Source organism: Agrobacterium sp. T29, assembly GCF_006970545.1.
Taxonomy (GTDB): domain Bacteria; phylum Pseudomonadota; class Alphaproteobacteria; order Rhizobiales; family Rhizobiaceae; genus Agrobacterium; species Agrobacterium leguminum.
This window is the reverse complement of sequence record NZ_CP040640.1, coordinates 1816882-1874552: the sequence shown is the minus strand read 5'-3', so window position 1 is coordinate 1874552 and position 57671 is coordinate 1816882. Positions and strand designations below refer to the sequence as shown.

The window sequence follows — 57671 nt, the reverse complement described above, 5'->3', positions numbered from 1 at the left end:
CCGGCATTTCCATGCCGCAGCCCGATCCGCAGGCGGAAAAGCGCGAGCGCGAGCGCACCTCGCTTCAGGACGTCATGGAAATGGCGACGCTGTTCTTTCAGGACCAGTTACAGACCGCGCTCGGTGCGCGGGCGCGGGCTTACCTGCGCGATCGCGGGTTGACCGGGCGCATCATCGAGACTTTCCGGCTGGGTTATGCGCCCGATAGCCGCAATGCGCTGAAAGAGCATCTGGCGGGCAAGGGCGTGACGAAGGAACAGATGGAGGCCTGCGGGCTGGTGGTGCATGAGAATGTGCCGGTCTCCTACGACCGCTTCCGAGACCGCATCATGTTCCCGATCCTGTCGTCGCGGGAAAAGGTGATCGCTTTCGGCGGCCGCGCCATGGCAGCGGATGCGGTGGCGAAATATCTGAACTCCAACGAAACAGAGCTCTTTCACAAGGGCAATGTTCTCTACAATTTCGCCCGCGCCCGGCGCGCCTCGCAGGCGGCCGGCGGTTCGGTCATCGCCGTCGAAGGTTATATGGATGTCATCGCGCTCTATCAGGCGGGTGTGGAAAATGCCGTCGCGCCGCTCGGCACGGCGCTGACCGAAAGCCAGCTCGATCTCCTCTGGAAAATGTCGCCGCAGCCGATCCTCTGCTTCGATGGCGATGGCGCCGGCATTCGCGCCGCCAACCGTGCGGCCGACCTTGCCCTGCCGCATATTAAGCCGGATCGTTCCGTCAGTTTCGCGCTTCTGCCCGATGGCAAGGATCCGGACGATCTCGTGCGGCTTGAGGGGCGTGCGCCTTTCGACCGGGTGCTGTCTGAAGCCAAGCCGCTGGCCGCGATGATCTGGAGCCGCGAGACCTCCGGCGTCACTTTCGATACGCCGGAAAAACGCGCGCAGCTTGAAAGCCGGTTGCGGCAGATCGTGGCCGTTATCGGCGACGAGACAGTGCGCCGTTTTTACCAGCAGGATATGCGCGACAGGCTGAATGGCTTTTTCCAGCCGCGTTTTCAGCAGGGTGGGGCTCAGAACGGCAATTTTCGCCGCAACGGCGCGCAGCCCGCGGGACGCGGTTTCCAGCGCAATGCGCCGGGGCGGGGCGGGGCGATGGCTGCACCAGCCAGCAGCATTTCCGACCGGCTGGCGCAATCGGGTCTCGTCAGGGGCTATCAGACAAAGCCTTCGCTCCGGGAAAGCGTTCTTGCCATCACCATCGTCAACCATCCCGAATTGCTGCTCGAGGAATATGACGAGATCGCCGCTATCGACTACGAAAACCGCGATTTGCAGCGCCTGTGGTCGACGGTGCTGACCTATGCGGCGGAAAGTGCGGCGGATATTTCGCGGGCGGGGCTGATCGAGCGCCTGTCACAGCAGGGTTTCGAGGTGCTTTTGAAGGCCATGGACCAGCAGGTGCGCAATGCCCGCCTGTGGACGGCGACGGAGCAGGCGGCGATGGAGGATGCGCGCGAGGGTTATGTGCAGGCGCTTTCCCTGCATAAGAGGACGAAATCCCTGCTCTGGCAGAAAAAGGAACTGGAGCGGGAAATCGCCGAGGCGACGGATGACGAACGCGGTACATTGCTGGTGCGGGCGCTGGCCGAAGTGCAGCTTGAAATCGGCCGTATGGAAAATCAGGAGGCGATCATCGATGGTTTCGGGGTCATGTCCGGCCGGGTGAAGGGGCCGGCCGTCGGTCATGGCTGAGGGCGGTCGGCAGAATTGAAAGGTGTTTGGGGTTGCCTTTTGCGGCAGGCGTCCTAAATAGGGGATAGTCTGGTGATAACCCGCAAAATGCGGCTCTTTTTAAGAATTTCCTTGGCTGTCTCGCCCTCAAAGGCTTGACGGGGCGGGAAATAGCGGGAATCACCATTTCAGGAAAAGTAAGGTGGAATGAGCCTTGGCGGATAGAAATTGCATGAGCAAGCATTTCCGGGTGCACTGTCTTTGCATTCTGCCTGAGGCTGCCGTGGTTAATCGGCAATTAAAGATCACTCCGTTAGGTGTCTGACAGTGATTCGCGGCAATGCGCCGGATGCTCAAGGGGCGGACGGCGATGCGGCGGAACAGGTGTTAGCGTCAGGGAAAGCGACGAGATAGATGGCAACCAAAGTCAAAGAAAACGAAGAAGCAGAAAACGAACGCGACGGTGCGACGGACGGCCCGCTTCTCGACCTTTCGGATGACGCGGTCAAGAAAATGATCAAGGCCGCCAAGAAGCGCGGCTATGTGACGATGGACGAGCTGAATTCCGTCCTGCCGTCCGAAGAGGTGACCTCCGAGCAGATCGAGGACACGATGGCGATGCTGTCCGACATGGGCATCAACGTGATCGAGGACGAGGACGCCGAGGAAGCCGCCAGCAGTGACGACGACAGCGATTCCGATAGCGACGATTCCGAGGGTGGGGAACTTGCCCCTTCCAGCGGCACCGCGCTTGCGACCGCCAAGAAGAAAGAACCGACCGACCGTACCGACGACCCGGTGCGCATGTATCTGCGCGAAATGGGTTCCGTGGAGCTTCTGTCGCGCGAAGGCGAAATCGCCATCGCCAAGCGCATCGAGGCCGGCCGCGAAACGATGATTTCCGGCCTGTGCGAAAGCCCGCTGACGTTCCAGGCGCTGATCATCTGGCGCGACGAACTGAACGAAGGCACGACGCTGCTGCGCGAGATCATCGATCTCGAAACCACCTATTCCGGTCCGGAAGCCAAGGCGGCTCCCCAGTTCCAGAGCCCGGAAAAGATCGAAGCGGACCGCAAGGCCGCCGAAGAGAAGGAAAAGACCCGCAAGCTGCGTGCGCCGACCGGCGACGAGGATGTGACGGATGTTGGCGGCGATGGCCTGCCGCCGGAAGAGGAAGAAGAGGACGACGACGAGTCCAATCTTTCGCTTGCCGCGATGGAAGCCGAACTGCGCCCGCAGGTCATGGAAACGCTCGACACCATCGCTGACACCTACAAGAAGCTGCGCAAGCTTCAGGATCAGCAGGTTGAGGCGCGTCTTGCCTGCACGGGAACCCTGTCTTCGGGTCAGGAGCGTCGTTACAAGGAACTGAAGGATCAGCTGATCACGGCCGTCAAGTCGCTGTCGCTGAACCAGAACCGTATCGACAGCCTTGTCGAGCAGCTCTACGACATTTCCAAGCGTCTGATGCAGAATGAAGGCCGGCTGCTGCGCCTTGCCGAATCCTATGGCGTCAAGCGTGACAGCTTCCTTGAGCAGTATCACGGTGCGGAACTCGATCCGAACTGGATGAAGTCGATTGCCAATCTGGCCGCGCGCGGCTGGAAGGAATTCGCTCGCGAGGAAAGCAACACGATCCGGGAAATCCGTCAGGAAATCCAGAACCTCTCCACGGAAACCGGCATTTCCATCGCCGAATTCCGCCGCATCGTTTCGATGGTGCAGAAGGGTGAGCGCGAAGCGCGCATCGCCAAGAAGGAGATGGTCGAGGCCAACCTGCGTCTGGTGATCTCGATTGCGAAGAAGTATACCAACCGTGGTCTGCAGTTCCTCGATCTCATTCAGGAAGGCAATATCGGCCTGATGAAGGCGGTCGATAAGTTCGAATATCGTCGCGGTTACAAGTTCTCGACCTATGCGACCTGGTGGATCAGGCAGGCGATCACCCGTTCGATTGCCGACCAGGCCCGCACGATCCGTATTCCGGTTCACATGATCGAGACGATCAACAAGATCGTTCGCACCTCGCGCCAGATGCTGCACGAGATCGGCCGCGAGCCGACCCCGGAAGAACTGGCCGAAAAGCTCGCCATGCCGCTTGAAAAGGTGCGCAAGGTTCTGAAGATCGCCAAGGAGCCGATTTCGCTCGAAACCCCCGTGGGCGACGAAGAGGACTCGCATCTCGGCGACTTCATTGAGGACAAGAATGCGCTGCTGCCTATCGACGCCGCCATTCAGGCGAACCTGCGCGAGACGACCACCCGCGTTCTGGCGTCGCTGACGCCGCGTGAAGAACGCGTTCTGCGCATGCGCTTTGGCATCGGCATGAACACGGACCATACGCTGGAAGAAGTCGGCCAGCAGTTCTCGGTCACGCGCGAACGTATCCGTCAGATCGAGGCGAAGGCGCTGCGCAAGCTGAAGCATCCTAGCCGGTCGCGAAAGCTGCGCAGCTTCCTCGACAGCTAAGCTTTTGCTTCCTTCAAAATTGAACCCGGTCAGTCTGCGCTGGCCGGGTTTTTTGTTTCCCGCACTGGCGAACTCTGCGACAAGCCTTATGTGTGAAAACAGGCATTCCGCTTTTGCTGGATAAGCCCGGGTTCGATTTGGTTCGATGAGATGCAACAGATTTCAGCAAGCAGATGGCGGAGGGGAGGATGGGCTGTGCCCGTCTCCGTGCTGTTGCATCTTGCCGTCGTCGCGCTTTTCTTTTTCGAGCTGCCGGAGCGCATAGCCGAGCCGCAGGAGCCGGAAAGCATCAGCGTCGATCTGGTGCCGCCGCCGGAGGAGAAAAAGGCGGAAGAGGCCCCGCCGCCGGGTGAAGAGAAGGCGAAAGAGGAAAAGCCGCAACCTCCACCGCCGCCGCCCGCTCCTCCGGCGGAAGAGGCAAAACCTTTGCCGCCGCCGCAGGCGACGTTGCCGGCCATTGCCATGAGGCCCGAGGAAACGCAGACGGACCCTGAGGACAAGCCGGGCAAGACGGAGGAAGCGGAAAAGACCGAGCCTTCCGAAGAGTCTGCAAGCCAGCCTGAAAAAACGGCTGAGGAAAAGCCCGCAGCTCCTGCCGCCAACAGCGATCTTCAGGCTTCCGCCGCACAGGGGGAGATCGCGGTTTCACCCGTGAAGGAAGAAGCGCAGCCCGATCAGCCGCCAGTGCCGCAGGCCAAGCCGACTGAGGAAAAGCCGGCGGAAGTGACGGAAAAGAAACCCGCGAAACTTCCGGCGGCCAAAAACCTCCTGTCTTCGTCGATGCTGTCACCGGCCCAGAGACGCCAGATGTTTGGCGATCTGCCACCGCGTCGCCGCGTCGTTCAGCTTTGCAGCACCGAAGCCCTGGCCCAGATTCAGGGTGCGGGATTTGCCGCCAGGGGCATGATCCCCTATTCGGACACGGGCGGCAGGATTTCCGGTAATTCGATCGATGCTTCCGGCGGCGCGTTCAACACGGGCAATGGCTGGCATGACGTCTCGTTCCAGTGCGAAGTCGATTTGGAAAATTACACGGTGACGGAATTCCGGTTTAAAATCGGAAATGAGGTCAGCCCGGAAGACGCGAAAAAGCGGGGCTTTACGAGATTTCAGTGAGGGCGGGTTTTCCCAATCAGGAAGCCTCGTTCACATAAGTTTCCTAAACCCGCTCCGCATCCCCCACCAGCAACCCAATGCCCGCCATCAGCGCATCTTCATCATAGGGCTTCCTGATCACCGGCACGGTGCCGAATTCATCCGGCACCATGCTGCCATCCGCATAACCGGTGGCGAAGAGGAAGGGGACGCCACGGCGGTGGAGTTCGCGGGCGACGGGGATCGATGTATCGGAGCCGAGATTGATGTCGAGAATGGCCACATCCGGCATATAGGTCTTCAGCTTTTCAATGGCCATTGCCGACGAGGTTGCCGTTTCGATTGCCTTGATGCCGTTGTCTTCCAGCATGTTTTCGACATCCATGGCGATCAGCATCTGGTCTTCGACGAGTAATACTTTCAACGGCTCCTCCCGGTTATAGCGTCTGGGCTGCGGCGCGGTTTCATCTTCGGTTTGCGTGTCGGCGACTGCCGTGGCCGAGGAAACGTGACGGGAGGGCAGGAGGATTTCCGCCTCCAGCCCGTCAGGCAAATAGCGTATCGTGCTGCGCCCGCCGAGATCGTATGGGATGCTGCGGCTGATGAGCGCCGTGCCGAAGCCCGCGCGCGATGGCGGAGGCAGTTTGGTGGGCAGGATTTCGCGCCACTCAATCTCGCAATCGCGATTCTCGTCGATGGTCCAGCGCACATGCAATTGCCCGCCATTTTGCGAAAGCGCGCCGTATTTGGCGGCGTTCGTCGCCAGCTCATGCAGAACAAGAGCCATGACGGAGAAAGCGCGCGAATCGAGCGTGACCTGCGGGCCGGTCAGTTTCACAACGGTTTCCGGCGAGCGATGCGGCGACAGTTCGGCATCCAGAAGATCGCGAAGCGCGCCGCCGCCTTCACCGCGAATGATCTGGTCATGGGCAAAGGACAATGCCTGAATGCGGCCCTTCAGGGCGGTCACATATTCCTGCAGGGTCTTGCCCTCCTGCGAGGGATTGCCGACCAGCGATTTGATGATGGCGAGAACATTCTTGACGCGGTGGTTGAGCTCCTCGTTCAGCATGCGCTGGCGCACTTCCGCGCGTTCCCTTTCGCCCGCCATCAGTTCGCTGTGATGGAATGCGACCTCGACCAGCGCAATCCTCGCCGCTTCCGCGATTTCCCGGTCGGCTTCCGACCAGGGCTGCGCCTGCAGGCGGACCGTCTCTTTCCAGATCGCGAAACTCTTGCGCGGGGTAAGGCGGTCGCCCATCGGGCCGGTCTCGTAGGATTTTTCCGGATTGCCGGCCCAATTCAGGTTTTGCACGATCTCTTTGCGGAAAAACAACAGGTAGTCGTTTTTCACCTGCGACAGCGGAATGGCGAGCATTCCGGCTGCCGTGCCGGCATAGATTTCCGCCTCCGGTATGGCTTGCGACAGCGCATGCGTCGCCCAGACCTTGCCTTCCGACGCCGAGGCGACGAAGCGCGCCAGCCTTGGAATGGCGTCATGCGGCGGTGTTGCGCCATGGCCGTGCCAGTTGTTTCCCACCCACAGGCCGACGCCATCGCAGGGCATCAGATCGGCAAAATCCTGAAAGCTGTCGATCAGCAGTTCTTCGATGTTTGCGTGATGGGCGGCAAGCCGAAGAAAGCGGTCAAGCGCGGCATGGGCATGGTTGACGGTATCGAGCCTGCGCTTCTGTTTCAGAACCTGCAAATGCATGGAGAAAAACTCTCCGAACATTTCAGCGGCGATCCGGACCGGCATCGTCAGCACGCGCGGGGAATAATGATGGCAGGCGATCAGGCCCCACAGCGCACCGTCGACAATCACCGAAATCGACATGGAGGCCGCAACACCCATGTTGCGAAGATATTCGCAATGGATGGGCGAGACGCTGCGCAGATGGGCAAAGGACATATCGAGAGCTTCGCCCGATGCGTCAAGCGCCGGCAGGACGGAAACCCGGGCGCCGCTGGCGTCGGATATGATGCGCAACGTGTTCTTGAGATAGAGCGCGCGGGCCTGCTGGGGTATGTCGCTGGCGGGGAAATATTGACCGAGAAAGCTTTCCAGTTCCGGCTGCTTCGCTTCCGACACGACCTTGCCGGCGCCATCTTCCTCGAAACGGTAGATCATCACCCGGTCGTAACCGAGCGTCGCCTTTATCAGCCGCGTCGTTCTGGAGATCAGGCTTTCGACGCTGTCCGCCTCGCGGATGCGGTCCACCATCTTGCGCGCGGTGCCCAGCGGCTGCGTTTCGCTGCGGGAGGGCTCGAATTCGATGATGGTGGTGGATTTGTAGCGGTGCAGGGAAATATCGAAGCTGCGGCCGTCGCTCATTTCCATGGCGGGCAGCATGGCGGGACGCGTGGTTCTGCCGGTGACGGTGAGCGCATTGCGAAGATCGTGGACGAGTTTTTTGCCGAGCACCTCCTCGGCGGTCCTGCCATTGATATCGCCTTGGACGCCCAGCAGTTCGCGGCAGTTTTCAGAATGCCGCAGCACCATGCGCATGGCGTTGTCGCAGGCGATGAGACAGCCGTGCGGTTGAATATAGCCTGGGATGTGGATGGGTTCGCGGTCGCAATTGGTCAGGTCGACATGATAGTCACTGGGGGCCATGAATCAGTCTTTCGCACCTGTGCCTGTCTTGTACGGGGAATATTGTGTTTGTCGAGGAACGGGTAAGCTTGAATAATTCATTCTGATAATGCCGACCCTTCCCCGTTTTTTGCAACTGTGACGCCGGTTTTCCGTTCTGATCTTATAGGCCGTCGTCACGCACTTGTCGTATCCATTACGTCATCGGATACAATTTGACATGCTGAAACGTTGGCAGCGCCGATTTTGTTCCAACCCGTTGAAGGAAAAAATGTGCCGCAGAGAAAAATGATCGTCGCCACCCGCGGGCAGGGTCTTTATGAATTCACATCCGAGGCCAAGGCATTCGTCAGCTACGCCGGCGTGGAAGAAGGCCTGCTGACGATCTTCGTCCGGCACACATCCTGCTCGCTGCTTATTCAGGAAAATGCCGATCCCGATGTGCGACACGATCTCACGGTGTTTTTCTCCCGTCTCGTGCCGCCCTCGGACGATCCTTCCATGCGCTGGATCATCCACACGCTCGAAGGCCCCGACGATATGCCCGCCCATATCAAATCGGCGCTCACCACGGTTTCCATCGGCGTGCCGATCAGCGACGGCAGGCTCGTGCTCGGCACCTGGCAGGGCCTTTATCTTTTCGAACACCGCGATGAGCCGCATCGGCGCGAAATCGTGCTGCATATCTCGCCGTGATATCCGGATCCGGATCGAGGCGTTCCGCGTTAACCTCCCTGAACGCCTGCTGAACATTCGGTTCTGCTGATATTCAGGCGGGCGGGTCTAGGGTCTCGTCAATCGCCGGGGGATGTTCCCCTGTCGGCAAAGCAACAAACGGAGTGAGTTCATGTTCAGCACCTTCGCAAAAGCCGGCCTGGCTGCCCTCATCGCCCTCGGTGGAATTTCCTTTACTGCGCCGGCGGCTTCCGCAGGCTCGGATGTTCAGTTCAGAGTTCAGGTTCAGGATGGCTATGGCCATCGTCCCGGCTGGGGTCGCCCGGATCGCCCCGGCCGTGGCTGCTCGCCGTGGCTTGCGGAAGAAAAAGCGAGCCGCATGGGCCTTCGCCGCGCCCGCGTCGTCGATGTATCGCCGCGCCGTGTCGTGGTTGCAGGCTTCGACCGTCGCGGCCGTGACCGCGTCGTCTTCGCCAATGAGCGCGGCTGCCCCGTCATCCGCCGCTAATATGTAGTCCGCCGCTAACAGCGGCGACCTTATCGATCTGCCGATATCCCCGTACGGTAGATGGATTAAAAATGCCCCTCGCTTGTCCGGAAAGGCAGGCGAGGGGCATTTTATTTCGGGTTATGTGAATGGCTGAGCGCAAGACGGAGCAGGAGCGGCGCCGAAGCGCCGCCCGCCGTCGATCTTATTGCTCGAGAGCGAAGGTGACGTTGACCACCACGCTGTAGCTGTTCTCGCCAGAAGCGATCGGAACGCTGTCGGCTTCCTTCGCCATCGAAGCGCGCATCATGCCCGCCGGCATTGGCATCGGGCGCTGCGAGTTTTCGCTGATCTGAATGACCCGGCCAAGCTTCACGCCCGCCGCTTCCGTCAGCGTCTTCGCCTTGGCCAGCGCATCGGCAACGGCCAGCTTGCGGGCCTCGGTCACCGTCGCTTCGGGCTTGTCATTGGTGAAGGTGATGTCGCCGCCCTGGTTGATGCCGAGCTTGACGGAGGTATCGAGGATCGTGCCGAGCTTTTTCAGGTCGCGCACCCGCACAGTCAGGCCGTTGGACACCTGATAACCGGTGATCTTGGGCGCGACATAAACGCCATCCTTGGGTTCATAGTGCTTGTAGAGCGGCTGCACCGAGAAATTGCTGGTCTGCAAGTCGCGGTCCTCGATGGCGGCCTCTTTCAGCGCCTTGAGAACATCGGCAAGGGCCTTGGAGTTTTCGGTCAGCGCCGCAGCCGCGGTCTCCGCCTGCTTGACGACGCTGAAGGACAGGATCGCCATGTCGGGGGCAATGGCCGACTGGCCTTCACCGGAAACACTGATGGTGGCTTCGCGAGGAGTAGCCTCCTGTGCAGACACCTGGACGGCGAGCGGCATCATGGCTGCTGCGGTCATTGCGGTGAGTGCGAAAAGGCGGGCCGTTTTTGTCTTCATGGTGTTTCCTCGTTGATTGAGTCCCTTTGAAGGGTATTGCCTTAGATTGTGTAGCTAATACGGCGGCACTGCTTTGCTAAAGCATCATTGGCTTGTCGACCTGTAAAAATTACGTTAGAGCGTGACCCACCGGATTCGAGCCATTGCGAAACCGGTGTTTCGGACTGGTTTTTCCGAAAAGGGCCTGTAGCTCAATGGTTAGAGCCGGCGGCTCATAACCGCTTGGTTGGGGGTTCGAGTCCCTCCGGGCCCACCATTTTCTTTCAAGATCAATTGCTTGGGATTTTTTGCGGCTTTTCGCGAGCGCGCCTCTGTCACGTCTGATGCGTGATCTGCTCTGCCGATGGCAAAGTCCGGCTGCGGAATGAATGCGCCGGAGCCGATCCGGCCTGCCGATGGGGCAAGCCGGATCGAGAAAGCTTTAATGTCAGTTGCAGACCCGCATACTTTCCGTATGCCAGCCGCCGTCATAGGAATTGGGAACGCGGCGGTCTTCGAACCAGCAGCGCGGGCGGGGCGGCGGTGGCGGCTCGTAGTAGCGCGGGCCGTTATTGCTATTGGCGATGGCGCCGCCGATCAGGCCGCCGATGACGCCTGCGGCGAGGCCGCCGGCGATCGCTGCGCCGTCATTGTGGCGGCGGTGTTCGCGGTAGGGCGGCGGGGGTGGGCCGCCGCGGTCGTAGCCACGGTCATAGCGCGGGCGATAGGGATAGTCCTGTGCGGCAGCGCTGCCATAGGATGCAAAAATGCTGCCGGTGGCGACTAGCGCGGCAATAGTGGAAAGAATTATCTTTTTCATCGGGGCTACTCCATAAGCCTGCTTCGGGAGATAGAGGCTCATTATGCCCGGATCATGGCACGGGACGGGTGAACGGCCTGTGAATATTCCATTTCTGCACAGTTCATATTTTTCCGATTTCAGAATGTAAGAATTCAAGCCGGTTCAGGCTTTCAGTAACGAAAAAGCCCGGCGGATCGCCGGGCTTTTTGTCGAAGTCGATTGGTCGCGATCAGAACTTCACGCCGAGACCGACCTTTACAGTGTGCTGGTCGACATCGGTGTTGATGCCGAAGATGTCCTTGTCGCTATAGTCGTTGTAGCGGTATTCCAGCCTGCCGAACACATTGTCGGTGAAGGCATAGTCCAGACCCGCGCCAACGGTATAGCCGTTGAAGGTGGTGCTGTCCTTGCCAGCGCCGGGCGTTTCGATGAAGCCGCGTGTCGCGGTCCAGCCGGCGGTGGCATAGAGCAGGGCGTGGTCGAAGGCATAACCGACGCGGCCACGGACGGAGCCCTGCCAGTCGGTGCCGATCTGCACACCGGCATAGTCATTGTCGTTCCAGTTATAATCGACGTCACCTTCGATGCCGACGACGAAATTATTGTCGAACTGGTAATTGTAACCGGCAAAGGCACCCAGAATGCCGCCATTGAAATTATCCGAAGCGACGGGGCCGCCAGCCGAAAAATCGCCATTCGCCCAGCCCGCGCCGCCTTGGATACCAAGATAGGGGCCAGACCAGGTGAAGACCGGCAGTGTTTCCTGCGCGACCGGAGGTGCCGGCGTTTCGTAGACGGCATCCGCGGCCATTGCGGTGCTGGCCGACAGGGCCAGAAGTGACGTTACGATCAGCGTTTTCATCGTTTTTCTCCCTGAGCTGACTGACATCCATAGCATAGATTAGCTGCTTTTAATATGGGGCGGGGTTCGGCGGTTCCAAGAGGCGCTCGTGTCCTCCCGGCGTTGCTGGCCGTCTTGCCCCGGATCGCGGCTTTTTATCGCCCCGCCATGCTGTTCTGATGCGGCGAACGTCTTTGGCCGTGTTTGGTTCCCTTCGCCGTTTCGTCAAAAGTCCGGCAGGGCGCCCAGCCGACGTCACGCTTGGTTGTCTTGACAGCGCAGGGCGCGACCATAGAGTTGTGGTAGACTATGACGGTGTCGATGTTTTTCGCCGCATCGCCGGCGGCATAAGCTGCGGTTGAGACTACACCGTTGCGACTTCCCGGTGAGGGGGATCGTTGCGGGCGGAAAGGGCATGGGAGGATGAGATCGCATGAGGCTTTATTTTAGCGGAGGAGGGGCGACGTGATTGTCGGAGCCGTTCTCAGCGCCATTCTTCTTCTCGCCCTCATTGCATTTCCGCGGCATCTCAAATCCGTTGTCATTTGCCTGTTGCTGATCTGGACGGTCACCGCCGCCTTTGTGATTTATGACTGGTGGCGCGGCAACCAGCGGCTCGACCATATCGTCGCCAGCGCCGGATTCGATGCGGCCTGCCCGGATGCGGCACTGCCGATCCGCGTCAGCTTCCGCAACGACAATAATGTCGCCGTACAGCGGCTGACCTATACGCTCGAAGGGTTCGAACCGGCCTTCCGCGCCTCCGTTTCCTTCGATCCCTATCAGGTGAGCGAAAGACGGATCGAAGCCGGGGAGACTTTCTCGGCCTGCCGGGCGTTCCGTATGCGCAACAATGAAAGGGTGGAGCCGCAACGGCTGGAATGGCGTGTCACCGTCATTTCCGCGGAATTCGACTGAGCGGTTCGTGCGGCTGCCGGTTATCACGGCATTTTGAAAATTTTCGCGCCGGTGAGCGGCGGCCGGAAAATCCCTGCATCACAGCGCTTTCGGGCGGATGGGTGAATTCCTATCGTCCGCACGGGAACCGGCTGGGGCAGTCGCTGACTTGTTTTCGTCCATTTGCGATGCCATCTCCCCCTCCATTCGATGAATGTCGCGGGTTGATGTTTTGCGTATTGTTCTGAAGTTTCTGAAAATAACCGCCATCGGCCTTGTCGCCCTGCCGGTTCTGGCGGGTGCGCATATGGGCATCGGCCAGCTCACTGGAAATTTTCACGAAGTCATTCCCGGAGAGCTTTATCGTTCGGCCCAGCCGAGCGGCAAGGACATCGCGGCCTATGCCAAGGCTTACGGCATCAAGACGATCATCAACCTGCGCGATGAAAAGCGCGAAGGCTGGTATGAAGCCGAAAGCCAGGCGGCAAAAAACAACGGCATCCGGCTTGTCGATTATCCGCTGAGTTCAAGCGAAAAGGTCTCGGTGGAAGATTCGGAAACGCTGGCGGCCGTGCTGCGCAATGCGGAAAAACCGATCCTCATTCATTGCGAACATGGCGCGAACCGCACCGGGCTCGCCTCCGCCATCTATGTGGCCGCCGTGGCCGGCAAGAGCGAGGCGGCCGCAGAATTTCAGCTTTCGCCCTATTACGGGCATGTGCCGATCCCCGGTATCGGGCGTTATGAAATGTACCAGTCCTGGGACGATTTCGAGGAAACCATCGGGTTTTGAGACGCCGCCAGACATCGTCACCCCGGACTTGATCCGGGGTCCAGTGCGATCAAGTCATTGATCGCGAAAGACTCTTTCACGGCGCAGACGCGCCGTGGCTGGATGCCGGCTCAAGGCCGGCATGACGGACGGTTGCGCAACGCGCCTCAATAATCCCCGCCGCTTTCCCTGATCACCTTCGTCAGGCTTCCCGTCGCCGGGAAAAGCGGGATGAGGCAGGCCTGCAGCGCGTGGTAGATATCGCCCTTGCCGGGGAACAGCGTGTGGGCGGGAACCAGATCTTCCGTCAGTTCCTCATGCCAGCCGCCATTCTCATGGTCGATGAAGTTGTTGGCGATGGTGCTCCAGATGCGGCGATAGCTGTCTTCATAGAAGTTGTCCGCCGGCAGGTTCTCGTTGAGGAAGTGAGCAGCGCCCGCCGCCTCGGACATGGGCCACCAGAGCTTTGCCGTCTTGTCGGGATTGTCGTTCCAGTCGAGCGTATAAAAGAAGCCGCCCTTTTCCCGGTCCCAGCCGAGCGCCATGGATTGCACGAAAAGCGATTTCGCGGCCACCGGCATCCAGTCATGGCGGCGCTCCCCCAGCACCCATAATTGCAGGATGAGGCGCGCCCATTCCAGCCAGTGGCCGGGTGTGGAGCCGGAGGGGCGGAACATTTCGTTGCCGCGATACTCCTTGTCGAGTGTCCAGTTCTCGTCGAAATGCTCCGGCACGCGGAAGTCCAGCTCGCCGGCGCGGCGACGAATGACGAGGTCGGCGATGCGCTCCGCCTTGCTGAGGTAGCTATTGTCGCCGGTGACCTCATAGGCCGCCATCAGCGCCTCGGTCAGGTGCATATTGGAGTTCTGACCGCGGTAATTCTCGATGGGCGACCAGTCGCGATGGAATTCCTCGGCGATGGCGCCGTGTTTTTCTTCCCAGAAGCGAGTTTCCAGAACCTCGGTAATATCGGCCAGCATCCGGTCGGCCAGTGGGTGGCCAACGGTCTTGGCGGAAGAGGCGGCCAGAAGCACGAAGGCATGGCCATAACCCTGCTTGGTGGCGTCCACTGGGCCGGCATCGTTCACCTGCCAGAAATAACCGCCATGCTCGCCATCGCGGTGCCTGTTCCAGAGGTAGGTCATGCCGTGGTCGACGATATCGCCGCAGCCCGGGCGGCCAAGCAGGTGGCCGATGGAGAAGCAATGGACCATGCGAGCGGATGCGTGAATGCCGCGCACGGGGTCGTTTGGCTGCAGCGGCGCGCCTTTGGCATCGAGATCGAAGAAGCCGCCGGCAGGGTTGAGGGCACGATACTGGAAGAAATCGAAAAGTCCCTCGGCCTGTTTTACCAGCCATTGGCGATGCCAGGGCAGGGTGTTCCAGTTGCGGCTGTTGTGATCGTCCTCGGGCATTCTCGTCCTCCATGCGGTTTGCTGCTTCGGCTTATATCCTTGCCGTATAAACCTGTCATCTGTCAGTGAAATTTCGTAGTCTGCCGCAACGACGCAAAGCCATGTCTGTCCCTTGAAGATATATTGACATAAACATATCTTTATGTGACTTGACGGCTTGCGATCTTGCAAATCGAAATGAGGAGTATGCCCGTGTTTGACGACCTGTTTGGCCCTGAAGGGGCAAAGCGCGACGGCGCGGAAATTTTCAAGGCGCTGCGCGAGGCCGCCAGCGAACGCATCCTCATTCTCGATGGCGCCATGGGCACGCAGATCCAGGGGCTGGGATTTGACGAAGACCATTTTCGTGGCGATCGTTTTATCGGCTGTGCCTGTCACCAGAAGGGCAATAACGACCTTCTGATCCTGACCCAGCCGGATGCAATCGAGGATATCCATTACCGCTACGCCATGGCGGGTGCGGATATTCTCGAAACCAATACGTTTTCGTCGACGCGCATCGCGCAGGCCGATTACGAGATGGAAAATGCCGTCTACGACCTCAACCGCGAGGGTGCCGCGATTGTCCGCCGTGCCGCCCAGCGCGCCGAGCGGGAAGATGGCCGCCGCCGTTTCGTGGCGGGCGCCATCGGCCCTACCAACCGCACGGCTTCCATTTCGCCTGACGTCAACAATCCCGGTTACCGCGCCGTCAGTTTCGACGACCTGCGTATTGCTTACGGCGAGCAGATCGACGGCCTGATCGATGGCGGCGCCGACATCATCCTCATCGAGACGATTTTCGATACGCTGAACGCCAAGGCTGCGATTTTCGCCTGCGAGGAGCGTTTCGAGGCCAAGGGCATCCGCCTGCCGGTGATGATCTCCGGCACGATCACCGACCTTTCCGGCCGCACGCTTTCCGGCCAGACACCTTCGGCCTTCTGGAACTCGGTGCGCCACGCCAACCCCTTCACCATCGGCCTGAACTGCGCGCTGGGTGCCGACGCCATGCGTCCGCATCTTCAGGAACTGTCTGACGTGGCCGATACCTTCGTCTGCGCCTATCCGAATGCTGGCCTGCCGAATGAATTCGGGCAATATGACGAAACGCCCGAGATGATGGCGCGTCAGGTTCAGGGCTTTGTCCGGGACGGTCTCGTCAACATCGTCGGCGGCTGCTGCGGTTCGACGCCGGAGCATATCCGGGCGATTGCGGAGGCTGTCAAAGGCTACAAGCCGCGCGAAATTCCCGAGCACAAGCCCTTCATGTCGCTCTCGGGCCTCGAGCCTTTCGTGCTGACCAAGGACATTCCCTTCGTCAATGTCGGCGAGCGCACCAACGTCACCGGCTCGGCCCGTTTCCGCAAGCTCATCACCGCCGGCGATTACACGGCGGCGCTGGCTGTTGCTCGCGATCAGGTGGAAAACGGTGCGCAGATCATCGACATCAACATGGATGAGGGTCTGATCGATTCCGAAAAGGCGATGGTGGAGTTCCTGAACCTCATCGCCGCCGAGCCGGATATCGCCCGCGTGCCTGTGATGATCGACTCATCCAAATTCGAGATCATCGAAGCCGGTCTGAAATGCGTTCAGGGCAAGTCGATCGTCAATTCGATTTCGCTGAAGGAAGGCGAGGAGAAGTTTCTCCAGCAGGCGCGGCTCGTCCATAATTACGGTGCGGCGGTCGTGGTCATGGCGTTTGACGAGGTCGGGCAGGCCGATACTTACGAGCGCAAGGTCGAGATTTGCTCGCGTGCCTACAAGCTCTTGACCGAGAAGGCGGGCCTGTCGCCGGAAGACATCATCTTCGACCCAAACGTCTTTGCCGTTGCGACGGGTATCGAGGAGCACAATAATTACGGCGTGGATTTCATTCAGGCCACCAAGACCATCCGTGAAACCATGCCGCTGACGCATATTTCCGGCGGCGTTTCCAACCTGTCCTTCTCCTTCCGCGGCAATGAGCCGGTGCGTGAGGCGATGCATGCCGTGTTCCTTTACCACGCCATTCAGGTCGGCATGGATATGGGCATCGTCAATGCCGGGCAGCTTGCGGTTTACGACAATATCGATCCGGAACTGCGTGAGGCCTGCGAGGACGTGGTGCTGAACCGCCGCGACGACGCGACGGAACGGTTGCTGGAGGTCGCGGAGCGTTTCCGTGGCACGGGCGCCAAGGATACCAAGGTTCAGGACCTTTCCTGGCGCGAGCTGCCCGTTGAAAAGCGGCTGGAACATGCGCTGGTCAACGGCATCACCGAATATATCGAGGCCGATACGGAGGAGGCGCGCCAGAAGGCGGAGCGTCCATTGCACGTCATCGAAGGGCCGCTGATGGCCGGCATGAATGTGGTCGGCGATCTCTTCGGTTCGGGCAAGATGTTCCTGCCGCAGGTGGTGAAATCCGCCCGCGTGATGAAGCAGGCGGTTGCCGTGCTTTTGCCTTACATGGAAGAGGAAAAGCGCCAGAACGGTGGTGCGGAACGCAGCGCTGCCGGCAAGGTGCTGATGGCGACCGTCAAGGGCGACGTGCACGATATCGGCAAGAACATTGTCGGCGTCGTTCTCGCCTGCAACAATTACGAGATCATCGATCTCGGCGTCATGGTGCCGACGACGAAAATCCTCGAAACGGCGATTGCCGAAAAGGTGGATGTGATCGGCCTTTCCGGCCTCATCACCCCGTCGCTGGACGAGATGGTGCATGTGGCGGCCGAAATGGAGCGGCAGGGTTTCGACATCCCGCTCCTGATCGGCGGCGCGACGACGAGCCGTGTGCATACGGCGGTGAAAATCCATCCGCGTTACGAGGCGGGACAGGCAATCTATGTCACCGACGCCTCGCGTGCGGTGGGCGTCGTGTCGGCGCTTCTCTCCGCCGAACAGAAGCCCGCTTATATCGACGGTATTCGCAGCGAATATGCCAAGGTGGCGGAGGCGCACGCCCGCAATGAGCGCGAAAAGCAGCGTCTGCCGCTTTCCCGCGCCCGCGAGAATGCGCACAAGATCGACTGGTCGAGCTATAGCGCCGTCAAGCCGCAATTCTTCGGCACCAGGGTGTTCGAAACCTATGATCTGGAAGAGCTTTCCCGTTACATCGACTGGACGCCCTTCTTCCAGACCTGGGAATTGAAGGGTCGTTTCCCGGCGATCCTTGATGACGAAAAGCAGGGCGAGGCGGCGCGGCAGCTTTACAGCGATGCGCAGGCGATGCTGAAGAAGATCATCGAGGAAAACTGGTTCCGGCCGCGCGCGGTGATTGGCTTCTGGCCGGCCAACGCCGTGGGTGACGATATCCGGCTGTTTACCGATGAAAACCGTAAGGAAGAGCTGGCGACTTTCTTCACGCTGCGTCAGCAGCTTTCCAAGCGCGATGGTCGCCCCAATGTGGCGCTGTCCGATTTCGTCGCCCCTGTCGATAGCGGCGTTGCCGATTATGTCGGCGGTTTCGTGGTGACGGCGGGTATCGAGGAAGTGGCGATTGCCGAGCGCTTCGAGCGGGCCAATGACGATTATTCGTCAATCCTCGTCAAGGCGCTGGCCGACCGTTTTGCGGAAGCCTTTGCCGAGCGCATGCATGAGCGGGTGCGCAAGGAATTCTGGGGTTATGCACCGGACGAGGCTCTTGCCGGCGAAGAGCTGATTGGCGAGGCCTATGCCGGCATTCGCCCCGCACCCGGCTATCCGGCCCAGCCCGATCATACCGAAAAGAAGACGCTGTTCGCCCTGCTCGACGCCACCAATGCGGCGGGTGTGGAGCTGACGGAAAGCTATGCCATGTGGCCGGGCTCCTCCGTCTCGGGCATCTATATTGGCCATCCCGAGAGCTATTATTTCGGTGTCGCCAAGGTGGAGCGCGATCAGGTTCTCGATTATGCGCGCCGCAAGGATATGCCGGTGGAAGACGTGGAGCGCTGGCTCGGACCGGTCCTCAACTATGTGCCGACGAACGGCGCGGAGGAAATCGACAGCGCGGCGTGATGCTGCGGTGTGCTGCCATTCAATAAAAAAGCGCGGGTCTTGCCCGCGCTTTTTGCATTTAGTCGGTGTTTAAGACCGCAACGCCGCCAGTTCCTCGATGCCGACATGGCTCTCCACCTCGCTGCCGCGCAGATAGAGATAGAGGCCGATCGCGAAGGCGAGGACGGCGATGAAGACCAGATACCAGGCATGGGCCATGGGGTTGACGGCGAGCGCCGTGGTTACACCAATCGGCGTCAGCCCGCCGAAGACGGCATAGGAGACGTTATAGGCGAAGGAGAGGCCGGAGAAGCGCACCGAGGCCGGGAAGGCGCGGACCATGACATAGGGCACCGCACCCGCCATGCCGACCGAAAGACCCATGACGCCGTACAGCACGAACATGGTTTGAAGCGATGTGCCGGCATAGCTGTAAAAGGTGAAGGTGGCGATGCCGAAGAAGATGCTGGCCCCCATGAAGAAGATGCCGGAGCCGACGCGGTCGATCAGCGCGCCGGCGATGATGACGCCGAAGATCAGGAACAGCGTGCCGAAGCTGGTGCCGGCGAGCGCCTGTGTCGGGGTATACCCGTAAAGCTTCTGCAGGAAGGTGGCCGTCATCAGCGTCGTGACGACGATGGCGGCCGAGAGAACCCAGGTCAGCAGGGCGGAAATGACCACACCGCGCATATGGTGCTTCAGCACCAGCCCGAGCGGCAGCTTGTCCGTCAGCGATTTCGACTTCTTCATCTCGGTGAAGATCGGCGTTTCTTCCAGCCAGCGACGCAGATAAACGGCGATGAGGCCGAAAATGCCGCCGAGCAGGAAGGGAATGCGCCAGGCGTAACCGGCCACGTCTTCCGGTGTGAAGAGCGAGTTGACGGCGAAGGCGATCAGCGAACCCAGCATGATGCCGAAGGAAAGGCCGGATGTGAGGAAGCCGCAGGCGAGCCCGACGCGGCGGAAGGGCACATGTTCGGCAACGAAGGTCCATGCGCCCGGCACTTCACCACCGATGGCGGCACCCTGCAGCATGCGCAGGATGATGAGCAGGATGGGGGCGGCCACGCCGATGGTGGCATAGGTCGGCATCAGCGCCATGCCGAGCGTCGAGAGCGCCATCAACAGGATGGAGAAGGCGAAAACCCGCTTGCGGCCGTAACGGTCGCCATAATGCGCCAGCACGATGCCGCCCAGCGGCCGTACCAGATAACCGGCGGCGAAGATGCCGAAGGTCTGGATCATCACCAGCCAGTCCGGCATTTCCGGCGGGAAGAACAGATGGCCGATGACGGTGGCGAAAAATACGAAAATGATGAAATCGTAAAATTCCAGCGCGCCGCCGAGGGCCGAAAGGCCAAGAGTTCTGTAATCCTGACCGTTGAGGGGCCGGGCTGCCGCCGGTGTGGTGGTGGGAGACATGAGGCTGCTTCTTTTCTAAATTACGTATTACTTATGGGCATGCGGCAAGCGCGGCGCGATTTCAAGCCTTATCGACGCTCAATCGCTCAGGTATTTCGAGGGACGATCAAGAAAGCGGCGCAGGAAACTGATGTTTTCCAGCTCGTCGTAGAGGCGCTCGGTGATGCCGTCCGCGTCGAAATGATAGATGGTCGCCTCGGGAATGGCCAAAAGCACCGGCGAATGGGTGGCGATGATCAATTGCCCGCCGCTATCGGCGGCGTCGCGGATAAGGGCTGCCAGCTCGAGCTGCTTTTGCGGCGAGAGCGGGCTTTCCGGTTCGTCGAGAAAATAGAGACCGGCGCCATGCAGCCGCTGTTGCATGATATCGAGAAATCCTTCGCCATGCGAACGCCGGTCGATGACATTGTTCCTGACGATCCTGCGAAACGTATCCGGGGTTTCTTCCGGAAAATCTTCGCCCTTCTTGAGGGCCTTTTCCCGCTCCCAGCGAAAATCGTCCAGCGCGTCCTCGTTCTGCCGGTGTATATAACCAAGCACGTCTTCCGCGCGCATGAACATGCGGATTTTCGGATATTTCTTGCGGGCGAAATAGAAGGACTTCGCTACGGTCTCGGCATGCTGAAGGTAGAGGTCGCCGGCAACCTGGCCGTGATTGCCGATGGCATAGGCCGTCATTCCCGCTGCCAGCCCTTCCAGCAGCGTCGATTTGCCAGAGCCGTTATTGCCGGCAAAAAAGGTGATCGGCGTCTTGAATTCGAGGCGTTCCAGATGGCGCAGCGCCGGAACGGAGAAGGGATATCCTTTCTCTCCATCCGGGGTTTCCTTCATGGTTACGCTATCGAGAAACAGCATGTCGCGTTCCTTGCATCTAATCCGTCATGTTCGCCGACGTTGCGCTCTGTCGCATCATCGCGGCTCTATGCTCAAAGCAATTGCGTGTGATTGCGGTTTAACGTGGGGCGCTGTTCGCGCCAATGGTTTGCAGCGTCGGCGGAGATACGTCATGCCGCATCGTTCGAAGTTAATTTTATTATAATTTAGCACAGTTCATTCTTGTAATAAATCGATCAATATTATATATATGCAATATATATCTTAAATTTAAGATGTCATTCTAAGTATAAACTTCAAATTAATTCAGTAATGCCAGTTGTCGTCATTCTCGTTGTTGTTGGAGAGAGTGAATGAAGCATATTGCGCTTTTTTCGGTCGGGTTTCTATTTTCCGCGATATTCGTGAGCGAAGCTGAGGCGCGGAAGTCCCGGTTTTTTGCCATCCCCGGATTCGGCGGCGGCGAGACAATCGATCTCGTTTATGATCTGCCGGATAACGAGCCTTTTCTTCGCGACGGGGAAGCATTCGACATCGGTTATCTCAACAGCGGGGATAGGAGCGGTTATGTGCTGTATCGTGGCGAGCGGTACAGCAGGCTCAGCGATGCGGATATCGCCAGGCTGAAGGCGACGCTTGGTTTTGATCCGACGACAAAAGACCGCATGGAGCGGGCGGCAAGGGGCAGCGACGCGCCCTGGAATCTCGTGATTATCATAGCGGTCGCAATTGCTGGTATCTTTGTGCTTGTTCACAAGGGCATGCAGCTAGTGCGATGGATTTCGCGATTGGCGACGATCTCCGCAGTTGCGGGAAGTAAGCGGCAGGAGGAGGAGGACACCCCCGACCCGCTGGAGGTCCGCAAGAAACAGCTGGTAAACCGTCAATGGAGCGATAGCCAGACGGATCACGCGGCGCGTATCCCGGCAGCATCGCCGGCTCATGCGTCTGCCCGAGGGACCACTCCGGTCCGGACATTCGGACGCAGGAGCGCCTGAGCGGTGCGAAATCCCTAAACCTCAAACGGTCTCAGGAGCCTGCACTATTCGAACCGGTCGATGATGCTGATGCCGCTTTCCCTGAAGCTGTCCATGGCGGGCAGGGCGGTTGCTGCCTCGGAAAGCGTGATGTGGCGGCCGATCAGCTTTTCCGGCGCGAGCCTGCCGCTTTCGATCATCGCCAGCATGTCCTCGTAACGCCATGCCTGCATGCCGTGGCTGCCGTAAATCTCCAGTTCATGTGCGATCACACGGGCCATGGGAATGGCGGGCATGGCGTGATCGGCTAGCATCAGCCCAACCTGCACATGGCGGCCGCGCCGGCGTAGGTTGCTGATGGAGTTGCAGCAGGTCTGCGGGTGACCGAGCGCATCGACAGAGACATGCGCGCCGCCACCCGTCACTTCGCGTACCGCCTCGGCAACATCGGCAACCGAGCGGCTGTTGATGGTGGCGGTTGCTCCGAGTTGCTGCGCAAGTTCGAGCTTGTCTTCGGCGATGTCGATGGCGACGACCTGCGCACCGAGGCCAGCGCCGATCATGATGGCGGAGAGGCCGACGCCGCCGCAGCCATGCACCGCCAGCCATTCGCCGCCCTTCAACCGTCCCTGATCGGTTACGGCCCGGAAGGAGGTGGCGAAACGGCAGCCGAGGCCGGCGGCGGTGGCGTAACTCATCGTCTCAGGTAGATGCACGAGGTTCTGATCGGCATAATCGATGGCGACATATTCGGCGAAGGAACCCCAATGGGTGAAGCCGGGCTGGAACTGCGCCTCGCAGACCTGCTGGTTGCCGGAACGGCACTCATGGCAATGGCCGCAGCCGGAGACGAAGGGCACGGTGACGCGGTCGCCGGTCTTGAAGCGGGTGACGTTTTTGCCGACGGCGGCGATCACGCCTGCGAATTCGTGGCCGGGAACATGCGGCAGGCGGATATCCGGGTCATGCCCCATCCAGCCGTGCCAGTCGCTGCGGCAGAGACCTGTCGCCTTTACCTCGATGACCACGCCGCCATCGGTCGGTTCCGGATCGGGCAGGGACGCAACAACCGGGGTTTCGCCGAACAGTTCGTAAAAAAGCGCGCGCATCATGGCCTCACATGGTTGGTATGCAGGTTCGAAGTCATACCTGCTCTACCATGTCCCGCAAATGGGCGAAGCGGTTTTGCGTCTGGAAAAGCGCTTCAGTCCTTGATGACCATCAGGTCGCCGGCTGCGAATTTCAGCGTCACCTGCTCACCGACGGCGGGCGGTGCTGTGCCGGGATCGTTGAACATGTCGAAAGACAGGGTGGAACCGCCGAGATCGAGGCGGGTGCGGATGACGGAGCCGAGGAACTGGCTGGAGGTGACGAGGCCGGAAATGGCGACATCGCCCTTCGCATCGCCGCCGAGCGAGCCCGCTTCCGGTCGCAGGGCAAGGGTGATTTTTTCGCCGTTCGCCGCATCGACCGGCTTGTGCAGGGTAATCTGCTGCTCTCCGACACGGATGGTGTTGGATGAGGAATCGACCACGGTGGCGTCGATGAGGTTCAGCGTGCCGACGAAGGAGGCGACGAAGCGGGTCGCGGGCTTGTTGTAGATATCGAAGGGGGAGCCGATCTGGTCGGCGCGGCCGCCATTCATGACGACGATGCGGTCGGAAATCGACAGGGCCTCTTCCTGATCGTGGGTCACGAAAATGGTGGTGATGCCAAGTTTCTGCTGGATCTGGCGGATTTCCTCGCGCAGCGACACGCGGATCTTGGCGTCGAGCGCGGAAAGCGGCTCATCCAGCAAAAGCACTTCCGGCTTCGGCGCGAGCGCGCGGGCGAGCGCCACGCGCTGCTGCTGGCCGCCCGACATCTGGTAGGGGTAACGGTCCGCCAGATGCTCCAGATGAATGAGCTGGAGCATTTCCTTCACGCGGGCGTCGATCTCGGCTTTCGGCTTGCCGGCGACTTTGAGCCCGAAGGCGACGTTTTCATAGACATTCATGTTGGGGAACAGCGCATAGGCCTGGAACACCATGCCGATATTGCGCTGGTTCGGTCTGAGCGCCGTCTGGTCCTTGCCGTTGATGACGATCGATCCGCCGCTCGGGGTCTCGAAGCCGGCGATCATGCGCAGCACGGTGGTCTTGCCGCAGCCCGATGGCCCGAGGAAGGAGACGAACTCGCCCTTTTCGATGGCCATGTTGAAATCATGCACGACCTGCACGGAGCCGAAGGATTTCTTGATGTTGCTAAGTGTCAAAAAGCTCATGAAATATTGTCCTCAGGCCTTGGGAGGCGCGCCCTTCTGGTAGCGTGAAACGAGTTGGATCAGACCCAGGCAACCCCAGGTGATGCCGAAGGAAATCACGGCAAGTGCGGCCGGTTCATAGGCGCGGTTGGCACCGAGCAGCTGCATGTAGGGGCCGAAGGCCGGGCGGTTCAAAAGGGCCGCCATGGTGAATTCACCGATGACGATGGCGAAGGTCAAAAACGCGCCTGACAGCACGGCGACCAGAACATTCGGCAGGATGATGCGCGAGAGGATGGTCGTCCAGCCCGCGCCGAGGCTCTGCGCCGCTTCTGTCAGTGTTGCCACATCGATGGTTCGGAGGCCGGTATCGACGGCGCGGTACATATAGGGCAAGGCCAGTGTGGCATAACCGAACATCAAAAGCAGGTTGGTGCCGAAGCTCGTGCCGGTCAGCGGCAGCCAGCTGGAGGTGTTATAGAGCCGGATATAGCCGAAGACGATGACGATGGCCGGGATGACCAGCGGCAAAAGCGTGATGAATTCGATATAGGGGCGCAGGCCCGGCAATTTCAGGCGCACCCAATAGGCGGTGGGCACCACCAGCAGAACCCCGAAGACGATGGTGAACAGCGCCATCACCACCGAGTAGCTGAAGGTTTCCTGAAAGCGCGGATCGCTGAGCACCCTGGCGTAAGCGTCGAAGGAATATTCGCCGCGCCGCATTTTCAGCGAGAAATTGGTCATGCCGATCAGCGGCAGGGCGAAATAGAGCAGGCCGAAGATCAGCGCGCCCCAGGCGAAGAAACGCTTCATTTCAGCCACCTTTCGCTGCGGGCGCGCAGCCAGATGTAAAGTGCATTGGCAAGGCCGGTGACGACGATCATGCCGAAGGCAAGGGCGTAACCGAGATGCGGGTTACCGAGAACGTCGCCGCGAATCTGCGCGAAAAGCAGGATCGGCACGATATTGAGCGAGGAGCCGGTGAGCGCAATTGCGGTCGCCACCGCGCCGAAGGCGTTGGCGAAGAGCAGCGACATGGTGCCGAGCAGCGACGGCAGCAGGATGGGGAAGGCCACCATGCGCCAATATTGCAGGCCGGTTGCGCCGAGAATTTCCGCCGCCTCGCGCCATTCGCGTTTCAGCCCGTCCAGCGCCGGCGTGATGATGAGGATCATCAGCGGTATCTGGAAGAACAGATAGGTGACGGTCAGGCCCCAGAAGGACAGGATGTTGAAACCGAGCAGCCTCAGATCGATGCCGATCTGCGTCTTCAGGAAGACGGTGAGAAGGCCGACCGGGCCAAGCGTGGCGATGAAGGCGAAGGCGAGCGGCACGCCGGCGAATTGCGAGGCGACGCCCGAAAAGGTCAGAAGCGGCCCGCGAATGCGCTGCGGCAATCCGCCCAGCACCACGGCGGCGGCGACGGCAAAGCCGATCAGGCAGCCGAGAGCTGCCGAGGCGAGGCTGATCTTGATCGAAATCCAGTAGGCCGCAAGGATGGAGGAGGTGAAAAGCCCGGCGATATTTTCCAGCGTAAAGCTGCCATCGGCATGCTGGAATGCGCCGATGACGATCTTCATCGTCGGCATAATCAGAAACAGTAAAACAAAAACGGCAAAAGGTACGACACCAATCCAGTGCAGCGGCAGTTTCCTGCCCGCGTCGGATGGTCCGCCGGTATTGGTTGATGGCATCCTTGTCCCCAAACGCCGTTTTCAAACGGTCTGTATATAAAGGTCTACATCATAAAAGAAGCACCCCGGCTTTTGATCGGCCGGGGTGCATTTTCAACGGTTTACTTCACGTTCGCGCCGACGACGCTGTCCCAGCCGCCGGTAACGGCAGCCTTGTTGGCATCGACTTCCTCGAGCGTCGGGAAGATCGCCTTTTCATAGGCTGCTGCCGGCGGCAGGCTGTCGATCAGTTCCTGCGGAACCTTGCCGGCCTTGACCATGGCGTTGAAGCGGATCGGGTGGCAATAGCCCTTCAGCCAGCCGAGCTGACCGTCGTCGGAGTAGAGGTGCTCCATCCACAGCTTGGCAGCGTTCGGATGCGGCGCGTAAGCGGAAATGCCCTGAACGTAGACGCCGGCCAGAACGCCCTTCTCAGGAACGATGACTTCCGTCGGCGGGTTGTCGTTCAGTGTCTTCTTCCAGGACAGCGCGTTATAGTCCCAGGCAACGATGATCGGGGTCGCGCCCTGCGCCAGCGTGCCAGCCTTGCCGATGACCGGCAGGAAGTTGCCGGCCTTGTTGAGATCGGCAAAATATTTCAGGCCAGCTTCACCGGCTTCCTTGCCGGACTTCGCGCCCGTGGCAAGACCGGCGGCGAGAACGCCGAGGATGGCCTGGTTGGAAGCGCGCGGGTCACCGGCAAGCGCTACCTGACCGGAATATTCCGGCTTCAGCAGGTCGGCCCAGTCCTTCGGTGCGTTGTTGACGAGGTCCTTGTTCACGAAGAAGGACATCACGCCGTAATAGTCGCCGTACCAGTAACCTTCCGGATCCTTGACGTTGTCGGGAATTTCGTCCCAGGTGGAGACCTTGTATGGCTGCAGCAGACCTTCGGCCTTCATCTGCGGGCCGAAGGCGAGGCCGACGTCAACGACGTCAGGCGCCTGCGGTCCCTTATTGTCCTTGTTGGCCTTCACCGCTTCGACTTCGTCGGCGGAGCCGGCGTCGGGGTTCAGTTCGTTGACGGTGATTTCCGGATATTTCGCCTTGAAAGCGGCAATCACGTCGCCGTAACCGCACCAGTCGTGCGGCAGCGCGACGGTGGTCAGCATGCCTTCCTTCTTGGCGGCGGCGATCAGCTCGGCGCTCGGTTCAGCGGCGGCAATTGCGGTGGAGGCGATGACCAGTGCAGTGGTCGTAGCGAGCAGTCGGCGGCAGTGAGAGATCACTTTTTTCTCCTCTTCGTGTTCTCATATTGCGGACGCTGATACGGATTCTCGATGAAGCTAATGTGACGGCTGGATTGCAATTTATTTATCCGGATTCCGTCACTTTACGCCCGTTTTCCGCCATCACCCGGCTTTTTGCCTGCAATTGCGGGAGATTCCCTTCATGATCCGTGGTGGCCAGATACGTTCCCCAGCTTGGTTTCTTATCCTGTTTTATCGTGCTGGTAGCGATGACAGGTATCCAATCAGCGTGCGGCATCCGCGTCAAGCAAGTTGCCCGGCTATGTAGTTTCATGTTCTGTCCGGCTTGCGGAACAGCCGCGTCTGTTCGAACAGGCCTTCCAGTGCATTCATGCGTTCCCTGGTTTCATCCCAGGTGCCGTTCTGCACCGCTTCGATCAGCGCTTCGACCACGAACAGCGTGACGACCGAGGAGTCCCATGCCGAGGGAGCTTCGATCCTGACGCGGAAAGTGTGCAGCGCATGGCGCGCCACCGGCGAGGTCCATTGATCGGTGAAGAGAATGATCTGCACGCCGTTTGCCTTGGCCACTTCGGCCAGCGTCGTCATGTCGTGCTCGTAACGGCGGATATCGAAGATAACCAGTATGTCGCCGGCGCTCATGTTCAACATATATTGCGGCCAGGCGCTGGAATTCGACGACATCAGCGTCGTCTTCGGCCGGATCACCTGCATATGGGTGAAGAAATATTCGGCGATCGCACCGGTGATGCGTCCGCCGACGAAATAGATGCTGCGCTTGCGGTCGGAAAGCAGCGCCGCGGCATTGTCGAAGACGGCGGTGTCGAGATCGCTCAGCGTATCGCGCAGATTGCCGGTGATGGCATCGGCGAAGCGGTTGAGAATATGCAGGCCGGGCGCGTTGGTTGCCCAGCGGTCATGTTTGGCGATGGGGCCGGAGATCGTCGCTTCCAGTTCCTGGTGCAGATGCGCCTGAAATTCCGGATAGCCCTTGTAGCCGAGCTTTTGCACCATGCGTGCCACCGTCGGCGTCGAAACGCCGGCATTTTCCGCAATGGTGGTGATGCTGCCGAGGCCGGAGACGGGGTAGTTGCCAAGCAGGCTCTCCGCCAGCCGTTTTTCGGAACGGGTCAGTGCGTCGTAATGGGCATGAATGACATCCGACACGGTCGCCGTCGTGCTGCGCAAATTTTTCCCCTTCCGGTCTTCTGCCGGTGCATGGCTAAAATAAACATCTGTGCCAGCTATCGAGTCAATGGGAAAATGAAGAGAAAATTTCAAAATTCCATTTGACACTCGCAATAATGTGAAGAATTCTTTTCGGCGTTGACGGAGCGACGGGGTTTCCGGGCGGGGTTCGTGCATGACGGTGCGGTCACGGTTTTTCACAGAAGCGGAAGGGCAGGCCGTCGGCATCGAGAATGCTGCGGCGAAGGGCGATGTCCTTCTCGTCTGCGAACATGCCTCCGCCACCATTCCGCAGAAATTCGGCACACTGGGTCTTTCGCCGGAGGTGCTTTCGAGCCATGCGGCGTGGGATCCGGGCGCTCTGGCCGTTGCCCGGCTGCTTTCGGAAAAGCTTGACGCCACGCTCGTCTATCAGCGGTTTTCGCGTCTCGTCTATGATTGCAACCGGCCGCCCGAATCGCCTTCCGCCATGCCGGTGAAAAGCGAGATTTACGATATTCCCGGCAATTTCGATCTCAGCGAAGCGGAGCGGTTCGCCCGCACCTCAGCACTTTATGTGCCGTTTCATGACCGGGTGAGCGAGATCATCGCCGCGCGGCAGGCGGATGGCCGCAACGTGGTGGTGGTGACCATCCACAGTTTCACGCCGGTTTATCACGGCCGGTTCCGAAAGGTTGAGATCGGCATCCTGCACGATACCGACAGCCGCCTCGCGGATGCGATGCTGGCGGGCGCCGAAGGTGCCTCGCTCACGGTCAACCGTAACGATCCCTATGGCCCGGAAGACGGCGTGACGCATACGCTGCGGCTGCATGCGCTGCCGGACGGGCTTTTGAACGTCATGATCGAGATCCGCAACGATCTCATCACCAATGAAGGAGAGCAGGCGGCAATCGCCGGTTTTCTTTACGAACTTATGGGGAAGGCGCTCTTATCGATCGATGAGTGAGGGAGCTATGGCCGGCCGATGGTGAAAACACCGGGGTCGGCTGCCAGATGAGACTGCCGCCATTTTATAAAAACCGGCCATGCAGCCGGAAAAACACGAAGCGGCAAGGGAACAGCAAGTGCGTGCGGCCAATCGCGGGAAACTCCCGGGTGAAGCCGGAAACTGGGGCACAATCGGCCAATAACGGCTGACTGGCTTGTTTTTTTCTTATTCAGGAGAGAAGGGCATGGACAGTTCATCGTCAGGCGTCAGCTACAAGAAGGCTGATGCATCCTATTTCGAAAAACGCGGACTATCCCGTTATGCGGGCGTGTGGTCGCTCTGGTCGCTCGGCGTCGGCGCGGTCATTTCCGGGCATTTTTCCGGATGGAATTTCGGCTTTTCCACCGGCGGCTGGGGCGGCATGCTGGTGGCCGGCATCATCATCGCCATCATGTATCTCGGGCTGACATTTTCGATTGCGGAAATGAGCCCGGCCTTGCCGCATACGGGTGCGGCCTATTCCTTCGCCCGCACGGCCATGGGCCCATGGGGCGGCTTCATCACCGGGCTTTGCGAGAATGTGGAATATGTGCTGACGCCGGCGGTCGTCGTCACCTTCATCACGGCCTATGTGAACTCCATTCTCGGGCTCGATCCGGCCTATTCACCCTTCGTATGGATAGCGTTTTACGCGATATTCCTTGCGCTCAATGTCTTCGGACTTGAGCTTTCCTTCAAGGTCACGCTGGTTATCACACTGATTTCGCTTGCCGTTCTGGTGTTCTTCTGGATCAGCGCCATTCCCAACATCGATTTTTCGCGTTTCGCGCTCAATATCGGTGTGGGCCCTGATGGCAAGGCGGTGGAGCTGCCTGAGGGCGGCGGTTCCTTCTTCCCCTTCGGGTTCTCGGGCGTTCTCGCCACGCTGCCTTTCGCGGTCTGGCTGTTCCTTGCCATCGAGCAACTGCCGCTGGCGGCGGAAGAATCGGTCGATCCCAAGCGCGACATGCCGAAGGGCATCATCCTCGGCATGGTGACGCTGATGGTTTCGGCCTTCATGATCGTGCTGCTCAACCCGTCTTTGCCGGGCGTCGGCGCCTTCCATCTCAGCTCCTCGCTTGAGCCGCTGCTTGATGGCTTCAAGGCGATCTATGGCGATGGCGGCGTGGTGGTGCTGGGTCTCGTTGCCTTGACCGGCCTGATCGCCAGCTTCCATACGATCCTCTACGCGCAGGGCCGGCAGATCTATTCGCTGTCGCGTGCGGGTTACTTCCCGACCGTGCTGTCGATCACCCATTCCAAGTATCGCACGCCATACGTTGCCAACATCACCGGCGCGATTGTCGGCTTGGCGGTCATGCTCGTCATCTGGTTCGCGCTGGGTGCGGAACAGGGCGGTAGCATCATCGGCAGCGTGCTTTTGAACATGGCCGTGTTCGGTGCGATGTTCTCCTACATCATGCAGGCGATTTCCTTCATTCTGCTCAGGAAGAACCTGCCGCACATCGAGCGGCCGTTCCGTTCGCCCTTCGGTATTCCGGGCGCGGTGCTGACGGTCATCATCGCCATCGTGACATTGCTCTACCAGATCCAGGATCCGAACTTCACCAAGGGCGTGCTCTGGGTGGCGGTCTGGTTTGCCGTGGCGATTGCCTACTTCGCCTTTGTCGGACGCCACCGCCTCATCCTCTCGCCGGAAGAGGAATTCGCGCTGGAGCACAAGCAGGCTGCGGTTGCCGCAGCGGCTGCAAAGGCCTGATGTTCAAACAAACGGGCGGCCGCATTCCGGCCGCCCGGCCACGACAATAAAGGGAACGGACAAAATGACGAGCTACACATTCGACGCGCTTAAAATGGATGTCGCCGAGGGGCGCATCGACACGGTTCTGGCCTGCCTTGTCGACATGCAGGGGCGTCTGATGGGCAAACGGTTCCAGGCGGAATTCTTCGTTGAAAGCGCCTTTGAGGAAACCCATAGCTGCAATTACGTGCTTGCCACCGACATGGAGATGGAAACCGTTCCCGGTTACAAATCCTCCAGCTGGGAAAAGGGTTATGGCGACTATGTGCTGAAGCCCGATCTTTCGACGCTGCGGCGCGTGCCGTGGCTGGAAGGCACGGCGCTGGTGTTGTGCGATGTGCTCGATCATCACACCCATGAAGAAGTGCCGCATTCGCCGCGCGCGCTCTTGAAAAAGCAGGTGGCGCGGCTGGAGGCCATGGGGCTGAAGGCCTATATGGCGACCGAACTGGAATTCTTCCTGTTCGACCAGACTTTCGATGCGGCGCGCGCCAACGGTTACAAGGGCCTGAACCTCGCTAGCGGTTATAATGAGGATTACCATATCTTCCAGACGACCAAGGAAGAGGATGTCATGCGGGCGCTGCGCAAGGGCCTGCAGGGTGCCGGCATTCCGGTCGAGAATTCCAAGGGCGAAGCGTCCGCAGGTCAGGCGGAGATCAACGTGCGTTATGCCGATGCGCTGACCATGGCCGACCGGCACGCCATCATCAAGAACGCCACCAAGGAGATCGCCTGGTCCAAGGGCAAGGCGGTGACGTTCCTCGCCAAGTGGAATTACAACGCCGCCGGCAGTTCCTCGCATATTCACCAGTCGCTGTGGAGCGCCGACGGCAAGACGCCTGCTTTCCTCGACAAGGACGCCAAACACGGCATGTCGGAACTGATGCGGCATTATGTTGCCGGGCTTCTCGCCCATGCCAGCGAGATCACCTATTTCCTCGCGCCCTATATCAATTCCTACAAGCGGTTCATGGCTGGCACCTTTGCGCCGACCAAGGCGATCTGGAGCCTAGACAACCGCACGGCCGGATATCGTCTCTGCGGCGAAGGCACCAAGGGTATCCGCATCGAATGCCGCGTCGGCGGCTCGGACCTCAATCCCTATCTCGCCATGGCGGCTTTGCTTGCGGCGGGCATTGACGGCATCGAAAATAAACTCGAACTTGAGCCCGCTTTTGTCGGCGATGCCTATGGCGGCAAGGACGTGCGCGAGATACCCAAGACCCTGCGTGACGCCACGGCCTTTCTGGATGGATCGAAAATGCTGCGCAACGCCTTTGGCGACGATGTGATCGATCACTATGTCCATGCCGGACGGTGGGAGCAGGAAGAATACGACCGCCGCGTGACCGACTGGGAAGTGGCGCGCGGTTTCGAACGAGCCTAATCATTACGGGAAAACATCATGACCATGATCCAGAATATCTCGCCCATCGATGGCTCGGTTTATGCCGAGCGGGAGGCGATGTCGCTGGAGGCGGCGCGCGCCGCCGTTTCGAAAGCGCGCAAGGCGCAAAAGGACTGGGCGCGGCGTCCGCTTGAGGACCGCGTTCAGCTGGTGCTGAAGGGCGTCGCCCGCCTCAATGAAATGGTGGCTGAGGTGGTGCCGGAACTGGCGCATATGATGGGCCGTCCGGTGCGTTATGGCGGTGAGTTCAAGGGCTTCAACGAACGCTCCAATTATGTCGCTTCCATCGCCGCCGATGCGCTGGCGCCGCTCGTCATCGAGGAAAGCGGCAATTTCGAACGCCGCATCGAGCGCGAAGCGCATGGCGTGGTCTTCGTCATCGCGCCGTGGAATTATCCTTACATGACGGCGATCAACACCGTCGCGCCCGCTTTGATGGCCGGCAATACGGTGGTCATCAAACATGCGGCGCAGACGCTGCTGGTGGGCGAGCGCATGGTGCGGGCTTTCGTCGAGGCCGGTGTGCCTGACGATGTCTTCATCAATGTCTTCCTCGACCACGGCACGACCTCGGCGCTCATTTCCGAGGGTCTGTTCAATTTCGTCAACTTCACCGGTTCGGTGGAAGGCGGCCGCGCCATCGAACGCGCTGCTGCCGGCACCTTCACCGGTCTCGGGCTTGAACTCGGCGGCAAGGACCCCGGCTACGTGATGGAGGACGCCGATCTCGACGCCGCCGTCGATACGCTGATGGATGGCGCGACCTATAATTCCGGGCAATGCTGCTGCGGCATCGAGCGCATCTACGTCAATGAAAACCTCTATGACGCCTTCGTCGAGAAGTCCGTGGCCTGGGTGTCCAACTACAAGCTCGGCAATCCGCTAGAGCAGGAAACCACGCTAGGGCCGATGGCCAACAAGCGTTTTGCCAAGGTGGTGCGGGCGCAGGTCGCCGATGCGGTTGCCAAGGGCGCTAAAGCGCTGGTCGATCCGAAGCTTTTCCCCGCCGACGATGGCGAGAGCGCTTATGTTGCGCCGCAAGTGCTCGTCAATGTCGATCATTCGATGGAGTTCATGACCGAAGAAACCTTCGGCCCGGCCGTCGGCATCATGAAAGTGAAGAATGACGACGAAGCCATCGCGCTGATGAATGACAGCAAATACGGGCTGACCGCCTCGCTGTGGACGCAGGATGCCGCCCGGGCCGGGCGCATCGGCCGCGAAATCGAAACCGGCACCGTGTTCATGAACCGCGCGGATTATCTCGACCCCGCCCTTTGCTGGACCGGCGTAAAGGAAACCGGCCGTGGCGGCTCGCTCTCCGTTCTCGGTTTCCAGAACCTGACCCGCCCAAAATCCTACCATCTGAAGAAAGTCACGAAATGAATATCGTCGCCAACTGGAGCTATCCCACCGCCGTCAAGCTTGGCCGTGGCCGGATCAAGGAACTGGCGGAAGCCTGCAAGACGCTCGGCATCAAGAAGCCGCTGCTTGTCACGGATCGCGGCCTTGCCAATATGGCGATCACTGCGCATGCGCTCGATGTGCTGGAAGAGGCGGGTCTCGGCCGGGCGATTTTCGCCGAGGTCGATCCCAATCCCAATGAGATCAACATGGAAGCCGGCGTGAAGGCCTATCGCGATGGCGGTCACGACGGCGTCGTCGCCTTCGGCGGCGGTTCGGGCCTCGATCTCGGCAAGACCATCGCCTTCATGGCCGGGCAGACGCGCCCGGTCTGGGATTTCGAGGATATCGGTGACTGGTGGACCCGGGCGGACGCTTCAAAGATCGCGCCCATCGTCGCCGTGCCGACCACTGCGGGCACCGGTTCGGAAGTCGGTCGCGCCAGCGTCATCACCAATTCGCAGACCCATGTGAAGAAGATCATCTTCCATCCGAAGCTCTTGCCCGGCGTCGTCATCTGCGATCCGGAGCTGACGGTCGGTATGCCGAAGGTCATCACGGCGGGCACGGGCATGGATGCCTTTGCCCATTGCCTCGAGGCCTATTCGTCGCCCTTCTATCACCCGATGAGCGCTGGCGTGGCGCTGGAGGGCCTGCGGCTCGTCAAGGAATTCCTGCCGCGCGCCTATAAGGACGGTACGGATATCGAGGCGCGCACCAATATGATGGCGGCGGCGGCGATGGGGGCGGTGGCCTTCCAGAAGGGTCTCGGCGCCATTCACTCGCTCTCGCACCCGATTGGCGCGGTCTACAACACCCATCACGGCATGACCAACGCCGTCGTCATGCCGGCGGTGCTGCGCTTCAATCGCCCCGCCATCGAAGACAAGATTGCTTGCGCGGCCGCCTATCTCGGCATTTCCGGCGGCTTCGACGGCTTCTACGATTATGTGCTGGAGCTTCGCAGGGAACTCGGTGTGCCGGAAAACCTGACCGCCATGGGCATCAAGCCGGATCGTATCGATGAGCTGGCGGCGGAAGCGATCAAGGATCCGAGCTGCGGCGGTAATCCGGTGCCGATGACGCTGGAGAATACGAAGAAGTTGTTCGAGGACTGCTTTTAAAGGATCGTTGTGGCAACCATGAGATTTTCAGCATTTTCGCCATTGCTGGCAGTGGCGTTCTTAAGTCTGCCTTTTGCGGCGCAGGCCGCTTCTTTTAAGGAGCTTTCCGGTCAGGGTTACAAAGTCGGAACCCTATCGAGCAACAAGGCGGGAATCCGGGGATGGAACTTGTCCAAGGGCTCCGACCGCTATTTCTGTGAAATGCGCGCGACCATGGCGTATTCCGGAAAGAGTGGCATGGTATCCTTCACCAGCGCCGGACGCATGATCACGCTTGATCGTGCAACAGTTGAGAAAAGCCTGGGCAACTCCCTGAATTTGCCAAAGTACGAAGATCTCAAAGCCGGCCGCCTGCGCGCGGACGATGTGGGGTCCTGCCGAAAGCTGGCGTGATCAATCGTATGGCAGAAGCCCGCGATTTATCGCGGGCTTTTTGTTGTCCCCAAAAACGATCTTAGTCTTTTCTTAACCATGTTCGTTAAGGTTATGGAAAGCACCATGATCGGCTCGGTGCGTGAATGAGCATGAAATGGCTCTGATCAATCGGGGATATCATGCCTGTCATTACTTTTGCCAACACCAAGGGCGGCGCTGGAAAAACGACCGCCGTGCTGCTTCTGGCAACCGAACTCGCCCGCAGCGGCCACCGTGTGACGGTTCTGGATGCCGATCCGCAATTGTGGATTTCCCGCTGGCACGATCTGTCCGGCGAGATCGAAAATCTCTCGGTGATTTCGCATGTGACGATGGCTTCGCTTGAAGGCCATATTCGCGAGAATAAAACCAATACCGACTGTTTCATCATCGATCTGCCTGGGTCGAAAAGCCCGCTGCTGACCATGGCGCTCGGTATTTCCGATCACGTGCTGATCCCGGTGCAGGGCTCTGCCATGGATGCGCGCGGCGCTGCCGAGGTTCTGGATCACATCGAATTCCTGAACCGCAAAATGGGCAAGGCCATCGCCCATTCGATCGTGCTGACGCGGGTGAATGCCATGGTGGCGACGCGCTCGCTGCTGCTGGTCAAAATGCTGCTGGCGGAAAAGAACGTCTCGGTGCTCAATATGCCGATTGTCGAGAGAGCGGCCTATCGCGATATTTTCGACTATGGCGGCACGCTTCTCTGTCTCGATAAGGACAAGGTCAGCAATATCGACAAGGCGGTGGAGAACGCGAAAGCCTTCGCCACCGAAGTCGTCGGCTTGCTGCCGAAACGTCTTTTGCGGCTCGGCACGCAACCCGCGCGCCTTTTCACCCGCAAGGCCGCCTGAAACATTGATTTCGGCGTTCTATCCGTCTGCGGTCTTCATCACCGCAGACGGATGGTAATGCCTTGGACCATTGGCCGCCGTTGAGCTTGTCCGGGCATCGGTCGATGCTTTTCTGGGACGGTTTCATTATTCGCTTGATTTGGAAATGATCGTTTCCTATATTCCGGCCATGAGCAATATCAACCAGACCCATTCACCGGAACAACGCCATCGCGGCAGGCCGCGCGAGTTTGATGTCGACCGTGCGCTCGATGGGGCGATCCGCGTTTTTTCGCGACGCGGTTATCATGCCACTTCCGTCGGTGATCTCACCGATGCGATGGAACTGGCGCAGGGCAGTCTTTACAAGGCTTTCAAGGACAAGAAAGCCATCTTCATCGCCACGATGGAACGCTACAGGATCGTGCAGACCGAGCGTTTCGAGGCGGCGGTGGCCGGTTGTGACACCGGTTATGAGCGCCTGAGGGCAGGCCTGATGTTCTATGCGGAACGGTCGCATGGCGGCGTCGGTTCCGATGGATGTCTGGTGGTTGGTGCTGCTGCCGATCTGGCGGCTCTGGATGACGATATTGCAATCGTGGTCGAGCGGGCCGTGAAGGCGAGGGAGCGAATTGTCGCCCGCCTCGTTGCCGAAGGGCAGAAGGATGGTTCCGTGCGTTCGAAGGCCGATCCCGACGATCTCGCCCGGGCGATGCTGTGCATGATGTACGGCATGCGTGTGGTGGGGAAGACGGGGCGAAGCCTCAAAGACATGGTGGCCGTGGTGGATATCGCCATGAAGCTTGCCGATTGATTTTGTGACTATTTAGGAAACGATTGTTTCCATATTGGAGAAAATGATGACGACGCGTGTAATTGAAGGGGATGATGTCGAGGCAACATCCATTTCCCCGGCCTTGACTTTTTTGCTGGCGACAGCCTGCGGACTGATTGCCGCCAATCTTTATTATGGCCAGCCGCTGGCCGGCATTATCGGGGCGGAGCTTGGTCTTTCTGCGGGCGCGACTGGGCTGATCGTGACCCTGACCCAGATCGGTTACGGTATCGGTCTGCTGTTTGTCGTACCGCTTGGCGATCTCGTTGAAAACCGCAAGCTGGTCGTCGGTTCCGTCTCGATGGCGGTGCTTTCCCTTGTGGCAGCGGCATTCGCGCCGCATGCGGCCCCGTTTCTGATTGCGGCCTTTCTGGTCGGCGTCAGTTCCGTGGCGGTGCAGGTCATCGTTCCCTATGCCGCCCACATGGCGCCGCACGCCATTCGCGGCCGGGTGGTCGGCAATGTCATGAGCGGGCTGATGGCCGGCATCATGCTGGCGCGGCCGGTTTCCAGCCTTCTGTCGGAAGTGGTCTCCTGGCGGGGTGTGTTTCTGACCTCGGCGGCCGTCATGGCGCTTCTTGCCGTGGTGCTTTTCCGGCTTCTGCCCGCCCGTATGCCCGATGCGCGGCTGAGCTACGGCGCATTGATGGCCTCGATGGGCCGGCTGGCGCTGCACACGCCGATCCTGCGGCGGCGGGCGATCTATCACGCCTTTTTGTTCGCGGCTTTCAGCCTGTTCTGGACCACGACGCCGCTTTATCTGAGCGGACCGCATTTCAATCTGAGCCAGGGTGAGATCGCGCTCTTCGCACTCGCCGGTGCGGCCGGCACCGTGGCCGCGCCGATTGCCGGGCGGATGGCGGATCGTGGCTGGACGCGTGCGGCCACCTTCTTTGCTCTGGCGGCGGTGGCGCTCTCCTTCGCCGTCACGCATCTTGCGCCCGAAGGTTCGCATCTGGCGCTCGCCATTCTGGTCGTCGCAGCCATCGTTCTGGATTTCGGCGTCACCACCAATCTGGTGCTTGGCCAGCGTGCCATCTTCACGCTCGGAGCGGAATTCCGCAGCCGCCTGAACGGCATCTATATGGCGACGTTCTTCATGGGCGGCGCAATCGGTTCCGCCGTCGGCGGCTGGGCCTATGCCGTCGGCGAATGGCAAGCCGCCTCGTGGATCGGCTTCGCCTTGCCGGTGGCAGCCCTGCTTTATTTCCTCACGGAAAAACGGGACTGAAACGCCATTAAATGAAAAAAGCCCGGCGGACCAAACCGCCGGGCTTTTTCTTTTTTCTTTCGGTCGATCCTATTCCGCGAATTCGACCACCACGCCGGGGCGGACCATTTTCGCCAGTTCGGTCGCATCCCAGTTGGTCAGGCGGATACAGCCGTGGCTGTTGGTCTTGCCGATCTTCGAGGGTTCCGGCGTACCGTGAATGCCGTAGGTCGGCTTCGACAGCGCAATCCAGACCGTGCCGACCGGGCCGTTCGGACCCGGCGGAATCTGCAGGATCTTGTCGTTCTGGCCCTGCTTGAAGTTGATCTTCGGATTATAGGTGTAGCCGGGATTGAGCGCGATACGCTCCACCGTGTGTGTGCCGCTCGGCGAGGGCGTGTCCGTGGAACCGATGGTGGCGGGATAGGCGGCGATCAGATTGCCGTCCTGACCATAGGCGAAGACCTGCTTGATGCCCTTATGCGCGACGATGCGGGCAACCTGTCCCTTTTTCGTCTCGCCCGGATTGACGACCTTGATGATGGTGCCGGGAACGGAAAAATCGATGCCGGGGTTCAGTTCCTTCAGATAGTTCTCATCCATGTGGAAGCGTTCGGCGAGCGCTTCCGAAGTCGAGGTGAAGGAGAGGGCGGGCAGCTGCGACTTCTCGGCGTAGTCGTCCGGGATGGAGGCGACATAGGGGCCGGCGGCGTCAGCGGCGGTGATGGTGTAGTCGACAATAGGCATGCCGCCGGAGGCGCGCAGACGCTCCAGAATGTCATCGGAATTGTTGGGGTCGAGCTTTTCGCCGGTCATGTCCTGCCAGGCAGCAATGGCCTTGTTGACGTTGTCGCCCATCTTGCCGTCGATTACGCCCGGCGAAATGCCTTCGCGGTCGAGGAAGGTCTGGAGCGCGACGATCTCCTGGCGGGAACGGTTGACCGGCGTGGTAACAGGGGTGTGGCGCTCGATTAGATGCTCGGGCTGAGGAACGGCAGCCGTTGTGCTTTCCCCCGGCATCGGCTGGCCGAGCGGGCCGCTTTCCACCGCACCGGGTGCGGGAACAGAGCCGGTGTAGAAATTGTCGTCGGAACCATCGCCGCGATATTCGCGGTAATCGCGCACGCTGCCATTGTCCTGATAGCCGTAGTCGCGCTGCGGCTCACGATATTGGCCGCCGGGAGCAGGCGGATAATAGGTGGTGTCGCGCTGGCGCACCTGCTGCTGCCGCTGCTGGTAGCCGGAGGGCATTTCGGTGGCGAGGAGATTGCCGTACTGGTCGTAAAACACCGTACGTCCCATGGAATCGCGGCTGATGACGATATCGCCGCGCTCCGGCATGAAGTCGAGCACGCGACCGTCCGGGGTCACCAGCATCGTCTGCTGATCGCCATAACGCTGCTGCGCGCCAGCCTGTAGCGGGGCGAAAACCGCCACTACCGCGACTGTCAGACCCAGAGCTGCGTTAAGAAACTGTTTCACGATTCTGCTATCCCTTACTTGTTCACCGATAAACACACCGCAATCTTGACCCTATTGTGAAAAAGGTGAATTCGCGGTTAATGCAATCTTAATTTCCGTCACGGTTAGTAGCGTTTCCGTGAAGCATGCGTTTTCAGGGTCACAGGGAGGTTTATCTTGCGTTCGTTTCAGGCTGGCAGATCGCCACGCATTTTCCTCGATGAAACCTCCGTCTTCGATATCGGCTCCTGCGTCGTCGATGGCATCGACATCGCGCCCGGCCGCGCCATTCCCGACGATGGCGATGCACGCATCGACCACTCGCTGGAAGGCTTTCTGTTCACCTGCGGCCCCGACCATATCCGCCATCCCGAGCCGATCGATGGCGACGGTGAGGGACGTCGATATCCGCTGCATGGGTCCTTTTCCTCGCATCCCGCGACGGTCATTGCATTCGATGTTCAAGAGTCCAATGCATTGGCGCGCGTCGAGGTTCCCGTGAAGCTTGCCGATGGCGGCACGGCCCTTCTCGAACGGACATGGCGTATCGACGGGGAAAGCAGCGAGGTCAGCCTCGATGATAAGATCGTCAACACGTCCGAGCGGCCCATCCCGGTGTTCCTGATGTATCATATGAATGTCGGCGCGCGCCTCTTCGACGACGCCGTGCGGCTTGAAGGCGCGATGTTGGATGGTGGCGGCCACGGCTGGCGTTTCGGCGAAGAGCCGGGCACCGTTTTCTGCGTTCCCGCCGGTGATGACGAGTGGGCTTCGCTCGCGCTCGGACCGATTGCGGCCATCGGCGGGAAGACGCTGACCGTGCGTTTTCGTACGGAAACGCTTCCCTATCTGCAGATGTGGCGCAACCAGCAGGCGCCGGCCAATGTGCTCGGCATCGAGCCGGTTTCGCATCGCTGGGTCGGGCGGAGCGAGCTTGAGGCTTCCGGCGAGTTCAATATTCTCCAGCCGGGCGAAAGCCGTTCCTTTGGCCTGCGCTTTTCCATCCTCTGAGCCGTACCGAATGAAGATGCCCCGTCATTGACGCAGGGGTTTTGACCGCTTACATCGGATGCGGATTTCAAGGATGACAGCCAGCGGCGCGGACGCCGGTTTCAGCGGAGGCATAAGATGGATATCAGGCGCATAGACGACGAATATTCGGTAACGGGACAGATCAGCGTCGCCGATCTCGACGAGATCAAGGCGCTCGGCTTCAAGTCGATCGTCTGCCACCGCCCTGACGGCGAAGAAGACGGCCAGCCGCTTTTCGCCGATATTGCCGAGCGTGCCGAACAGCTTGGCCTCACCATCATGCATGTGCCGGTCGGCCGTTATGGCGTCGATGCCGATGCCGTTACCGGTATGGTGGATGCACTGGACGAATTGCAGCGCCCGATGCTCGGCTATTGCCGTTCCGGCGCGCGCTCGACGGCGATCTACGAAAAGACCCATCACCTGCGCGGCTGATTTTCCGCGCATCATTCTATTTTAAATGCCAATCAACAGGAGTTTTCCATGACCATCAAGCGTATCGAGCCGGGCAAGCGCATGAGCGGCGCCGTCGTTCACGGCAACACCGTTTATCTGGCCGGCCAGGTTGGCGAAGGCACGAGCGTTACGGAACAGAGCAAGTCCGCTCTCGCTGAAGTCGATCGCCTGCTGGCCGCTGCGGGTTCGGACAAGTCGAAGATCCTGCAGACCATCATCTACCTCTCCGACATGTCCACCTTCGGCGAAATGAACGCCGTCTGGGAAGGCTGGATCGACCCGGCAAACCCGCCGGCCCGCGCCACCAGTGGTGCACCATTGGCAACGCCGGATTACAAGGTCGAGTTCATCGTGACCGCTGCCCTCTGAGCATCCGTCTGAGTTTTTAAGAAAGGGCCGGGTTGCGGAAAGCGGCCCGGCCTTTTTGATGGGATGGGGTCAAAAACGCTCCCCGTCATGCCGGGCTTGACCCGGCATCCAGCCACGGCGCGTCTGCGCCGTGAAAAGAGTCTTTCGCGATCAAGGACTTGATCGCGCTGGACCCCGGATCTAGTCCGGGGTGACGGCGCGGCGTGGTGACATGGCCACAAAATGCCAAGTAGAAGCAATTTTCATGTTTTTTGAATCGCTTGCGTCCGTCACCTCACCGGCGAAGCAAGCGCCTTCTCAAACTGCTTCAACGTCGTCACCCGCTCCGCAAACCACAGCCGTGCCAGATCGCTGGCCGATGCGAGATCGATGCCATCCGGGTCGATGGAGGTGATCGTCCAGCGGCCGCTCTTTGCGCCGGCGAGAACGGCGAGCCGGGATGCTTCGCCCTTGATGGCATTGAGGCGGATCGCTTCGCTTTCCGCCGCCGCCATCAGTTCGTCTGCGCCTGACAGATCGGTGCGCAGATCGGCCGGGGTGATGTTGCTGGCATTGCGGGCCGGGCCGCCATTGATCTGCACGCCTTCCGTCCGCAGCCGGTAAAGTCTCGTGTCGGGAAGGGAGAGATAAAGTTTCGCTTTGGGATAACGGGCAATGTAGCGCACGATGGCGAGCGGCACTTCATCCGGGCCGATTTGTTCCGCCTTGCCCACCAGTGTCAGCCGCGGCAGCGTCAGCGCATCTCCCTTGCCGAAGGGGGCGAGCGTCAGCGAGATGCGCGCGTCCGCCTCCATGTTGCGGGCGTGCAGCGTCAGCCCCGCCGCGAAGAGGAACGGCGTGCCGTCCGGCTCGATGCCGATATTGGTGGCGGTCGTATAGGGATAACCGCTGACCGGATCGAGGGTGGCAAGCGCTGCCGTGCGGGAAGTGTGCAGCACATCGCGGGCCACGCGCACGGCCTCGAAAGGCGCGCCGGCCGAGGGCTCGATTTTTGCGCCGCGCGGGGTGATGACGGGAGAGGCTGCATCCGGCATGTCGTTTCCTAAGCTGTAAGTTTCAGTCAGGATTTACACCATGCCGGAGCCGTGTCCATGCGTAATATCAGCTTCTGGTCCTGATCTGCGTCAGGGTACGCGTCGGCGTGATGGCTTCGGCATCCAGCTTCACCTCGATAATGGCCGGCTTGCCGCTGGCCCGTGCCCGTTCGAAGGCGGCGGCGAAGTCCTCGGTCTTCTCCACCGTTTCGCCGTGGCCGCCATAGGCTTTGGCAAAGGCGTTGAAATCCGGATTGACAAGATCGGTGCCGCTGACACGGCCGGGATATTCCCGTTCCTGATGCATGCGGATCGTGCCGTAGGTGCCGTTATTGACCAGCACGGTGATGATCGGCAGACCGTACCGCACGGCGGTGATGAATTCCTGCCCATGCATCATGAAACAGCCGTCACCGGCAAAGCAGACCACCTCGCGTTCCGGGAACAGATGCTTGGCCGCGACCGCCGCCGGCAGGCCGTAACCCATCGAGCCTGATGTCGGGGCCGATTGCGTATTGTAGCGACGGAAGCGGTGGAAGCGATGGACCCAGGTGGCATAGTTGCCCGCGCCATTGGTGAAGATCGCATCCTCGGGCACATTGGCCTCGATCCAGTCCATAATCGGACCCATCTGCACAGCGCCGGGGCCGGTCTTCGGCGGGGTGGACCAGGTGAGATAGGCCGCATGCATGGCGGCAGTGCGATCCGCCCATACATTTGCGGAAAGCGTAAGCGAGGAGAGGGCGGCAACGAAGTCATCCGGTGCAGCGCAGATCGCCAGATCCGGTCGATAGACGCGGCCAAGCTCTTCGGCTTCCGGATAAATATGGACGAGTTTCTGCGACGGGTAGGGGATGTCCAGCAGCGTATAGCCGGAAGACGGCATTTCGGAGAGGCGGCCACCGAGCAGCACCACGAGATCGGCCTCCTTGATCTCCTTGGCCAGCGCCGGGTTGATGCCGATGCCGACATCGCCCGCATAGGAGGGGCTGAGGTGATCGAACAGCATCTGGCGACGGAAGGAACAGCCGACAGGCAGCTTGTTGTTTTCCGCAAAAGCCTTGAAGCCTGCGACGCTTTCCTCGGACCAGCGCGTGCCGCCGATGATGAAGACCGGGCGCTTCGCCTCGCCCAGCATTTTTGCGAAGGCGGCCATCTGTGACGGGCCGGGATGCGCTTCGACCGGAGTATAGGGCTTTGCTTCGGGCGCTTCGACCTCTTCCACCAGCATGTCTTCGGGCAGCGTCAGCACCACCGGGCCGGGGCGGCCGGAGGTGGCGACGGCAAAGGCGCGGGTGACGAATTCGGGAATGCGGCGGGCATCGTCGATCTCGCCCACCCATTTGGCGAATTCGGTAAAGGCGCGGCGGTATTCCACTTCCTGAAACGCCTCGCGCTCGCGGGCCTCGCGCTGCACCTGGCCGATGAAGAGGATCATCGGAATGGAATCCTGCCTTGCGATGTGCAGCCCGGCCGAGGCGTTGGTGGCGCCCGGTCCGCGGGTCACCATGCAGATGCCGGGTTCACCCGTCAGCCGGCCCCATGTGTCGGCCATCATGGCGGCGCCGCCTTCCTGGCGGCAGACCACGGTTTCGATGCCGCTTTCATAAAGCGCATCCAGTACGGCGAGATAGCTTTCGCCCGGAACGCAGGAAACGCGGGAGACGCCATTGGCCTTCAGCGCTTCGACGATCAATTGCCCGCCTGTTCTTTTCATTCCGGCTGCAGTCATGGCGTCGTGGTCCTTTCGATGTTTTCCAGTTCGGCCAGCACCTGCGCCTGATGTTCGCCGAGCTTCGGGCTCGGGCGTTCATAGCGCAGCGGCGTTTGCGACATGATAATGGGTGTTCGGACCCCGGGAATGACGGTGCCGTCCTCCGCCTCCAGATCGACGCGAAGGCCACGGGCTTTCACCTGCGGGTCGGCGAACATTTCCTCGATGGAATTGATCGGTCCGGCGGGGACGGCGTTCTTTTCGCAGGCGGTCAGAAGATCGCGCTTCTGCCATTTCAGCGTTTCGGTGGAAACGATCTGCCGGATTTCCGCTTTGTGGGCCACGCGGGCCTTGTTCGTCGCGTAACGTTCGTCATCGGCAATCGCGCCGATGCCGAGAATGGTGCAAAGGCGGCGGAACTGGCCGTCATTGCCGACCGCGAGGATCAGGAAGCCATCGGCCGTCGGCACCACTTCATAGGGGGAAATATTCGGGTGGGCGTTGCCGAGCCGGACGGGAGGCTTGCCGGAAATCAGGTAATTCATGTTCTGGTTGGCGAGCACGGCCGATTGCACATCGAGAAGCGCCATGTCGATATGCTGGCCCTCGCCGGTGCGGATGGCGTGGATCAGGGCCGCCTGAATGGCTGACACGGAATAGATGCCGGTGAAAATATCGGCAACCGCCACGCCCGCCTTCATCGGCTGGCCGTCGGCTTCGCCCGTTATCGACATGAAGCCGGACATGCCCTGCACGATATAGTCGTATCCGGCGAGATCGGCATAAGGGCCGGTCTGGCCGAAGCCGGTGATGGAACAATAGATCAGCTTCGGATTGAGCGCCTTCAGGCTCTCGTAATCGAGGCCATATTTGGCAAGCCCGCCGCGCTTGAAATTTTCGATGACGACATCGGCGGTGCGCACCAGCCGGCGCACCAGCTCGCAGCCCTCGGGTGTCTTCAGATCGGCGACGATGGAGCGCTTGCCGCGATTGGTGGCGTGGTAATAGGCGGCGGAGAGGTTTTCGCCATCATCGCTTTCGACGAAGGGCGGTCCCCATGCGCGGGTATCGTCGCCGCCCTCGGGGTTTTCGACCTTGATGACGTCGGCACCCATGTCGGCCAGCATCTGCCCTGCCCAGGGACCGGCCAGAACACGCGCCAGCTCGATGACGCGAATGCCTGATAGCGGCGGTTTCCTGTTCGGCATGTCGGTCATCGGTCCCCCGGTATTTTGTGTCTGCCGGTTTATAGACCGCTGCTTGCCGCGTCGCATGTGATTTTATCTCATGGACTTATTCCGTTTCGGCAAAGGCCGCCTCAATCGCTGACGACGCGGCTGCACCAGGCGGCGAAATCCGCCGCGACGGCCTGCCAGCCGATTTCGTTGAGCGTCTCGTGCCGCATGCCCTTGTAGATCGTGTGTTCGACATGGCTGAAACCTGCCTCGCGGAAACGCTCCGCCAGCCAGACGATCTCTTTGCCGTCATTGGTGGCTTTGTCCTGGTCGCCGCTGACGAGCAGAAGCGGCAGGGTTTTTGGCAGGCGCTCGATGAGTTTCGGTGCGCGATAGGAGAGTTCGAAGACATCCTGCCATAAAGAAACGCTCGCCTCGAACTGGCAGAGCGGGTCTTCCACATAGGCATCCACCGCCGCCCTGTCGTGGCTCAGCCAGTCGGCATGGGTGCGTCTTTCCGGCATTCGGGCATTCCACACACGGAAGGTTGCCTTCGGCAGAATGGCGCTCGGCACATCCGAGCCTTTGAGCATCTTTTCGAGACGCAGCAGAACCTGCGCGACACGGCCCATGAGGCCGGGATTGAGATTGGAATTCCAGATGGAGAGGCCATCGAAGGCATCCGGGTGACTGACGGCGGTGTTAAGGGCCACGAGGCCGCCCATGGAATGGCCGAACAGGATTACCGGCAGGCCGGGATGTCTTTCGCCGACCATCCGCCGCATCGCCATGACATCGGCGACGACCTTGCTGGCTCCGTCTTTCCAGGCGAAACGACCGAGAGGCGCGTCGGCAGCCTTCGTGCGGCCATGGCCACGGTGATCGTGGGCATAGACTTCAAAGCCCTGCTTCGACATGACGTCGGCTAGACGGCGATAACGCCCGGCATGGTCCACAAGCCCATGGCAGATCATCAGCACGCCGCGCGCCGGGATAAGAGCGGAGGGCTGGTGGCGAAAGGCGATGGAAGCGCCGGAGGGGGCCTCCAGCCTTTCAATCCGGCCGAAGGCGAAGTCGTCCGTCGTGTCGTTCGTTATCGCGCCTGCCATAATGTCCCTTGTCATAATCATGGGGTCATAATCGTGCCAGAGGTTGCCCCAAGGTCCTATTTACCCTACATAGCGGCAAATTTCCCGATACGTACTCTTAAAAATCCGATGTGGAGCATTCGCTACAATGGCACGTCAATTCATCTATCACATGGCCGGGCTGAACAAGGCCTATGGTGCGAAGAAGGTTCTGGAGAATGTTCATCTCTCCTTCTACCCCGACGCCAAGATCGGTATCCTCGGCCCTAACGGCGCCGGTAAGTCGACTGTTCTGAAAATCATGGCCGGTCTCGACAAGGAATATACCGGCGAGGCCTGGCTGGCCGAAGGCGCGACGCTCGGTTATCTCGAGCAGGAGCCGAAGCTCGACGAAAACAAGACCGTGATGGAAAACGTCATGGAAGGCGTGGCGAGCAAGACGGCCATCGTCGACCGCTACAACGAACTGATGATGAACTATTCCGACGAAACGGCGGATGAGGGCGCAAAGCTTCAGGACATCATCGACAGCCAGAACCTGTGGGATCTGGAAAACCAGGTCGAAATGGCCATGGACGCGCTGCGTTGCCCGCCCGGCGACTCGGCCGTAACCGGTCTTTCGGGCGGTGAACGCCGCCGTGTTGCGCTCTGCCGCCTGCTGCTGTCGCAGCCGGACCTGCTGCTGCTCGACGAACCGACCAACCACCTCGACGCGGAAACCATCGCCTGGCTTGAAAAGCACCTGCGCGACTATCCCGGCGCCGTGATGATGATCACCCACGACCGCTACTTCCTCGACAACGTCACCGGCTGGATTCTCGAGCTCGACCGTGGCCGTGGCATTCCTTACGAAGGCAACTACTCCGCTTACCTGCAGGCGAAAGCCAAGCGCATGCAGCAGGAAGCCCGTGAAGATGCCTCACGCCAGAAGGCCATCAGCCGCGAAAGCGAGTGGATCGCCTCCAGCCCGAAGGCACGCCAGACGAAATCCAAGGCGCGTATCAAGGCCTATGACGAGCTGGTGGAAGCAGCGGAAAACCGCCGTCCCGGCGATGCGCAGATCGTCATTCCGGTTGCAGAGCGTCTCGGCCGCGTCGTCATCGAAGCCGACAACCTGACGAAGTCCTATGGCGACCGCGTGCTGATCGAAAACCTGTCCTTCAAGCTGCCGCCCGGCGGCATTGTCGGCGTCATCGGTCCGAACGGTGCGGGTAAGTCCACGCTGTTCAAGATGATCACCGGTCAGGAAAAACCGGATAGCGGTTCGGTGACTGTCGGTGAGACGGTTCAGCTCGGTTATGTCGACCAGAGCCGCGATACGCTGGCGGGTGACAAGACCGTCTGGGAGGAAATCTCCGGCGGCAACGACATCATCAAGCTCGGCAAGTTCGAAGTGAATTCGCGCGCCTATTGCGGCGCTTTCAACTTCAAGGGCGGCGATCAGCAGCAGAAGGTCGGCAATCTCTCCGGCGGTCAGCGTAACCGCGTTCACCTTGCCAAGATGCTGAAGGCCGGCGGCAACGTTCTGCTGCTCGACGAACCGACCAACGACCTTGATACGGAAACGCTGGCAGCACTTGAAGAAGCGCTGGAAGCCTTCGCCGGTTGCGCCGTTATCATCAGCCACGACCGCATGTTCCTCGACCGCCTGGCCACCCACATCCTCGCTTTCGAGGGTGACAGCCATGTGGAATGGTTCGAAGGCAACTTCGAAGACTACGAAAAGGACAAGGTCCGCCGCCTCGGCCCGGAAAGCATCAAGCCCGGCCGGGTGAGCTACAAGCGCCTGACGCGCTAATCCTTTTCCGGATCCCTTCAGAAAGGCCCGCCGCAAAGCGGGCCTTTTTCCGTGTAATAAGTTGACATGATCGCCTCACGGAACACTTTGCGCTTGCATCGAACGCCACATCGACATAAAGATATCTTTATATCTTGATTAGCTTGCGAGGCGCGGCAGAGTGGCGTTCGGTCTGGACAAATTGGTGGATCTTCTGAAGGCGGCGGGCGAGCCGACGCGCTTTCGCTTGCTGGCGCTTCTTTCGGCCGGCGATCTGACGGTTACCGATCTTACCGAAATTCTCGGCCAGTCGCAGCCGCGTATCTCCCGTCACCTCAAGCTTTTGACGGAAGAGGGGCTGATCGAGCGTTATCAGGAAGGTGCCTGGGCCTATTTCCGTTTGCGGCAGGATGGTGAGCCTGCGGGCGTCGTCCGGCAGCTGCTTGGCGCCGCATCGCCCTCCGACGCCGTTCTCCAGCGCGACAGCGAGCGGCTTGCAACCGTCAAGCGGGTGCGGGCGGAGCGGGCGCAGGACTATTTCAGCCGCAACGCCTCCGCCTGGGACGAGTTGCGCCGCCTGCATGTCAGCGACGAGGCCGTGGAAGGCGCGCTCCTGAAGCTGGTGGGCACCACGCCGGTCGATTCGCTGCTCGACCTCGGCACGGGCACCGGCCGCATCCTGCAGCTTCTGAGCGGTATTTATCGCCGGGCGATCGGCGTTGATGCCAGCCGCGACATGCTTTCGGTGGCGCGCGCCAATCTCGACAAGGCGGGCGTGGTCAATGCATCCGTGCGCCATGGCGATATTCTCAACCTGCCGCTGGAAGGCCAGGATTTCGATCTGATCGTCATCCATCAGGTCCTGCATTTTCTCGACCAGCCGGAAATTGCGCTTTCCGAAGCCGCGCGCATGCTGCGCCCTGGCGGGCGGCTGATCGTTATCGATCTTGCGCCGCATTCCTTCGAATATCTGCGCGACGAGCATGCGCATGTGCGGCTCGGTTTCTCGCATCCGCTGATGGAAGAGTGGCTGAAGAAGGCCGGACTTTCTCTGGAGCGTGCCGTCGATCTTCATTCTGAAAAAGCGTCCGACGAAGCTCTGGATGTTACGATTTGGGTTGCCCGTGACCAGCGGCTGCTGATGGCAGACGATGTGGTGCAAGAGGCCGTTTTACTTGCTGCCGGGAGGGCATGATATGTTGAGGTCGGAAACCGCGCGCCAAAATGGCGATATCCGGTTGTCTTTCGAGTTTTTCCCGCCCAAGAATCCCGAGATGGAAACCCAGCTCTGGGAAACGGTTGCCGAACTGAAGAAATGGAACCCGGATTTCGTGTCCGTCACCTATGGCGCCGGCGGTTCCACCAAGGCGCCGACGCTGGATGCGGTGCGCCGGATGATCGGCGACAGCCATCTGGCGACTGCCGCGCATCTGACCTGCGTGGATGCCAGCCGTGAGGACGTGCATCAGGTTATCGAAGAGTTTCGCAATGCCGGCGTTCGTCATTTCGTGGCGCTGCGCGGCGATCCCTCCACGGGCATCGGCACGGCCTATAAGCCGCATCCCGAAGGGTATGAGAACGCCGCCGCTCTGGTGAAGGGGCTGCGTGAAATTGCCGATTTCGAGATTTCCGTGTCGGCCTATCCGGAAAAGCACCCGGAAAGCGCAAGCGAAGCGGTCGATATCGATATGCTGAAGCGCAAGGCTGATAATGGCGCGACGCGGGCGCTGACGCAGTTCTTCTTCGATAATGACGTGTTCGAGCGCTATATGGAGAGGGTTACGGCGGCAGGCATCACCATTCCGGTGGTTCCGGGCATCATGCCGATCCAGAACCTCACCCAGCTCAAGCGTTTCGCCGGTCGCTGCGGCACCAGCATTCCCGGTTTTCTGGATGAGCGTTTCGAAGGTTATGACGACGATCTGGAAGGTCGTGCCCGCGTGGCCGCGGAGGTTGCCGCCGAGCAGATCGCCGATCTGCAGCGGCGTGGCATCAATGAGTTCCACCTCTACACCATGAACCGCGCGCCGTTGGTTGACGCGGTGCTTGAAAATCTCGGTCTGGAGCGTCTGCGCCGCAGCGCCGCCTGATTTTACCACAGCGGATTACCGACATGAAAAAAGCGCAGGTCCCTCAGGGCCTGCGCTTTTTAAACTCGTGTCATCTACGGTTCTTATCTGCGTTTGGTCTTCACGTCTCGTCAGATGAAAAGCATCATCGCTACGAACAAAAACGCCAAACCGACTGCCAAGGCATTGAGAGATTTTGTAAGTCCCATGGGTGCCTCCTCTTGTTGACAGGTTCGATAATATGACCGTTTTGTGGCGGTTGAAAAGCGGTTTTTGTGATGCAGTGCAGCACGTCTCCAGACGACGTAAAAAAGAAATTTCTGTAATTATTTGAAAATAAAGGATTATTTTCTTATCACGCAGTGCTTCATATGTTTAAAAAAAGTAAATGACCGGGGTGTTATCCCCAGTCATCAGGTCGAGATTAACACTTTATGCCTTGATTCCGTCCGACAGATTAAGGGCCGGAAGGCGCCGTTAAGATTGCTTAAAGCGCCTGCAGAAGTGCGGTCGAAGGCCAGCCATCGGCGGGCAGTCCGAGACGCTGCTGCTCCTTCTGGATGGCGACGCGGGTGCCGGAACCGAGAATGCCGTCAACCTTGCCGACATTGTGGCCGCGCGCTTCGAGCTTGGTCTGAAGCTCCTTCATGGTCGCATCGTCGAAACCGGGCTCCGGGTTGCCCTTGTTATAGACGGGAGAGCCCATGAGGCGGGTGGCGAAATAGGCGGCCGAGGTCGTGTAGATGAACGACTGGTTCCATTCCAGATAGATGTTGAAGTTCGGATAGGTGATGAAGGTCGGTCCCTTGCGTCCCTGCGGCATGATGAGGGCAGCGGGCAGGGTGGCGAAGTTTCTGTTGCCGTCGCGCGGGGTGACGCCCAGCGCGAACCAGTCACCCGCGGTCAGCGGACCGCCGAGGCCGGATTTTTCCCAGGGCAGGTTTTCCGGCAGCGAGACTTCCTGAATCCAGGGTTCGCCCTTCTTGAAACCGAGATGCTGGATGAACTTCGCAGCCGTCAGGATCGCATCCGGGGCGCTGCTCTTGACGTTGATATGGCCGTCGCCATCGCCGTCGACGCCGAAGGCGATGATGTCCTTGGGCAGCATCTGCACCTGGCCGATTTCACCGGCCCATGCGCCGGTATTGGCGGCGGGATCGAGATCGCCGTGCTGGACCATTTCGATCAGCGCCAGCAGCTGCGGGCGGAAGAGTTCCGGGCGGCGGCAATCATGCGAGAGGGTCACCAGCGCGTTGCGGGTGTTGAAATCGCCCTGAACGGCGCCGAAATCCGTCTCCATGGCCCAGAAGGCGGCGATGACGCCGGCCGGAACACCGAATTCGTTTTCGGCGCGGGCGAAGGTGGAGGAGAGTTCCTGAAGTTTCTTGCGGCCGATATCCAGACGGGCCTGGCTGACGGTGCGCTGGGAGAATTCCAGGAAGGTCTGGCGGAAGACGCCCTGTGCACGGTCACGCGAGAGCACCTTCGGGTCGATCTGCGCGCCGGCAAGCGCCTTCTGGATCGCATCGGCCGGAATGCCCTTGGCAAGCGCATCGGCTTTCACGCCTTCGAGAAATGCACCGAGATCGCCGCCGCAGGCAACCTGCTTGGGATCATCGGGCGCGGCCACTGGCGGTGTGGCGAGGGCGGAGCCGGTGGAAAGAAGCGACAAAGCGGCGGCAAAAACGATGCTGCGCGACCGGAACGTGGGCATGGGAATTTCCTCGATAGGTTGTTAGCCCGCTTTACCCATATGTTTGCGACAAAAAAACGGACCGAATGATCTGACGTTGCAGAACAACGCCGATTTTTCAAAAGTGTTGCTTCTTGGCCCTGTTATTTGGCGGAAGCAATCCATTTCCGCCAGTTTTTCTCCGTTCCGGCAAAGACATTGATGTCGGTCGGACCCTTCACGCCGGGCACGACGCCGGTTGCAGTATATTGCCAGAAGGCCCATTTGCGGTCTTCGTAAATCTTGGCCGGATGGGCGGCGACGGAGCGGACCCAGAAGTGGTAATCCTTGAACTGGCCGACGAGATTGTCGCGGTGGAAGTCGACCGAGGTATAGATGATCGGACGCTTGCCATAGTGGGCTTCGATGCGGTCGAGGAAACGCTGCATCTCGGCGCGAACGATGCCGGGCGCCGGGCGCGTCTTGCAGGTGGGCGAGGCCGGGTTCCATTCCACGTCGAGAACCGGGGGAAGGGTGACGGCCTCCTTCGGCACGTTGCGAATGAACCAGTCGGCCTGCGCGTCTGCTGTCGAACAGAAATAATAGAAGTGGTAGGGCGCGTGCAGAACATCTGCCGCCGCCGCGCTGCGCCAATGGTCGCCGAATTTCGGATCGATGCGATCCGATCCCTCCGTCGCCTTGATGAAGACGAAGGACACGCCCGATTTGCGAACGGTCGGCCAGTCGACATCGCCATTCCATTTGGACACGTCGATGCCGTGCACCTCATGGCGGTGCGGGTTGTTCGTGCCGAAATCCTGCGGATCGGTATCGGAAAATTTCGGCCTGGAAACGGATGCGGTTTCCAGCAGGTCATAGCTGGTGGAGGTGCAGCCGCCGATCAACAGCAAAGCCGACAATAGTGCCGATAAACGCAGCCGCATTGAAACCCTGATGAAAGTGTTGCCCATCCCGCGGCCGCAAAACGGCGCGCCGTATCTCCCGATTTACGCATAACATGGTAAACAAGCGGTTATGGCAAGGGGCAAGGTGCTTTTTTGCATCTCGCAAGCCGCTGGATTTGAAGCGATTTGCGATTTTTACTGCTGAAACCTCGCCGGGCGGAGCCTTGAAGGCAACGCCACAGGCGCGCAGGCGGGTTTTGCAATCCGCCGGGAATCAGGCGTCGGCCAGGATGCGGTGGATTTTCGGCTGCTGCGCTTCGGCAACCGGAAGCGTGATGACAGCCCGCCAGGCATAACCCCGGGCGATTTCCTCGAATTCGAGATTACCGTCAAAACGGCCGGCCATATTGGCCAGAACATAGCGAAGATTGGCGCGGGGCGTGACGTGGAAACGGGTAAGCCAGGCTTGCAGAAGGGTGCGGAACCACTTCGGCAATTGTTCCTGCTGGCCGAAATCGACGATATGCAGCGAGCCGCCGGGTTTCAGCGCCGTGAGCGCCTGTTCGATCGCCTTTTCCCAGTCCGGTATCATCGACAACGCATAGGGGATCATGACGCGGTCGAAGCCATCGGGCTGGCCGAATTCGGAGGCGCGAAAAGCGGTGGCATCGGCCACGCGCAGAATGGGGCGTTCCGCCTTGCCGGCGAAATTCTCGGCTGCGGTCAGCAGCATTTCGGCGGAGATGTCGAGGCCGAACAGTCTCGCCTGCGGAAACTTGCGGCTGGCCTGCAGCAGGTTGCGGCCGGTGCCGCAGCCGACTTCCAACAGCGTGCCGCCCTTCGGCACATCGAGGCCGGAAATGGTCCGGTCACGGCCGAGAAGGTAATATTTGCGGGTGATATCGTAGATATGCCGCTGGTGGCGATACATGCGGTCCATCAGGCTCGCATGCGCGCTGTCTGCAAGGCCCACATTCTCGCCGATGGTTTTCATGCCACAGCCCTCTGGTAGATATGGAAGCCGCCGTAGATGGCCGAGCGGTCCATGGCGTTGAGCTCGTTGGAGCGCTCTTCGAGATAGACCCACTGGTTGCGGATGTCAGGCGAAAGCCGGCCTTCGATGACGCTCTTTTCGGCCGCGGTGCGGAAGATGACGCGCGCACTGGGCGCGGCGGTGCGGCTGATCTGCGACCACAATTCGTTGAGCTGTGTGTCCGTCATCCAGTCCTGCGCATCGAGGAGGATATAGCGGTCGACGGCGCTTGCCGGCTTTCTGGACAGAAGCTCGGTATAGGTGGCGTGGTGCACGGCGACGCGGGCGGTGTTGTTGCGGATCGTCTCGTAATATTCCGGCTTGAGATAGGCGGGCAACGCGCCCTCATGCGGCTCGGGATAACGGCGCGCAAAGGCCTGCCAGGCGAAATAATTGTCGCTGAGCGGGAAGTTGCAGGCGAGCTTTTCCAGCCGCTCTTTGAGCACGGATGCAACTGTGCCATTGGCGGAAAGGCTGGCCAGCTCGTCATATTGCCGGGGCGGAATGCCGAGGCCGAACAGCGAGCTTTTGCGCTTCGTCAGCCAGCGCACGACCGGCTTGTCGAACAGCGGTGCCACCTTGCTGTCGAAAAACTGGCGCTGTTCGTCCAGCGTGCGGGTCTTGGCCATTTCGGTGAGTTTCACGCCGTGCAGCCGGGCCATGAGATGGCCAGCGCCGATGAAGCGGCCGAGCAGGCCGGTGCGATAGATATTTCTGTCGAAGACAGAGATGCGGCGGCGGCCGGAAAGGGTGCGCTTCGACCAGTAAGCCTTGGTTGTGGCGTCGAGATGCTCGGCGATGAAGCGGTCGTAACCGTGGCTGTTGCTGCGCGTATTGGCGCGGCCGAAGTGGCGCACCACGTCCTGATGGGCGGGCAGATGGCGGAAGGCGGCGAGCTTGAGTTTGTTCAGCGCGATGTGGTGCGGGTTGAGGTCCACGACATCGATGCTGGCCGGATTGCGGGAGAGATAGGCCAGCATGTTGCAGCCGCCCGAGCCGATGGTGACGATGCGGTGGCCTTCGCCAAGCTCCATCGCTTCCATGTCGATTTCCGGGTCTTCCCATATCTGCGGATAGACGAGGCCGGAAAAGAGGACGCCGAAGAAGCGCTCGGACAGACCGCTTTTGGAGAGTGCCTTGTGCTGGAGCAATGCGGACTTCAGTTTTGTGTTCTTGCTGAAGCCGGTCTTGGGTGCCGCACTCGTCATATGTTCACCTCTCAGTCGATTGAGAGGCGTCTACAGCCGTGACACTACAATTTGATGACAGGGGCTGTGGGCAAAGGCGGGGAATAGGGGTGTCGGTGGAAAATCAGCTCGCGCCGCCCAATCAGGATGACGAAATGAAAATACCCGGCGGCTTGAGAAAAGCCGCGCGGTTGCATTCGCATAACGGAGCCGGAGGCAATCACTTGCGCAGAACGTGCAGCATGCCCTTGCGCTTGGCGTCGTAATAATAACCGCGCGCATAAAGCCGGACCGCGTTGTCGCGGTCGTTGCCCGCCACAACCCATGCGCCGCGCAGATATTTGACGGCGTATTTGAGATTGGTTTCCGCATCGAACAGGCCGGAGGCGGGGCCATCGAAGCCCATGGAGCGTGCCGTGGCGTGCCGGATCTGCATCAGGCCGAAATTGCCGCTGCTATAGGCGCCGGGGTTATATCGGCTCTCGCGCTGCACGACGCGGTGAACCAGATCTTCCGGCACATCATACATGGTGGCGTATTTGGTAATGAGGCCGCTCAGCTTTTCGCGTCCGGCCGGCGCGGAATTGAGGGGCGCCGTCATCGATTCGTTCTGGCGGATGGCGGCCAGCGCGGCATTGGTGGGGCCGGCGGCATAGGCCAGAACCGTGCTGTCCGGCTTCGGCAGCGGAATGACTTTGCGTTCCGCCGTCAGTTCGGTGCCGATGGAGGGCGAGCCGGGCGGCGGCGGTGCAGGCGGGAAGCTGCCCTTGACGGCAACCACCTGCGGCAGATCGGCGGCGGCATTGTGGGCAGCCGGCTTGGCCGCCACGTCAGCCGTTTCGATGGCTGCGGCCGCCGGAGTGGCGCTTGTCGGTGCGAGCGCCGTGGCCGTGGTCGGCGCAGATGTCGTCACACTCGCTTGGGCGACTTCGTTCTGCTGCGGTTGCATCTGGGCGGCGATGGCTGCGGCTGCAGCAATTTCAGAAGCCGGCGGCAGCGCCACGCGTCCGCCCTTAACGGCGACGGCGGTAGGAAGTGCTGCAGGCTGGGAAGGGGTTGTGGTTTCGGCGGTCTGCACCGTTGCTGCTGCCGGGGTCGCGCCCGCTGCTGCTTCGGCCGTTGCCGGCTGCGCCGATGTTTGCGCAGGAGTGGTCGCGGGATTGACTGTTGCGATCTTCGGGCCGTTCGGCCCTTCCTTTGCGGTATATTCGACGCTGGTGCATGCGCTTAATGCCAGTGCCAGACCCACGGTGGAAGACAGAAGAAGTGCACTTCTTCCGCGGAATTTTCCCGAATTTCGCATGTTGCCGCCTTCGTTATGCCTGTCTTTCGATACCCCCGCGTCGAGCGAAGCAGGCAGTGTCCCGTCGCGCCTTCATTAACCTATTGTAAGGATAGCGGCAAGCCGGGACGTTTCTCCCCGGTTTTCGGGCGGTTTTTCACGCCGCGATGCGCCTGTATCCGGCGCTGACGGCGCGGCCGGAAATGAAGTGGGTGCGGTATTTCGGCCGGATTTTTTTATCGCCCGACATGCGGCGCACCATCGCCAGAGTAAGCCCGGCAAACAGCGCCTGCGCGGTCAGAATCACCAGCGCCAGAAGCAGGATGGCGGCTTGCGCCATGGCGAGCGTTTCAATTGCATTGCCGGAGGTGGACATGAATTGCGGCAGCAACGCCAGAAAGAAAGCGAAGTAGCGCGGGCGCAGGGCGGCAATAGCGTAACAATCGCGGAAAATGCCACTCCAGGATTTGCCCGGCAGATTGTCATTATCGGCATTGGCCGCCTGGGCGGCAGGCGTGGCGAAGGTCCACAGGAGGAACAGCATCAGCCAGCCAATGCCGGCCCATTGCACGATTTCCACGAAGGATTGCGGCAGCCAGACGAGACCGGCCACCGGAATGGCGGAAATCGTCATGGCCGTGACGATGCCGAGCGCGCCGCCGATGACGGAGGCAAAGACCGTCTTTTTGCCGCGAATGGCGGCATAGGAGGCGACAGAGAATACGAGGGGAGAGGGGAGTGCGAACACAACGGCACATGCTGCACAAAAAATCAGCCAGGCCTGTCCAGACATTCTCTTCCTCCTTGCCCTCCCTGTCGCCGTATTATTTTAGCCTATCGTAAAATCAGGCCGCTGTGAACGGCTGACCGACGTGTTCCATCACTTCGGTAAACCATTTTGCAGAGAGGTCGAAATGCTTTCCGCCCTTGATACGCGGAAACTCGATGGTCCGCAATTTGCCATTCTGGTCTTCGTCATGGCCGGTGACGCCGGAGACCTTGTTAAGTGCGCTTTCGACGGCGAGATCGACCATGCCCTGAATGAGGCGCAGATCATCGCCATTGGCGGGCGCGGAGCGGGCGAAATAGCCCGATTTCTGCACCATGGAGCGTTCCGCGCCGATGAGGCTGGCGAACTGCTTCTGGAACCAGCCACCGACATTGATGGTGTCGATCTTCACATGGCCGAAAGCGTCGCGCTTGACAGCCTCGCCGGAGGCTTCGCGTTCGGCGACGATGGAATCGAGGCCCGCACCTTCGGAAACGAACAGCGTGACATAACCGTTCCTGTCCATGATTT

At 60.1% G+C, this 57671-nt stretch carries 50 protein-coding genes and 1 tRNA gene (2 of these 51 only partly in view); 25 read left to right on the top strand and 26 right to left on the bottom strand.

Annotated elements, in window-relative coordinates; all coding sequences use genetic code 11:
* The 3 genes from dnaG to FGF54_RS09505 form a co-directional block, all read left to right on the top strand.
* Positions 1-1700, top strand: the 3' portion of a protein-coding gene (gene dnaG / locus FGF54_RS09515; protein ID WP_142779516.1) for a DNA primase. Its footprint begins 286 nt before the window's first position; only the last 1700 of its 1986 coding nucleotides appear in the window; the start codon falls outside the window, past its left edge; its stop codon occupies positions 1698-1700.
* 393 nt (positions 1701-2093) lie between these two features.
* A complete protein-coding gene (rpoD, locus tag FGF54_RS09510; protein ID WP_035260974.1) occupies positions 2094-4148 on the top strand; it encodes an RNA polymerase sigma factor RpoD in 2055 nt (684 codons plus the stop codon).
* Positions 4149-4343: 195 nt separating this feature from the next.
* Positions 4344-5264, top strand: coding sequence for a DUF930 domain-containing protein (locus tag FGF54_RS09505; RefSeq protein ID WP_168208048.1), 921 nt, complete (start codon positions 4344-4346; stop codon positions 5262-5264).
* Between the two features lie 43 nt (positions 5265-5307).
* On the opposite strand, the gene FGF54_RS09500 is transcribed toward FGF54_RS09505, so the two are convergent.
* Complete coding sequence (locus FGF54_RS09500) at positions 5308-7860, bottom strand: HWE histidine kinase domain-containing protein (protein ID WP_142779514.1); 2553 nt, start codon at positions 7858-7860, stop codon at positions 5308-5310.
* A gap of 252 nt (positions 7861-8112) precedes the next feature.
* On the opposite strand from FGF54_RS09500, the gene FGF54_RS09495 reads away from it, so the two are divergent.
* Complete coding sequence (locus FGF54_RS09495; protein ID WP_142779513.1) at positions 8113-8535, top strand: secondary thiamine-phosphate synthase enzyme YjbQ; 423 nt, start codon at positions 8113-8115, stop codon at positions 8533-8535.
* 151 nt (positions 8536-8686) lie between these two features.
* Positions 8687-9022, top strand: coding sequence for a hypothetical protein (locus FGF54_RS09490; protein ID WP_080851285.1), 336 nt, complete (start codon positions 8687-8689; stop codon positions 9020-9022).
* 184 nt (positions 9023-9206) lie between these two features.
* Here the strand turns inward: FGF54_RS09490 and FGF54_RS09485 are convergent, their stop codons facing one another.
* A complete protein-coding gene (locus FGF54_RS09485) occupies positions 9207-9950 on the bottom strand; it encodes an SIMPL domain-containing protein (protein ID WP_142779512.1) in 744 nt (247 codons plus the stop codon).
* Positions 9951-10130: 180 nt separating this feature from the next.
* Here FGF54_RS09485 and FGF54_RS09480 point away from each other — a divergent pair.
* Positions 10131-10206, top strand: a tRNA-Ile gene (locus FGF54_RS09480).
* Positions 10207-10377: 171 nt separating this feature from the next.
* On the opposite strand, the gene FGF54_RS09475 is transcribed toward FGF54_RS09480, so the two are convergent.
* Together FGF54_RS09475 and FGF54_RS09470 are read right to left on the bottom strand one after the other, a co-directional pair.
* Positions 10378-10749 carry a hypothetical protein gene (locus FGF54_RS09475; protein ID WP_168208047.1) on the bottom strand — a complete coding sequence of 124 codons (372 nt, stop codon included), beginning with the start codon at positions 10747-10749 and terminating at the stop codon, positions 10378-10380.
* Between the two features lie 211 nt (positions 10750-10960).
* On the bottom strand, positions 10961-11593 hold the full coding sequence (locus FGF54_RS09470; protein ID WP_065655776.1) for an outer membrane protein: 633 nt from the start codon (positions 11591-11593) through the stop codon (positions 10961-10963).
* Between the two features lie 444 nt (positions 11594-12037).
* Between FGF54_RS09470 and FGF54_RS09465 the strand changes: the two genes are divergently transcribed.
* Together FGF54_RS09465 and FGF54_RS09460 are read left to right on the top strand one after the other, a co-directional pair.
* Positions 12038-12490, top strand: coding sequence for a hypothetical protein (locus FGF54_RS09465; RefSeq protein ID WP_142779510.1), 453 nt, complete (start codon positions 12038-12040; stop codon positions 12488-12490).
* 211 nt (positions 12491-12701) lie between these two features.
* On the top strand, positions 12702-13262 hold the full coding sequence (locus FGF54_RS09460; protein WP_142779509.1) for a dual specificity protein phosphatase family protein: 561 nt from the start codon (positions 12702-12704) through the stop codon (positions 13260-13262).
* A 146-nt stretch (positions 13263-13408) separates the two neighbouring features.
* Here the strand turns inward: FGF54_RS09460 and FGF54_RS09455 are convergent, their stop codons facing one another.
* On the bottom strand, positions 13409-14656 hold the full coding sequence (locus tag FGF54_RS09455; protein WP_142779508.1) for an AGE family epimerase/isomerase: 1248 nt from the start codon (positions 14654-14656) through the stop codon (positions 13409-13411).
* A 192-nt stretch (positions 14657-14848) separates the two neighbouring features.
* Here FGF54_RS09455 and metH point away from each other — a divergent pair, with 192 nt between their 5' ends.
* Positions 14849-18622, top strand: a complete 3774-nt coding sequence (metH, locus tag FGF54_RS09450; protein WP_142779507.1) for a methionine synthase — start codon at positions 14849-14851, stop codon at positions 18620-18622.
* A 69-nt stretch (positions 18623-18691) separates the two neighbouring features.
* On the opposite strand, the gene FGF54_RS09445 is transcribed toward metH, so the two are convergent.
* Both FGF54_RS09445 and FGF54_RS09440 read right to left on the bottom strand, forming a co-directional pair.
* A complete protein-coding gene (locus tag FGF54_RS09445; protein WP_142779506.1) occupies positions 18692-20023 on the bottom strand; it encodes an MFS transporter in 1332 nt (443 codons plus the stop codon).
* Between the two features lie 78 nt (positions 20024-20101).
* Positions 20102-20878 (bottom strand): AAA family ATPase, encoded by a 777-nt coding sequence (locus FGF54_RS09440; protein ID WP_142779505.1) that lies wholly within the window; start codon positions 20876-20878, stop codon positions 20102-20104.
* 332 nt (positions 20879-21210) lie between these two features.
* Between FGF54_RS09440 and FGF54_RS09435 the strand changes: the two genes are divergently transcribed.
* Positions 21211-21855 carry a hypothetical protein gene (locus FGF54_RS09435; RefSeq protein WP_142779504.1) on the top strand — a complete coding sequence of 215 codons (645 nt, stop codon included), beginning with the start codon at positions 21211-21213 and terminating at the stop codon, positions 21853-21855.
* Between the two features lie 44 nt (positions 21856-21899).
* Here the strand turns inward: FGF54_RS09435 and FGF54_RS09430 are convergent, their stop codons facing one another.
* From FGF54_RS09430 to FGF54_RS09400, 7 genes are all read right to left on the bottom strand, one after another.
* Positions 21900-22943, bottom strand: coding sequence for a zinc-dependent alcohol dehydrogenase family protein (locus FGF54_RS09430; RefSeq protein WP_142780191.1), 1044 nt, complete (start codon positions 22941-22943; stop codon positions 21900-21902).
* 95 nt (positions 22944-23038) lie between these two features.
* Entirely contained in the window at positions 23039-24097 is a 1059-nt protein-coding gene (locus FGF54_RS09425) for an ABC transporter ATP-binding protein (RefSeq protein WP_142779503.1), read from the bottom strand.
* Between the two features lie 12 nt (positions 24098-24109).
* Entirely contained in the window at positions 24110-24892 is a 783-nt protein-coding gene (locus FGF54_RS09420; protein WP_142779502.1) for an iron ABC transporter permease, read from the bottom strand.
* Positions 24889-25773, bottom strand: a complete 885-nt coding sequence (locus FGF54_RS09415) for an ABC transporter permease subunit (RefSeq protein ID WP_059756575.1) — start codon at positions 25771-25773, stop codon at positions 24889-24891. The genes FGF54_RS09420 and FGF54_RS09415 overlap by 4 nt, the downstream gene beginning before the upstream one ends.
* Before the next feature lie 101 nt (positions 25774-25874).
* Positions 25875-26981, bottom strand: a complete 1107-nt coding sequence (locus FGF54_RS09410; protein WP_142779501.1) for an ABC transporter substrate-binding protein — start codon at positions 26979-26981, stop codon at positions 25875-25877.
* Positions 26982-27066: 85 nt separating this feature from the next.
* Positions 27067-27276: a hypothetical protein gene (locus tag FGF54_RS27195; RefSeq protein WP_168208046.1), complete on the bottom strand. Its 210-nt coding sequence runs from the start codon at positions 27274-27276 to the stop codon at positions 27067-27069.
* Positions 27273-28151, bottom strand: coding sequence for a MurR/RpiR family transcriptional regulator (locus FGF54_RS09400; protein WP_142779500.1), 879 nt, complete (start codon positions 28149-28151; stop codon positions 27273-27275). The genes FGF54_RS27195 and FGF54_RS09400 overlap by 4 nt, the downstream gene beginning before the upstream one ends.
* 175 nt (positions 28152-28326) lie before the next feature.
* Here FGF54_RS09400 and FGF54_RS09395 point away from each other — a divergent pair, with 175 nt between their 5' ends.
* From FGF54_RS09395 to FGF54_RS09355, 9 genes are all read left to right on the top strand, one after another.
* On the top strand, positions 28327-29100 hold the full coding sequence (locus FGF54_RS09395) for an N-formylglutamate amidohydrolase (RefSeq protein ID WP_142779499.1): 774 nt from the start codon (positions 28327-28329) through the stop codon (positions 29098-29100).
* A gap of 226 nt (positions 29101-29326) precedes the next feature.
* Complete coding sequence (locus tag FGF54_RS09390; RefSeq protein ID WP_003522809.1) at positions 29327-30841, top strand: amino acid permease; 1515 nt, start codon at positions 29327-29329, stop codon at positions 30839-30841.
* Between the two features lie 64 nt (positions 30842-30905).
* The gene (locus FGF54_RS09385; RefSeq protein WP_003494807.1) at positions 30906-32273 is read left to right on the top strand and encodes a glutamine synthetase family protein; all 1368 of its coding nucleotides are present in this window, start codon (positions 30906-30908) and stop codon (positions 32271-32273) included.
* An 18-nt stretch (positions 32274-32291) separates the two neighbouring features.
* Entirely contained in the window at positions 32292-33680 is a 1389-nt protein-coding gene (locus FGF54_RS09380; protein WP_142779498.1) for an aldehyde dehydrogenase family protein, read from the top strand.
* Positions 33677-34822, top strand: coding sequence for an iron-containing alcohol dehydrogenase (locus tag FGF54_RS09375; protein WP_142779497.1), 1146 nt, complete (start codon positions 33677-33679; stop codon positions 34820-34822). Before FGF54_RS09380 ends, FGF54_RS09375 begins: the two co-directional genes overlap by 4 nt.
* 18 nt (positions 34823-34840) lie before the next feature.
* Positions 34841-35215, top strand: coding sequence for a hypothetical protein (locus FGF54_RS09370; RefSeq protein ID WP_142779496.1), 375 nt, complete (start codon positions 34841-34843; stop codon positions 35213-35215).
* A gap of 161 nt (positions 35216-35376) precedes the next feature.
* Entirely contained in the window at positions 35377-36093 is a 717-nt protein-coding gene (locus tag FGF54_RS09365; protein WP_142779495.1) for a ParA family protein, read from the top strand.
* A 145-nt stretch (positions 36094-36238) separates the two neighbouring features.
* Positions 36239-36886, top strand: a complete 648-nt coding sequence (locus FGF54_RS09360; RefSeq protein ID WP_142779494.1) for a TetR/AcrR family transcriptional regulator — start codon at positions 36239-36241, stop codon at positions 36884-36886.
* Positions 36887-36932: 46 nt separating this feature from the next.
* Positions 36933-38138 (top strand): MFS transporter, encoded by a 1206-nt coding sequence (locus tag FGF54_RS09355; protein WP_210247414.1) that lies wholly within the window; start codon positions 36933-36935, stop codon positions 38136-38138.
* 69 nt (positions 38139-38207) lie between these two features.
* Here FGF54_RS09355 and FGF54_RS09350 read toward each other — a convergent pair whose 3' ends face one another.
* The gene (locus tag FGF54_RS09350) at positions 38208-39599 is read right to left on the bottom strand and encodes a L,D-transpeptidase (protein WP_142779492.1); all 1392 of its coding nucleotides are present in this window, start codon (positions 39597-39599) and stop codon (positions 38208-38210) included.
* A gap of 156 nt (positions 39600-39755) precedes the next feature.
* Between FGF54_RS09350 and FGF54_RS09345 the strand changes: the two genes are divergently transcribed.
* The 3 genes from FGF54_RS09345 to FGF54_RS09335 all read left to right on the top strand — a co-directional run bounded on the left by FGF54_RS09345 (position 39756) and on the right by FGF54_RS09335 (position 41435).
* Complete coding sequence (locus FGF54_RS09345; protein WP_142779491.1) at positions 39756-40589, top strand: aldose 1-epimerase family protein; 834 nt, start codon at positions 39756-39758, stop codon at positions 40587-40589.
* 117 nt (positions 40590-40706) lie between these two features.
* Positions 40707-41045, top strand: a complete 339-nt coding sequence (locus FGF54_RS09340) for a TIGR01244 family sulfur transferase (protein WP_003494827.1) — start codon at positions 40707-40709, stop codon at positions 41043-41045.
* A 48-nt stretch (positions 41046-41093) separates the two neighbouring features.
* Entirely contained in the window at positions 41094-41435 is a 342-nt protein-coding gene (locus tag FGF54_RS09335; RefSeq protein WP_003494829.1) for a RidA family protein, read from the top strand.
* A gap of 269 nt (positions 41436-41704) precedes the next feature.
* Here FGF54_RS09335 and FGF54_RS09330 read toward each other — a convergent pair whose 3' ends face one another.
* The 4 genes from FGF54_RS09330 to FGF54_RS09315 all read right to left on the bottom strand — a co-directional run bounded on the left by FGF54_RS09330 (position 41705) and on the right by FGF54_RS09315 (position 46467).
* Positions 41705-42469, bottom strand: a complete 765-nt coding sequence (locus tag FGF54_RS09330; RefSeq protein WP_142779490.1) for a HugZ family protein — start codon at positions 42467-42469, stop codon at positions 41705-41707.
* A 67-nt stretch (positions 42470-42536) separates the two neighbouring features.
* Entirely contained in the window at positions 42537-44201 is a 1665-nt protein-coding gene (locus FGF54_RS09325; protein ID WP_168208044.1) for a thiamine pyrophosphate-binding protein, read from the bottom strand.
* Entirely contained in the window at positions 44198-45400 is a 1203-nt protein-coding gene (locus tag FGF54_RS09320; protein WP_142779488.1) for a CaiB/BaiF CoA-transferase family protein, read from the bottom strand. Before FGF54_RS09320 ends, FGF54_RS09325 begins: the two co-directional genes overlap by 4 nt.
* 101 nt (positions 45401-45501) lie before the next feature.
* The gene (locus FGF54_RS09315) at positions 45502-46467 is read right to left on the bottom strand and encodes an alpha/beta hydrolase (RefSeq protein WP_142779487.1); all 966 of its coding nucleotides are present in this window, start codon (positions 46465-46467) and stop codon (positions 45502-45504) included.
* A gap of 127 nt (positions 46468-46594) precedes the next feature.
* Between FGF54_RS09315 and ettA the strand changes: the two genes are divergently transcribed.
* The 3 genes from ettA to metF all read left to right on the top strand — a co-directional run bounded on the left by ettA (position 46595) and on the right by metF (position 50313).
* Positions 46595-48244, top strand: coding sequence for an energy-dependent translational throttle protein EttA (gene ettA, locus FGF54_RS09310; protein ID WP_003522791.1), 1650 nt, complete (start codon positions 46595-46597; stop codon positions 48242-48244).
* 160 nt (positions 48245-48404) lie between these two features.
* Positions 48405-49418 (top strand): metalloregulator ArsR/SmtB family transcription factor, encoded by a 1014-nt coding sequence (locus tag FGF54_RS09305; protein WP_003522176.1) that lies wholly within the window; start codon positions 48405-48407, stop codon positions 49416-49418.
* 1 nt (position 49419) lies between these two features.
* Positions 49420-50313 (top strand): methylenetetrahydrofolate reductase [NAD(P)H], encoded by an 894-nt coding sequence (gene metF / locus FGF54_RS09300; protein WP_168208043.1) that lies wholly within the window; start codon positions 49420-49422, stop codon positions 50311-50313.
* A gap of 466 nt (positions 50314-50779) precedes the next feature.
* Here metF and FGF54_RS09295 read toward each other — a convergent pair whose 3' ends face one another.
* From FGF54_RS09295 to FGF54_RS09265, 7 genes are all read right to left on the bottom strand, one after another.
* Positions 50780-52006, bottom strand: a complete 1227-nt coding sequence (locus FGF54_RS09295) for a lytic murein transglycosylase (protein WP_003522178.1) — start codon at positions 52004-52006, stop codon at positions 50780-50782.
* A 122-nt stretch (positions 52007-52128) separates the two neighbouring features.
* On the bottom strand, positions 52129-52908 hold the full coding sequence (locus FGF54_RS09290) for a GH25 family lysozyme (protein WP_125145581.1): 780 nt from the start codon (positions 52906-52908) through the stop codon (positions 52129-52131).
* Between the two features lie 235 nt (positions 52909-53143).
* Complete coding sequence (locus FGF54_RS09285; protein WP_168208042.1) at positions 53144-53863, bottom strand: class I SAM-dependent methyltransferase; 720 nt, start codon at positions 53861-53863, stop codon at positions 53144-53146.
* Positions 53860-55110 carry a DUF3419 family protein gene (locus tag FGF54_RS09280; RefSeq protein WP_142779486.1) on the bottom strand — a complete coding sequence of 417 codons (1251 nt, stop codon included), beginning with the start codon at positions 55108-55110 and terminating at the stop codon, positions 53860-53862. Before FGF54_RS09280 ends, FGF54_RS09285 begins: the two co-directional genes overlap by 4 nt.
* A gap of 199 nt (positions 55111-55309) precedes the next feature.
* Positions 55310-56392, bottom strand: a complete 1083-nt coding sequence (locus tag FGF54_RS09275; RefSeq protein WP_142779485.1) for a lytic transglycosylase domain-containing protein — start codon at positions 56390-56392, stop codon at positions 55310-55312.
* Positions 56393-56528: 136 nt separating this feature from the next.
* Positions 56529-57164, bottom strand: a complete 636-nt coding sequence (locus FGF54_RS09270; RefSeq protein WP_142779484.1) for a LysE family translocator — start codon at positions 57162-57164, stop codon at positions 56529-56531.
* A gap of 52 nt (positions 57165-57216) precedes the next feature.
* On the bottom strand, positions 57217-57671 hold the final stretch of the coding sequence (locus FGF54_RS09265; RefSeq protein WP_142780188.1) for a pyrophosphate--fructose-6-phosphate 1-phosphotransferase. The gene runs 757 nt beyond the window's last position; the window shows 455 of its 1212 coding nt (coding positions 758-1212); the start codon falls outside the window, past its right edge — the gene reads right to left on this strand; its stop codon occupies positions 57217-57219.

Coding starts and splice junctions, on each gene's coding strand:
- FGF54_RS09385 (WP_003494807.1), top strand. CDS start 30,906: ATGACGAGCTACACATTCGACGCGCTTAAAATGGATGTCGCCGAGGGG.
- FGF54_RS09395 (WP_142779499.1), top strand. CDS start 28,327: ATGACGGTGCGGTCACGGTTTTTCACAGAAGCGGAAGGGCAGGCCGTC.
- FGF54_RS09445 (WP_142779506.1), bottom strand. CDS start 20,023: ATGTCTCCCACCACCACACCGGCGGCAGCCCGGCCCCTCAACGGTCAG.
- FGF54_RS27195 (WP_168208046.1), bottom strand. CDS start 27,276: ATGAAACTACATAGCCGGGCAACTTGCTTGACGCGGATGCCGCACGCT.
- FGF54_RS09335 (WP_003494829.1), top strand. CDS start 41,094: ATGACCATCAAGCGTATCGAGCCGGGCAAGCGCATGAGCGGCGCCGTC.
- FGF54_RS09270 (WP_142779484.1), bottom strand. CDS start 57,164: ATGTCTGGACAGGCCTGGCTGATTTTTTGTGCAGCATGTGCCGTTGTG.
- FGF54_RS09290 (WP_125145581.1), bottom strand. CDS start 52,908: ATGCGGCTGCGTTTATCGGCACTATTGTCGGCTTTGCTGTTGATCGGC.
- FGF54_RS09500 (WP_142779514.1), bottom strand. CDS start 7,860: ATGGCCCCCAGTGACTATCATGTCGACCTGACCAATTGCGACCGCGAA.
- FGF54_RS09275 (WP_142779485.1), bottom strand. CDS start 56,392: ATGCGAAATTCGGGAAAATTCCGCGGAAGAAGTGCACTTCTTCTGTCT.
- FGF54_RS09355 (WP_210247414.1), top strand. CDS start 36,933: ATGACGACGCGTGTAATTGAAGGGGATGATGTCGAGGCAACATCCATT.
- FGF54_RS09325 (WP_168208044.1), bottom strand. CDS start 44,201: ATGACTGCAGCCGGAATGAAAAGAACAGGCGGGCAATTGATCGTCGAA.
- FGF54_RS09375 (WP_142779497.1), top strand. CDS start 33,677: ATGAATATCGTCGCCAACTGGAGCTATCCCACCGCCGTCAAGCTTGGC.
- FGF54_RS09390 (WP_003522809.1), top strand. CDS start 29,327: ATGGACAGTTCATCGTCAGGCGTCAGCTACAAGAAGGCTGATGCATCC.
- FGF54_RS09295 (WP_003522178.1), bottom strand. CDS start 52,006: ATGCCCACGTTCCGGTCGCGCAGCATCGTTTTTGCCGCCGCTTTGTCG.
- FGF54_RS09475 (WP_168208047.1), bottom strand. CDS start 10,749: ATGAAAAAGATAATTCTTTCCACTATTGCCGCGCTAGTCGCCACCGGC.
- ettA (WP_003522791.1), top strand. CDS start 46,595: ATGGCACGTCAATTCATCTATCACATGGCCGGGCTGAACAAGGCCTAT.
- FGF54_RS09340 (WP_003494827.1), top strand. CDS start 40,707: ATGGATATCAGGCGCATAGACGACGAATATTCGGTAACGGGACAGATC.
- FGF54_RS09330 (WP_142779490.1), bottom strand. CDS start 42,469: ATGCCGGATGCAGCCTCTCCCGTCATCACCCCGCGCGGCGCAAAAATC.
- FGF54_RS09425 (WP_142779503.1), bottom strand. CDS start 24,097: ATGAGCTTTTTGACACTTAGCAACATCAAGAAATCCTTCGGCTCCGTG.
- FGF54_RS09415 (WP_059756575.1), bottom strand. CDS start 25,773: ATGCCATCAACCAATACCGGCGGACCATCCGACGCGGGCAGGAAACTG.
- FGF54_RS09435 (WP_142779504.1), top strand. CDS start 21,211: ATGAAGCATATTGCGCTTTTTTCGGTCGGGTTTCTATTTTCCGCGATA.
- FGF54_RS09315 (WP_142779487.1), bottom strand. CDS start 46,467: ATGGCAGGCGCGATAACGAACGACACGACGGACGACTTCGCCTTCGGC.
- FGF54_RS09365 (WP_142779495.1), top strand. CDS start 35,377: ATGCCTGTCATTACTTTTGCCAACACCAAGGGCGGCGCTGGAAAAACG.
- FGF54_RS09285 (WP_168208042.1), bottom strand. CDS start 53,863: ATGAAAACCATCGGCGAGAATGTGGGCCTTGCAGACAGCGCGCATGCG.
- FGF54_RS09485 (WP_142779512.1), bottom strand. CDS start 9,950: ATGAAGACAAAAACGGCCCGCCTTTTCGCACTCACCGCAATGACCGCA.
- FGF54_RS09370 (WP_142779496.1), top strand. CDS start 34,841: ATGAGATTTTCAGCATTTTCGCCATTGCTGGCAGTGGCGTTCTTAAGT.
- metF (WP_168208043.1), top strand. CDS start 49,420: ATGTTGAGGTCGGAAACCGCGCGCCAAAATGGCGATATCCGGTTGTCT.
- FGF54_RS09320 (WP_142779488.1), bottom strand. CDS start 45,400: ATGACCGACATGCCGAACAGGAAACCGCCGCTATCAGGCATTCGCGTC.
- FGF54_RS09380 (WP_142779498.1), top strand. CDS start 32,292: ATGACCATGATCCAGAATATCTCGCCCATCGATGGCTCGGTTTATGCC.
- FGF54_RS09440 (WP_142779505.1), bottom strand. CDS start 20,878: ATGCTGTTTCTCGATAGCGTAACCATGAAGGAAACCCCGGATGGAGAG.
- FGF54_RS09430 (WP_142780191.1), bottom strand. CDS start 22,943: ATGCGCGCGCTTTTTTACGAACTGTTCGGCGAAACCCCGGTTGTTGCG.
- FGF54_RS09420 (WP_142779502.1), bottom strand. CDS start 24,892: ATGAAGCGTTTCTTCGCCTGGGGCGCGCTGATCTTCGGCCTGCTCTAT.
- FGF54_RS09490 (WP_080851285.1), top strand. CDS start 8,687: ATGTTCAGCACCTTCGCAAAAGCCGGCCTGGCTGCCCTCATCGCCCTC.
- FGF54_RS09470 (WP_065655776.1), bottom strand. CDS start 11,593: ATGAAAACGCTGATCGTAACGTCACTTCTGGCCCTGTCGGCCAGCACC.
- FGF54_RS09360 (WP_142779494.1), top strand. CDS start 36,239: ATGATCGTTTCCTATATTCCGGCCATGAGCAATATCAACCAGACCCAT.
- FGF54_RS09455 (WP_142779508.1), bottom strand. CDS start 14,656: ATGCCCGAGGACGATCACAACAGCCGCAACTGGAACACCCTGCCCTGG.
- FGF54_RS09280 (WP_142779486.1), bottom strand. CDS start 55,110: ATGACGAGTGCGGCACCCAAGACCGGCTTCAGCAAGAACACAAAACTG.
- rpoD (WP_035260974.1), top strand. CDS start 2,094: ATGGCAACCAAAGTCAAAGAAAACGAAGAAGCAGAAAACGAACGCGAC.